A 57,671-nucleotide genomic window follows, 5' to 3' on the forward strand; every position below is an offset into this window, starting at 1 on the left:
ACCTGGTAGAAACCTGAGGTAAAGCGGTCCAGAGGACCTTCGGCATACTGCGCCCAGTCCCGGGCCAGGCAATGGTCGAAAAAAACGTCAAGCACTATGCCGGCATAGCGCCGGCGGGTCTGGCTGAATCGCGACAGCGATTGATCGACCAGGGGATGCGCGTCGGTAAATACATCAATGCTTCGATGCAGCTGGATCGCAGATTCGATTTGAGGGCTGTATTCGCCTTGCAGGCGTCCTTTTACAAAGTCGCCATACAGGCTTCCGAGTAATTCGTCAGGGCGCTGGCCGCCAAGGTGCAGATGTGCGAGATAATTCATGCCGGGCAGTTTAACACTGCCACACCAATATCGTTATAACCCGATATACCGATTTATGCTGATTCAAGAAGCAAATCGTATTTGTATATCGCGATATAACGATTTAAAGTTCGCAACTTCGCGATATAACGCTGCATTTCAATGAGCACCACCACCATGCCGATCGACCTCGACGAAATAATAAAAGCGCTGGCACACCCAGTACGCCGAGAAATCATTTGCCTGCTTAAAAACCCGCAAGTGGAGTTCCCCGACCAGCATCACAGCACTGAACACGGCGTCTGCGCCGGACAGTTCGACCAACGTTTCGGCCTGTCGCAATCCACTGTCTCCGCCCATCTGGCCACCTTGCAACGCGCTGGTCTGATCAGCAGCCAGAAGGTTGGCCAGTGGCACTTTTTCAAACGCAATGAGGAAACCATCAAGGCTTTCCTCGCCGCAATCAACCAAGAGCTTTAACAAGGATTTCCAATGCCCCTCTCGCTACTCATTCTGGCGCTCAGCGCTTTCGCCATCGGGACCACCGAGTTCGTGATCATGGGGTTGCTGCCCGATGTCGCTGCGGACCTTGGTGTGTCGATCCCGGGCGCAGGCTGGCTCGTCACCGGTTATGCACTGGGTGTAGCTATCGGGGCGCCATTCATGGCGCTGGCAACTGCCAAATTGCCGCGCAAGGCAGCCCTGGTGGCGCTGATGGTGATATTTATCATCGGCAACCTGCTCTGCGCACTGGCCAGTGATTACAACGTGCTGATGTTTGCCCGTGTGGTAACCGCCCTGTGTCACGGCGCGTTCTTCGGTATCGGCTCGGTAGTGGCTGCAGGCCTGGTACCGGCCAACAAGCGCGCTTCGGCAGTGGCGCTGATGTTCACCGGTTTGACCCTGGCCAATGTGCTGGGCGTGCCCCTGGGTACCGCACTCGGTCAGGCGGCAGGATGGCGTTCGACGTTTTTCGCGGTGACCGTGATTGGCGTGGTGGCGTTGGTTGGCCTGATCCGCTTCCTGCCTGCCAAGCGTGACGAAGAGAAACTCGACATGCGTGCCGAACTGGCCGCACTCAAGGGCGCTGGCATCTGGCTCTCTCTGAGCATGACGGCGCTGTTTTCCGCATCGATGTTCACTCTGTTCACCTATGTCGCGCCCTTGCTGGGCGATGTCACCGGCGTCTCGCCCAACGGTGTGACCTGGACCTTGTTGCTGATCGGCCTGGGCCTGACCGTGGGCAATATCATCGGCGGCAAGCTGGCAGACAAGCGTCTGGCCGCGACCTTGATCGGCGTGTTCATCTCGATGGCGGTTATTTCCACCGTTCTTAGCTGGACCAGTGTCGCGCTGATTCCGACCGAGATCACTTTGTTCCTCTGGGCCACCGCTTCGTTTGCCGCCGTGCCCGCACTACAAGTGAACGTCGTGACCTTCGGCAAGGCCGCCCCCAATCTGGTATCCACCCTGAACATCGGTGCTTTCAACATCGGCAACGCGCTGGGCGCCTGGGTTGGCGGCAGCGTGATTGCCCACGGCTTCGGCCTCACCAGCGTGCCACTGGCTGCCGCGGTTCTGGCGGTTCTGGCATTGCTGGTCACCCTGATTACTTTTCGCCAGAACGGCAATCCCGAACTGGCCACTGCCACACATTGATCCTTGAGAGGGCTGCATAAATGACCACGATTTTCGATCCGATCAAGCTGGGCGACCTTGAACTGCCTAACCGCATCATCATGGCCCCCCTCACCCGCTGCCGCGCCGATGAAGGGCGGGTTCCAAACGCGCTGATGGCTGAGTATTACGTTCAGCGCGCGTCGGCAGGGCTGATCCTGAGCGAAGCCACTTCGGTAACGCCAATGGGCGTCGGCTACCCTGACACCCCCGGCATCTGGTCTGCCGACCAGGTTCGCGGCTGGGGCAACATCACCAAGGCGGTCCACGCGGCCGGTGGCCGTATCGCGCTGCAGTTGTGGCACGTTGGCCGGATCTCCCACGGGATGTATCTGAACGGCGAAGCCCCTGTTGCACCAAGTGCCATTGCAGCTAAAGGGCATGTAAGCCTGGTGCGTCCAAAGGTGGATTTCCCCACCCCACGCGCACTGGAAACTGCCGAGATTGCAGACATTGTCGAGGCTTACCGTGCCGGCGCCGAGAACGCCAAGGCCGCAGGCTTTGACGGCGTAGAAATCCATGGTGCCAATGGTTACTTGCTCGATCAGTTCCTGCAAAGCAGCACCAACAAGCGCACCGACCAGTACGGCGGCTCGATCGAGAACCGCGCCCGCCTGCTGCTCGAAGTCACCGATGCCGCCATTGATGTCTGGGGTGCCGGCCGGGTTGGCGTGCACTTGTCGCCACGTGCCGACCTGCACGACATGGGTGATGACAATCTGGCTGAAACCTTTGGCTATGTCGCCCGTGAACTCGGCAAGCGCGGTATCGCTTATATCTGTGCCCGCGAGCATGAAGCGCCAGACAGCCTCGGCCCACAGCTCAAAGCAGCCTTTGGCGGCCCGTACATCGTCAATGAGAGCTTCACAAAAGACAGTGCCAATGCCTGGATCGCAGCGGGTAAAGCCGATGCTGTCGCGTTCGGTGTGCCATTCATTGCCAACCCGGACCTGCCAGCACGCCTGAAGGCCGATGCACCGCTCAATGAAGCAGACCCGCAGACCTTCTATGCTAAAGGCCCTACCGGGTACATCGACTATCCAGCGCTGTAACGCCTGACCCGGGAACAGGGGCACACTGCACCTGTTTTCTGTCTGTAACGCAAAACGCCCAGGGCCATTGCCCTGGGCGTTTTGCGTTTGATTCGGGTAACAGGCTCAACGATGAATCGCCGCTGCAGCCACTTTTTTCAAGGCAAAAAAAGGGGCGGTTTGACCCGCCCACATTTTTTCCCTATTCCCTTTTGTCCCTTTCATCATCCTGATGAATCACGTCCTGCGATTGTCCCTGAGCACTCATCCTTGAGCACTGTGTCGATCCGTCGGCACAGTTGAGATACTAAAGACTTTAAGAATGGCTGCAAGCGCATCAGTTAGGGTTTTTAAATCCGGAGCAGACTTAACAAAACAATAAAAATGTTTAAATTCAATTAGTTACAACTTATGAAAGTCAGAAGCAGACTATCCGCAAGCCTGTTTTCGCCCTTGGCTTACATGAAAGGTAAGCAAAGGCTTACAGCCCATGACAGATAAAGTTCCAACCCCTGCCTGACTGCACTTTTGAGACTGACCGGTCACCCGCACGCACTCAAAAAAACCCCTTGGCAGCAGCGGTCCAGATTCTGCGGGCACAAAAAAGCCCCGAATATTTCGGGGCTTTTTAGCGAGCAGGATGCCTGTTACTGAAACAGCGACTCACTGGACAAACCGTTGCGCTCAAGGATCTCGCGCAAACGCTTGAGCCCCTCGACTTGAATCTGCCGAACACGTTCGCGTGTCAGACCAATCTCCAGACCAACATCTTCGAGGGTACTGCTTTCATGACCACGCAACCCGAAACGGCGAATCACCACCTCACGCTGCTTGTCTGTAAGTTCAGACAACCACTGATCGATACTTTGCGACAGGTCATCGTCCTGAAGCAGCTCGCAAGGATCTGTAGGTCGATCATCTGTCAGGGTATCGAGCAGGGTTTTATCGGAATCAGGGCCTAAAGAAACATCCACCGAGGACACCCGCTCATTCAGTCCAAGCATGCGCTTGACCTCTGCGACGGGTTTTTCGAGCAGATTGGCAATTTCTTCAGGGGAAGGTTCGTGATCGAGCTTTTGCGTAAGTTCGCGTGCAGCCCGCAAATAGACATTGAGCTCTTTGACGACATGAATCGGCAAACGAATGGTGCGGGTCTGATTCATGATCGCCCGTTCAATCGTCTGGCGTATCCACCAGGTGGCGTAAGTCGAGAAACGGAAACCGCGCTCGGGGTCAAACTTCTCTACTGCGCGAATCAGTCCCAGGTTGCCCTCTTCAATCAGATCCAGTAGCGAGAGCCCACGATTGACGTAGCGACGGGCGATTTTCACCACCAGACGCAAGTTACTTTCAATCATGCGCTTGCGCCCGGCCGGATCTCCACTTTGCGACAAGCGCGCAAAATGAACTTCTTCTGCTGGGGAGAGTAACGGAGAAAAGCCAATTTCATTGAGATACAGCTGGGTCGCATCGAGCGCCCGGGTGTAGTCAATGTACTTGTGCTGTTTTGTAGCGGTCGCTTTTTTGGACTTGGTGCGGGCAGTAGGGGTTGATTCGTCGTCTTCTGACATCAAGTCGCTGTCGATGCCGGAGTCCATAAGGAGCACCTCATCGTCGATGTCAAACCCCGGGGCTTCTTTACTGAGAGCCATTGTTGTAGTCCTTTGGTGAGTTCGACCTCAAGCTCAAGCTTCGCCTATATCCTTGGCAATGCTGGAGCCTGTTCCTTAACTACATCAGGAACAGGCTGGTAAGCGATCAACGGCGTGGAAGGAATTGCAGTGGATCTACAGGTTTACCCTGACGGCGAATCTCAAAGTGAAGTTTCACCCGGTCTGTACCAGTTGACCCCATTTCGGCAATTGTCTGTCCGACCTTGACCTGCTGCCCCTCCCGAACCAACAGCCTACGGTTGTGGCCGTAAGCACTGACGTAGGTATCGCTGTGCTTGATGATGACTAATTCGCCGTAGCCCCTCAATCCACTGCCGGCGTAAACAACTGACCCATCAGACGCAGCCAAAACAGGCTGCCCCAAATCTCCGGCGATATCAATACCTTTATTCAAACTACCGTTTGAAGAAAATTTGCCAATCAAAATGCCATTAGAAGGCCATCCCCAGCCTTTGGGAGCAGGGCCTGCAGGCAGTGCCGCAACGGCCGCTGGCGCAGCTGCTGCGGTGCTCGCGCGTTTGATTACCGTGGTTTTGCTGCCTGCAGAATTCGAGACGACAGTCGTGGTGGTGCCACCTGCGGGCAGGGTTCCGGCACGTCCGTCAAAGCGAATTGTTTGACCTGGGACAATAGTGAAAGGAGCCGCAATATTGTTTTTCGCCGCTAGAGCCTTCCAGTCCCAGCCGTAGCGAAAAGCAATTGAGAACAACGTGTCGCCACGTCGCACCACGTATTGCCCGGTTGTTACCGCCGGACGCTGAGCGACCCCGTTGCGGTCAACCACACGCACGCCATTCTTGGGTGTGCTGGAGCACGCGGCCAACAAAACCAGGACGGCACTCAGGCATAGACCGACTACCAGTCTGTGATAGCTTTTGGTTCCCATACGCTGCGCAATGACTGTGAGACTCACCCGCCGCTCCCTTTGAAGATGGCTAAATATTAGTACGCCAGTATTGGCCATGGTTTGGCGCAAGTATAACTGGCAACACAGCTTTACAGACGGCAAAGCCAAATCATAAAAAATTCAGGCAACGACAGAGCCCGACCGCTGCGCAGTATGACCTGCACCCGGCCCCATAATTCAGCAGGGCCGAACAAAGACTCAGGCCAGGGGCCCGTTGAGCAGCGGCACAAAGCGCACATTGCCGATCACCCGCCGGGCAAAACCGTGCTCTTCACGTACGATCAGCATCAATTGCTGAACCTCGCCTGCACCCACCGGAATCACCAGGCGCCCGCCGGGGGCCAATTGATCCAGCAGCGCCTGGGGTACATCGGTCGCCACCGCGGTCACGATAATGCCGTTATAAGGCGCCAGCGCAGGCCAGCCTTCCCAGCCGTCGCCCCATCGGAACACCAGGTTACGCAGGTTGAGCTCGAGCAGTCGCTCCTTGGCCCGATCCTGCAACACCTTGATTCGTTCTACGGAAAATATTCGCTCGACCAGCTGCGAGAGAACCGCGGTCTGATAACCCGACCCGGTCCCAATCTCCATGACCTTGTCCAGCGGGCCGTCCTCAAGCAGCAACTCGCTCATGCGGGCGACCATATAAGGCTGGGAGATGGTCTGGTTGTTGCCTATGGGCAGCGCCGTGTCTTCATAGGCCCGGTGCGCCAGTGCTTCGTCCACGAACAGATGCCGTGGCGTACGCCGAATAACCTCAAGCACTTTCTGGTTAACGATGCCCTCTTCCCGCAGGCGCTGAATCAGCCGCTCCCGGGTACGCTCGGAGGTCATGCCAATGCCGCGATGCATCAGGCCATCCTGTTCACGCCCCATCACCCCAGACCCTCCAGCCAGACACCGAGGCTTTTGAAACCATCGCCAAAAGTGCGGTCAAGTTGCAGCGGCGTGATCGAGACATAGCCCTGCATCACGGCATGGAAGTCCGTTCCCGGGCCGCCATCCTCTGCATCGCCGGCAGCCGCAATCCAGTAGCCGGCCTTGCCACGCGGATCCACAACCCGAACCGGCGCCGCAGCACGGGCACGATGCCCCAGACGCGTAAGTTGAATACCGCGAATTTTATCGAGCGGCAGATTGGGAATATTCACGTTCAGGACCGTACGCGGCGGCAAGTCCAGCACCCCGTGCGCTTCAACCAGCTTGCGGGCGAAATAGGCCGCTGTCGGCAAGTTGTCCAGTTGACGCGACACCAACGAAAACGCGAACGAAGGGTGATCGAGAAAACGCCCCTCAAGCGCCGCAGCCACAGTTCCTGAATACAGCACATCGTCACCCAGATTGGCACCCAGGTTAATTCCCGAGACCACCATGTCCGGCTGCTGCTCCAACAGACCATTAAGGCCCAGGTGAACGCAATCGGTCGGCGTGCCATTAATGCTGATAAAGCCATTGGCCAGGGTGTGCGGATGCAAGGGCCGATCCAGCGTCAGTGAACTGCTCGCCCCGCTTTTGTCTTGCTCGGGCGCAATCACCACGCACTCGCAATAATCGGCCAGCGCGCCATAAAGCGCGGCCAGACCCGGGGCAGTGACCCCGTCATCGTTTGAAATCAGAATACGCATAGGCTGTCCGTTTGACCCAAAGGCACCAGATCAACAAGTTCTCGCACCAGGACAGTAGCGAAGCATCCGGCCGGCAGAACAAATTCCAGTTGCAGAATGTCAGGCTCCGGATAATGCCACGTCAACCGGCCAATGGGCAGCCGCAGGATACGCCGTTCATGGCTCATGCCTGCTCGAACCAGCCAGTCACGCAAATCAGCTTCGCGCCCGGCAATGGACTGTTCCAGTTCATGGGTTGCACCGGTGGTCGGCGACTCGCCCTCGCCCCACAAGGGACCGGTGGGATGAAGGTCGAGAATGCTCAGTCGCGGGTCGCTGCATTCAGCCTCACCCGCCGCAAAGAAACTGCGACTGTCGGTAAAGGCCAGTAAATCGCCAACCTGTGCACGTTGCCAGCTACCATCGGCTACCCGCGCCGCCAGCACCTGATTGAACAGATAACTGCGAGCGGTGGACAACAGCCGCGAGCGCACATTGCGCTGCTCCGGCAAGGCTTTGCGCGCCGCATAGTCACGGGCCTCACCCAAATTACCGCCCTGCCAGCCGAAACGCTGGGTGCCGAAATAGTTCGGTACGCCCTGTTTGGCGATCAGTTCAAGACGTTGCGCCAACGCTTCCTTGTCCCCGGCCAGTTGCGTCAGGCGCAGGGTGAAACCGTTGGCAGCATGGGCGCCGCGTTGCAACTTGCGTTTGTGGCGTGTGCTTTTGAGAATTCGCAGGGTGTCGTTTTCAGCGCCCGACATGTCAGGATCGGCCTTGCCCGGCAACTGCACGCTGAACCACTGGCGCGTCAGGGCCTGACGGTCTTTCAAGCCTGCGTAACTGACCGTACGCAGCGGCACGCCTGCGGCCTTGGCGATCCGCCGTGCGGCTTCTTCAGTGTTCAGCCCCCGCTTCTCGACCCACAACCACAGATGCTCGCCATCACCGGACAACGGAATATCCAGCACTTCATCAACCTGGAAGTCTTCAGCCGTGGCCTTGAGCACCGCGGTCCCCAAAGGCTCGCCGTAAGCCAGCGGCCCCAGCAGATCAAACTCGTTCATCCGCGAACCAACAACGCGACGCAATGCACAGCGATGCCTTCTTCACGACCGACAAAGCCGAGCTTTTCGGTGGTGGTGGCTTTTACGTTTACCTGGTCCAAATCAACCTCTAGATCCGCCGCAATCAGCGCGCGCATCGTTTCAATATGCGGCGCCATTTTTGGCGCCTGGGCAATGATGGTGTTGTCGACATTGCCGACTTTCCAACCTTTGGCATGGATCAGCCCGACGACATGACGCAACAGGACGCGGCTGTCTGCGCCCTTGAAAGTCGGGTCGGTATCAGGAAAGTGCTTGCCGATGTCGCCCAGCGCCGCAGCGCCCAGCAAAGCATCGCTGAGTGCGTGCAACAGCACGTCGCCATCAGAATGGGCCAACAGCCCGAATTTGTGGGAGATCCGCACGCCGCCCAGGGTTATAAAATCGCCTTCAGCAAAACAGTGCACATCATAGCCGTGGCCAATACGCATAAAAAAACGCCCCGATTAAGTCAGGGCGTGATTCTACCCACTATTAAGCGCTTAGTGCGCTCGCGTGGTGACGCAAGTGGTCGTCAATAAAGCTGGCGATGAAAAAATAGCTATGGTCGTAGCCCGGCTGCAGACGCAAGTTCAACGGATGACCCGCCAGTTTCGCAGCCTGCTGCAGTGCCTCGGGCTTGAGCTGCACACTCAGAAAGTCGTCCCGATCTCCCTGATCCACCAATAGCGGCAGCTTTTCACGGGCCTCGCTGATCAAAATGCACGCGTCCCATTCACGCCACCGCGAGCGCTCATCCCCCAGATAATGGGAGAAGGCCTTTTGCCCCCACGGGCAATCCATCGGGTTGCTGATCGGCGCAAAAGCGGACACCGACTGATAGCGCCCCGGATTGCGCAACGCACAAACCAAAGCTCCGTGGCCACCCATGGAGTGTCCGCTGATCCCGCGTTTTTGCGAGGCAGGGAAATGCGCTTCAACCAATGCCGGCAATTCCTGCACCACATAATCATGCATGCGGTAATGCTGAGCCCAAGGCTGCTGCGTTGCGTTCAGGTAAAAACCTGCACCCAGGCCGAAATCCCAGGCGCCATCCGGATCATCCGGAACCCCGTCGCCACGGGGGCTGGTGTCCGGCGCCACAATAATCAGCCCCAGCTCGGCGGCCATTTTCATAGCGCCGGCCTTGTGCATGAAGTTTTCATCGGTACAGGTCAAACCCGACAGCCAGTACAACACCGGCAGCCTGGCGCCCTGCTCGGCCTGGGGCGGCAAGTACACGGCAAATACCATGTCGCAACCCAGCACTTCAGAACGGTGCCGGTAGCGCTTGTGCCAGCCACCGAAGCTTTTCTGGCATGAAATATTTTCCAGTGTCATGGACAGCTCCAAGCTTTCAGCTGCAAGCCACAAGTAAAAGCGGGCATGTGTTTCTCCCGCTTATAGCTTGTAGCTTGCAGCTCTTCGTCAGAAGTGGATTACAGTACGAATGCTTTTGCCTTCGTGCATCAGGTCGAAAGCCTTGTTGATGTCTTCCAGGCCCATGGTGTGGGTAATGAAAGTGTCCAGCGGGATTTCGCCGGTTTGCGCCATGTCGACATAGCTTGGCAACTCAGTGCGCCCACGCACGCCACCAAAGGCCGATCCACGCCAGACTCGGCCGGTGACCAACTGGAACGGACGGGTCGAAATTTCCTGACCGGCACCGGCGACACCGATGATGACGGACTCGCCCCAACCTTTGTGGCAGCACTCCAGTGCCGCACGCATCAGTTGCACATTGCCGATGCACTCGAAAGAAAAATCGACGCCGCCGTCAGTCATGTCGACTATCACTTCCTGAATCGGGCGATCAAAGTCCTTCGGGTTGACGCAATCGGTCGCGCCCAGTTGCCTGGCGATTTCAAACTTGCCCGGGTTGATATCGATGGCAATGATCCGCGCGGCCTTGGCCTTTACTGCGCCGATCACCGCTGAAAGGCCGATGCCGCCCAGGCCGAAGATGGCTACGGTGTCGCCCGGCTTGACCTTGGCAGTATTGATCACGGCACCAATACCCGTGGTGACACCACAACCCAGCAGGCAGACCTTCTCCAGCGGTGCGTCTTTTTGAATCTTGGCCACCGAGATTTCCGGCAACACGGTGTATTCCGAAAAGGTAGAGGTGCCCATGTAATGGAAAATTGGCTGCCCTTTGTAGGAGAAGCGCGTGGTGCCGTCCGGCATCAGGCCTTTACCCTGGGTGGCACGAATCGCCTGACACAGGTTGGTTTTGCCTGACAGGCAGAATTTGCACTTGCGGCATTCCGGCGTGTACAGCGGGATGACGTGATCGCCCACTGCGACGGAGGTAACACCTTCGCCGATCGCCTCAACTATAGCGCCGCCTTCATGGCCCAAAATCGACGGAAAGATGCCCTCCGGATCGGCCCCCGACAAGGTGTAGGCATCGGTATGGCATACACCCGAAGCCACCACCCGCAGCAACACTTCACCCGCCTTGGGCATCGCAACGTCAACTTCGACGATTTCCAGCGGTTTCTTGGCCTCGAAGGCTACGGCAGCACGTGACTTGATCATCAATCGACTCCAGCAAAGTTAAAACAAGACCAGGAGTGTAAATCAGCGCTGACTGATTAATAATCCGGACAAAAGCAAAACATTATTGCCATACAGGGATAATCAACTGTGAATGAGAGCCGCTGGGAAGGCATTGATGAGTTTGTTGCGGTGGCCGAATGCGGCCAGTTCACCGCTGCTGCAGAACGCCTTGGCGTGTCCTCATCGCACATAAGCCGCCAGGTCGCCCGACTCGAAGAACGCCTGCAAACCCGCCTGTTTTATCGCAGTACGCGCCGGGTAACCCTGACCGAGGCCGGTCAGACATTTTTACAGCACTGCCAGCGCTTGCAAGACGGCCGCGAAGAAGCCCTGCGTGCAGTCGGCGACCTGGCCAGCGAACCCAAAGGCATGCTGCGAATGACCTGCGCCGTGGCCTACGGCGAACGCTTTATCGTGCCGCTGGTGACACGTTTTATGGGGTTGTACCCGCAGTTACGGGTCGATATCGAACTGAGCAATCGTCCATTGGATCTGGTGCACGAGAGCCTTGATCTGGCCATCCGCCTGGGCCGGCTGCAGGACTCACGACTGGTGGCCACCCGCCTGGCACCACGACGTATGTATCTGTGTGCATCGCCGTCCTACCTGGAACATTACGGCCGCCCCCATAGCCTGTCGGAATTGAGCCGCCACAACTGTTTGATTGGCAGCTCAGATCTATGGCAATTGCAGCAGGACGGGCGCGAATTTTCGCAGCGGGTGCAAGGCAACTGGCGCTGCAACAGCGGGCAGGCAGTACTGGATGCAGCCCTGCTGGGGGTCGGGCTGTGCCAGCTACCGGACTATTACGTGCTGGAGCATTTGAAGACCGGGGCTCTGGTGTCTTTGCTAGAAACTCATCAGCCACCCAATACCGCGGTTTGGGCGCTCTATCCGCAGCAACGGCACTTGTCGCCAAAGGTCAGGAAGCTGGTGGACTATCTGAAGGAAGGATTGGCAAAGCGTGAGGAGTATTTGGGTTAGAAACCTGTAGCAACGAGCTTGCCTCGCCATCTTTTGATCTTTTAAAAGATCGCGAGGCAAGCTCGCTGCTACAGAGGGATCAACGATTGACCCAGCGCAACCGCAGCCACTCGAGGTCCTCGGGGCGGGTCACCTTGATGTTGTCCGAGCGACCCTCGATCAGGCGCGGCGCGAGGCCCGCCCACTCCATGGCTGAGGATTCATCAGTGATTTTGGCATCTGCCACCAGGCTATCAGCCAGGGCCCGGTGCAATGCTCCCAGACGGAACATCTGCGGCGTGTACGCCTGCCAGATCAGACTGCGATCGACGGTTTCAACCACACGGCCATGCTTGTCGACGCGCTTGAGCGTGTCCCGCGCAGGAACCGCCAGCAAGCCACCGACCGGGTCGAGGGCCAGTTCGCGCAGCAATTTGTCCAGATCTTCACGGGACAGGTTCGGGCGTGCGGCATCGTGAACCAACACCCAATCGTCATCAGACGCGCCCAGTGCATGCAGATGCAGCAACGCATTGAGCACCGAATCGGCACGCTCGCGCCCGCCCTCTACCCGGGCGATCCGTGGATCGGCGGCACAGGGCAAGGAAGGCCAAAAAGGGTCATCAGAAGCAATGCTGACCACCAGCCCCTTGAGGCCCGGATGGTCAAGAAAACAGCCGAGGCTGTGTTCCAGAATACTGCGCCCGCCCAACTGCAAATACTGCTTGGGACGGTCCGCGGCCATACGGGCACCAACGCCCGCGGCAGGAATCACGGCCCAGAAGGCCGGTGACAGGGAACTCATTGGGCCAACTGGTAGAGGGTTTCGCCCTCCTTGACCATGCCCAACTCATGGCGAGCACGTTCTTCAACGGTCTCCATGCCTTTTTTCAACTCCAGAACTTCCGCATCCAGCACACGGTTGCGCTCCAGCAATACTTCGTTTTCAGCATGCTGATCGGCGATTTGCTGGGTCAGGTCGGTAACCTGCGCCAAACTGCCATTCCCCACCCACAGGCGATACTGTAGGCCAGCCAGCAGCAAGAGCAAGATGAGAAACAACCAATTAGGACTGCGCATCGAATATCAGGTATCCAGTGAAAAGACAGCCATGCCGAAAAACGTAAACAACCAATAGTACAAAGCCTGGAGAACCCAGGCTTGTACAGATTCAGATTAGTGTCAAAAAACTCGTCTAAGCGAAAATTCCGACACAACCTGCTGTCTTTTTACCACCAACTGCTTAGCCGCGAAACTCGCTGCGACCGTTGTACTTGGCTTTTGCGCCCAATTGCTCTTCGATACGCAGCAATTGATTGTACTTGGACACGCGATCCGAACGGCACAGAGAGCCGGTCTTGATCTGGCCAGCCGAAGTACCCACTGCCAGATCGGCAATGGTGGAATCTTCGGTTTCGCCGGAACGGTGCGAAATCACTGCAGTGTAACCAGCGGCCTTGGCCATCTGGATAGCTTCCAGGGTTTCGGTCAGGGTGCCGATCTGGTTGAACTTGATCAGGATCGAGTTGGCGATCTTCTTATCGATGCCTTCTTTCAGGATCTTGGTGTTGGTTACGAACAGGTCGTCCCCTACCAGCTGAACTTTCTCACCGACTTTGTCGGTCAGGATTTTCCAGCCATCCCAGTCAGACTCGTCCAGGCCATCTTCAATGGAGATGATCGGGTAGCGCTGAGTCAAACCTTTGAGGTACTCGGCAAAACCTTCGGAGTTGAACACCTGGCCTTCGCCAGACAGGTTGTACTTGCCGTCTTCGTAGAATTCGCTGGCCGCACAGTCCAGAGCCAGGGTCACGTCAGTGCCCAGGGTGTAACCGGCATTGGCGACAGCTTCGGAGATCACTTTCAGTGCATCTTCGTTGGAAGCCAGGTCAGGTGCGAAACCACCCTCATCGCCCACTGCAGTGCTCAGGCCACGAGCCTTGAGTACAGCTTTAAGGTGATGGAAGATTTCAGTACCCATGCGCAGCGCGTCGGAAAAGGTCTTGGCGCCAACCGGCTGCACCATGAACTCTTGAATGTCGACGTTGTTATCTGCGTGCTCGCCACCGTTGATGATGTTCATCATCGGTACCGGCATCGAGTAAACACCCGGGGTGCCGTTCAGGTTGGCGATGTGTGCGTACAGCGGCAGGTCCTGGTCCTGAGCCGCAGCCTTGGCAGCTGCCAGGGATACAGCGAGGATGGCGTTAGCGCCCAGGGAACCTTTGTTTTCAGTGCCGTCCAGCGCAATCATCGCGTGGTCCAGCGCTTTTTGATCAACCGGGTCTTTACCCAGCAGCAAATCGCGAATCGGGCCGTTAATGTTGGCAACGGCTTTCAAAACGCCTTTGCCCAGGTAACGGCTCTTGTCGCCATCACGCAGTTCCAGCGCTTCACGGGAACCGGTGGAAGCACCGGAAGGCGCGCAAGCACTGCCGATGATGCCGTTGTCGAGAAGCACGTCCGCTTCCACGGTGGGGTTGCCACGGGAGTCGAGAACTTCACGACCTTTGATGTCGACGATTTTTGCCATTGTTGTAAACACTCCAAAGTTGACGAAAACGACGCAGCTGAGGGAAATTTTGTCATCATCGACAAGGGCCAATCTGCAGGCAGCCTTGAGGACGATAAGGTTCGGAGCCAGGGGTCCGAGAAATCGTGCGGTACTTTACCGGAGAAACGAGGGTGATGCGGTTTCTATTGTCGGAAAACTCTTCACAGAAGTGTCTGCCGCAGACATCGGCGACCGCGGCTGCCAAGGCAAACACGTGGTCGTCGGTAGTCGGTAGCACGCAAAAACCAGGGTGATCTTCTGGAAAGTCCGCCAGAACCTGCGCGGACTTTCCATTACACCCTGCTGCTTAAGCGTTTTTTTCGTGCTGAGCCAGTGCAGCCTTGACGAAACCCGTGAACAACGGATGACCGTCACGTGGCGTGGAGGTGAACTCCGGGTGGAACTGGCAAGCAACGAACCAAGGATGATCCGGTGCTTCAACCACTTCTACCAGCGCGCCGTCACCGGAACGACCGGTTACTTTCAGGCCGGCTTCCATCAGTTGAGGCAGCAGGTTGTTGTTCACTTCATAGCGATGGCGATGACGTTCAACGATCACGTCCTTGGCATAGCAGTCGTGAACCAGAGAGCCGGCGGTAAGCTGGCAGTCCTGTGCACCCAGACGCATGGTGCCGCCCAGATCCGAAGTTTCGGTACGGGTTTCAACAGCACCGGTGGCGTCTTCCCACTCAGTGATCAGGCCCACAACCGGGTGGCCGCTGTTGCGATCGAACTCGGTGGAGTTGGCGTCTTTCCAGCCCAGCACGTTACGTGCGAACTCGATAACCGCCACTTGCATGCCCAGGCAGATACCCAGGTATGGCACCTTGTTTTCGCGAGCATATTGAACCGCAGTGATCTTGCCTTCTACGCCGCGCAGACCGAAGCCGCCCGGAACCAGAATGGCATCGACACCTTCCAGCAGTTCAGTACCTTTGTTTTCGATGTCTTCAGAATCGATATAACGCAGGTTGACCTTGGTACGGTTGGAAATACCGGCGTGGCTCATCGCTTCAATCAGCGACTTGTACGCATCCAGCAGTTCCATGTACTTGCCGACCATGGCGATGGTGACTTCGTGCTCAGGATTGAGCTTGGCGTCGACCACTTGTTCCCATTCGGACAGGTCGGCGCTGTTGCATTCCAGACCGAAACGCTCAACGACAAAATCATCCAGACCCTGAGCGTGCAGCATGCCCGGGATACGGTAGATGGTGTCGGCGTCTTCCAGCGAAATCACCGCACGCTCTTCAACGTTGGTGAACAACGCGATTTTGCGACGCGAGGAAATATCGACATGGTGATCGGAACGGCAGATCAGAACATCTGGCTGCAGGCCGATGGAACGTAATTCTTTAACCGAGTGTTGCGTTGGTTTGGTTTTCGTTTCGCCAGCAGTGGCGATATACGGAACCAGAGTCAGGTGCATCAGCATGGCGCGCTTGGCGCCTACTTCGATGCGCAGCTGACGGATTGCCTCGAGGAACGGTTGCGACTCAATGTCACCCACAGTGCCGCCAATCTCAACCATCGCTACGTCGGCATCGCCGGCGCCCTTGATGATTCGACGCTTGATCTCGTCGGTGATGTGCGGAATTACCTGGATGGTTGCACCCAGGTAATCACCACGGCGCTCCTTGCGCAGGACGTGTTCGTAGACACGGCCCGTGGTGAAGTTGTTGTTCTGGGTCATGGTCGTGCGGATAAACCGCTCGTAATGACCCAAGTCCAGGTCGGTCTCTGCGCCGTCGTGTGTGACGAACACTTCACCGTGCTGGAACGGGCTCATGGTGCCCGGATCAACGTTGATGTAGGGGTCCAGCTTCAGCATGGTGACCTTAAGTCCCCGCGCCTCCAGGATGGCTGCCAATGAAGCCGAGGCAATGCCTTTCCCCAATGAAGAAACAACACCGCCCGTGACGAAGATGTAGCGCGTCATGAAAAACCCTAGAAGTCTGCGTTAAAGCGGTCAGAGCCGCCGGGGAAAGCGAAGGAAGGCCGAAGCCCCCAATCACCAGCATTAGTCACAGTGCACCTTTCGAAAAACTGCTGCGTTGAAACAGACCGATGGAAACCAACGGTTCGATACAAGCCACACATTTTTTTAAAATCGCCCAGCAAAGACTGCTTGGTAATCGGCAACATCTGCAATTCTGGTGAATCTACAGAAGTTGTATCAAGAAGGGAGCGTAGTCTACCGGAAACACCCTTTCAGCTCAAACCTTGATCGCTCTTAGTTGGCAGCCAGTGCAATTGCCAGCGTCCACAGGGGCCGCAGTCCAGTCCCGGGAGGTTTGCCACTGCCAATAACTGCCCGTTTACATACAGAAGCGGCAATCTGCCACGGACAAATAATGGCAACCCCTGCTCGTTGAGCAGTCGCTTCAGGTCACGATGACCACGGTTTTTCACCGTCATCACCTCGCCCCCCTGACGATAGCTCACTTGCACGGAGCCATCGGGTATATCCCCCGACAGACGTAACTGGCCGTTGCCGGGCAATATCAGTGGTTGATGCGGGTTGTGCCATTGCACAGAAGCTGGCGGCTGGCGCAACCAGTCACCGGCCAGCCACCAGATCCTCCCGCCTGCACGGTGCAACTCGCCTTCGGCAAGTTTCCAGAGCGGTTGCCCGTCGCCCCGGGCATCGCGCAAGGCATCCCAACCGGCCCAATGATCGGTATCCGGTAATTGACTGAATGCCGCCAGCCAGTAACGCAACGCATTGCGTTGCCGGGCCGGTGACAGGCAGGTGATCGGCGCAAGCTCCAGCGAGGGCAAGCCGAGCCAGTCGAACTCGCTGACCGCCCCCGCAGCTTGCAGGTCCTGCCGGGCCAGGTCATCGAGCAGGCCCTGCGCCTCGGCACAGTGGGCCGCACTGCGCGCCATGCTGGCGGCTGCTTGCGGCCAGCGCCGGGTCAGCAGCGGGAAAATCTCATGGCGCAAATAATTTCGCGAAAAGTCGGTCTGCTGATTGGACGGATCTTCAATCCAGCTCAGGCTGTGTTCCCGCGCGTAGGCCTCCAGGACGGTGCGCGACACATCCAGCAAAGGTCGACATAAATTGCCTTCACCCAGCCGACGCTGACGCGGCATCGCAGCCAGGCCGCTCACTCCGGCCCCGCGCAGCAGACGAAACAGCAGGGTTTCCGCCTGGTCGTCGCGATGCTGACCGGTGAGCAGCACCTCTTGCGCTCGCGTAAGCGTCACGAACGCCTGATAGCGAGCCTCACGGGCCGCACGCTCAAGACTTGCTCCGGCCTGCACATGCACATGTACAACCTGCAGCGGCACTCCCAGCGCATCACAGAGTGCCTGGCAGTGGGCCGGCCACGCGTCTGCCGCAGCCTGAAGACCATGATGGACATGGATGGCGCTCAGAGGAGGCAGAGAACGGGTTTGACGAAGTTGAGCGAGAACATGCAGCAACACGGTCGAATCGAGACCGCCGGAGAGCGCTACATGCCAGGCCCTGGCATTGCGCCAGGGCTCGAGGGCTTTGAGAAGCAGGATTGAGAGGTTGGACATCGCACAATCCTGTAGGAGCTAGCCTTACAACGCAGCAACGAAGAGCTCGCGCGCAAGCTGGCTCCTACAATGCCCCTGTCAGAGACCGTAGCTCATCAGTCGCTCATAGCGACGCTTGAGCAACGCTTCGTGATCGAGTTTATTGAGCATGTCCAGCTGGGAGGCAAGCTCGGCACGAATCGAAGCGGAAGCCGCCACCGGATCACGGTGCGCGCCACCCAATGGCTCGGTGATGACCTTGTCAACAATACCCAGACCTTTCAAACGCTCGGCAGTAATGCCCATCGCTTCGGCAGCATCCGGCGCCTTTTCGGCGGTTTTCCACAGAATCGATGCACAACCTTCCGGCGAAATCACCGCATAGGTCGAATACTGCAGCATGTTCAACTGATCGCAGACGCCGATTGCCAGCGCACCACCCGAACCACCTTCACCGATAACAGTGGCAATGATCGGGGTTTTGAGGCGCGACATCACCCGCAGGTTCCAGGCGATTGCTTCACTCTGGTTGCGCTCTTCAGCGTCAATCCCCGGGTAAGCGCCAGGGGTGTCGATGAAGGTCAGGATCGGCATCTTGAAACGTTCGGCCATTTCCATCAGACGGCAAGCCTTGCGGTAGCCTTCCGGGCGCGGCATGCCGAAGTTGCGGCGTACCTTTTCACGCACTTCACGGCCCTTCTGGTGACCAATCACCATCACTGGCTGATCGTCCAGACGGGCAATACCGCCAACAATGGCAGCGTCGTCCGAGAAATGGCGGTCGCCGTGCAGCTCATCGAACTCGGTGAAGATGTGCTCGATATAGTCCAGGGTGTAAGGACGGCGCGGGTGACGGGCCAGACGGGCAATTTGCCAGCTGGTCAGCTTGCCGAAAATATCTTCAGTCAGCGTTTTGCTTTTGTCTTGCAGACGAGAGATTTCATCGCTGATGTTCAGCGAATTGTCGTTACCAACCAAGCGCAACTCTTCGATTTTGGCTTGCAGGTCAGCAATCGGCTGTTCGAAATCAAGAAAATTCGGGTTCATAAGCATCCGTCTTGGGTCGGCGGCAAAGCATGCCAGAAGAGTTAAAACCCAGCATTTGCTGGTGCTTTTAACCGAACTGGGGCAGCCGGTTGATCTGTATCGCGCCTACCTTAAGGGACAGGCGCTCTCAGGTCGAGATTAAAAATTCGGGTCGAGGTCAGGGCGCTTCTCGCACCCCTGACCGTCAACGGTATTGGAGGAAGACGTTGTCTCGCCCAAACTGGTCACGCAAGGCTTGAATCAAGCTGTCAGCCGGATCGATTCTCCAGGTCTCGCCAAACTGCAGCGTCGCCTTGGCCCCCACTCCGGTGTATTCCATGGTGATCGGGCATGCGCCGCGGTGTTTCTTGAACAAATCGCCCAGCCAGCGCAGTTGATCACCTTTGAGCGCGGACTGTACAACTTTCAGACGCAGGCTTTCGGCCAGGCTGGTTCGGGCGTCTTCCATGCTCATCACACGCTTGACCCGCAGGCGCAGGCCGCCGGAGAAGTCGTCATTGCTGACCTCACCTTCGACCACCACCATCGCATCCGTCTGCAACAGCGATTGCGCCGAATGGAATGCCTCGGCAAACAGCGAGGCTTCAATCCGTCCCGACCGGTCGTCGAGGGTGATGAAGCCCATCTTGTCGCCTTTTTTGTTCTTCATGACCCGCAAAGCGATGATCATGCCGGCGACCGTTTGAGTATCCCGGGCCGGCTTGAGATCAATGATCCGCTGACGGGCAAAACGGCGGATCTCGCCTTCATACTCGTCAATCGGATGGCCGGTCAGGTACAGGCCCAGGGTGTCTTTTTCGCCCTTCAAACGCTCTTTGAGCGTTAGTTCCTTGGCCTTGCGGTGATTGGCGTAGACGTCGGCATCCGCCTCGACAAACAGGCCGCCAAACAGATCGGCGTGCCCGCTGTCGTGGGTGCGGGCGGTTTGTTCGGCAGCCTTGATCGCCTCTTCCATCGCAGCCAGCAATACCGCGCGATTCTGGTCGATACTCGCCTGCCAGGCCTTGGGTTCATCATGGAAAAACGGCCCCAGACGGTCCAGCGCACCGCTACGGATCAGACCATCCAGGGTTCGCTTGTTGATGCGTTTGAGGTCGACCCGGGCGCAGAAATCGAACAAATCGGTGAACGGACCGTCCTGGCGAGCTTCGGTGATGGCCTCTACTGGCCCCTCGCCTACGCCCTTGATCGCACCCAGACCGTAAATGATCCGCCCTTCATCGTTAACCGTGAACTTGAACTCCGAAGCATTCACATCCGGCGCGTCGAGACGCAGCTTCATGGTGCGAATTTCTTCGATCAAGGTCACGACCTTGTCGGTGTTGTGCATATCCGCCGACAGTACCGCAGCCATGAACGGCGCCGGGTAATGGGTTTTCAGCCATGCCGTCTGGTACGACACCAGACCGTAGGCGGCAGAGTGGGATTTGTTAAAGCCATAACCGGCAAATTTCTCTACCAGGTCGAAAATGTTACCGGCAAGGTCGCCATCGATATTGTTGTTGGCACAACCCTCGATAAAGCCGCCGCGCTGCTTGGCCATTTCTTCGGGCTTTTTCTTGCCCATGGCCCGGCGCAACATGTCGGCACCACCCAGGGTGTAGCCGGCCATGACCTGGGCAATCTGCATCACCTGTTCTTGATACAGAATGATGCCGTATGTCGGGGCCAATACCGGCTTGAGCCCTTCGTACTGGTAGTCCGAGTGCGGGTACGCCAGTTCGGCACGACCGTGTTTACGGTTGATAAAGTCATCAACCATGCCTGACTGCAGAGGCCCCGGACGGAACAGGGCCACCAGTGCGATCAAGTCTTCCAGGCAGTCGGGCTTGAGCTTTTTGATCAGCTCCTTCATGCCCCGCGACTCAAGCTGGAACACTGCAGTGGTTTCGGCCTTTTGCAGCAACTGATAGGTCGGCTTGTCATCCAGCGGAATGAAAGCGATATCCAGAGGCGGCTCGTCTACCTTGGCGCGATCACGGTTGATGGTTTTCAGCGCCCAGTCGATGACTGTCAGGGTCCGTAGCCCCAGGAAGTCGAACTTCACCAGACCGGCCGACTCAACGTCGTCCTTGTCGAACTGGGTTACCAGGCCGCCGCCCTCTTCGTCGCAGTAAATCGGCGAAAAGTCGGTAAGTTTGGTCGGCGCGATTACAACGCCACCCGCGTGCTTGCCAACGTTACGGACTACGCCCTCGAGCTTGCGGGCCATGTCCCAGATCTCGGCCGCTTCTTCATCGACCTTGATGAAGTCGCGCAGGATTTCTTCCTGCTCGTAGGCTTTTTCCAGGGTCATGCCGACTTCGAACGGAATCATCTTCGACAGACGGTCCGCCAGGCCGTAGGACTTGCCCTGGACCCGGGCCACGTCACGGATTACCGCCTTGGCAGCCATCGAACCAAAGGTAATGATCTGGCTTACCGCGTTGCGACCATACTTTTCGGCTACATACTCAATGACCCGGTCTCGACCATCCATGCAGAAGTCGACGTCGAAGTCGGGCATCGATACCCGTTCCGGGTTAAGGAATCGTTCAAACAGCAGGTCGTATTCCAGCGGATCAAGGTCGGTGATCTTCTGCACATAGGCCACCAGTGACCCGGCACCCGACCCTCGACCCGGGCCAACGGGTACGCCGTTGCTTTTAGCCCACTGGATAAAGTCCATTACGATCAGGAAGTAACCGGGGAACCCCATCTGGATGATGATATCCAGTTCGAAATTCAGCCGGTCGACATACACCTGGCGCCTGGCGTCATAGTCTTCGGTGGTGTCTTTAGGCAGCAGAACGCTGAGGCGATCTTCCAGACCGTCAAAGGACACCTTGCGGAAATACTCATCGATGGTCATGCCATCGGGAATCGGGAAGTTGGGCAAAAAGTGTTTGCCCAGTTTTACTTCGATGTTGCAGCGCTTGGCGATTTCAACCGAGTTCACCAGCGCCTCTGGCAAATCACTGAACAGCTCGGCCATTTCTTCGGCGCTTTTCAGGTACTGCTGGTCGCTGTAGTTTTTCGAGCGGCGCGGGTCGTCCAGCGCCCGGCCTTCACCGATGCAGACACGGGTTTCGTGGGCTTCGAAGTCTTCTTGCCTGATGAAGCGCACATCGTTGGTCGCCACCAGTGGCGCGCCGACTGTCTCTGCCAGCGCTACCGCTGCATGCAGGTGCTCTTCGTCATTGGGACGTTTGGTGCGTTGAACCTCGAGATAGAACCGGTCCGGGAATACGGTCATCCATTCGCGGGCCAGAACCTCGGCCTCTTCAGTGTTGCCACTGATCAGCGCGATGCCGATTTCACCCTCCTTGGCTGACGAAAGCATGATCAGGCCTTCAGCAGCCTCGGCTACCCATTCGCGCTCGATAATGACCTGGCCGTTACGCTGACCATCAATAAAGCCACGGGAGATCAGTTCAGTCAGATTGCGGTAGCCGACGCCATTCATCGCCAACAGGCTAAGGCGACTCACCGGGTTTTCCGGGTCTTTGTTCGACAACCACAGGTCAGCCCCGCAAATCGGCTTGATCCCGCCGCCCATGGCCGCTTTATAGAATTTGACCAAAGAACACATGTTGTTCTGGTCGGTCACCGCCACGGCGGGCATATTCATCCCGGCCAGGGTTTTGATCAGCGGTTTGATCCGCACCAGGCCATCGACCAGGGAGTATTCAGTGTGCAGGCGCAGGTGAACGAATGAAGCCGGCATGGTGATCCTGTCTTTAAGCTTTGAGAAACAACAAGGCCCGGATTGTACCGGGCCTTGGCAAAAACATCAGCCTTGGGGCTAAATCTCGGTCGCCTCGCGGGCTTCCCAGGCCCGACGCACCGGACCAAACGAACGCCGGTGTATCGGCGTGGGACCAAGGCGTTCCAGCGCCTCGAGGTGTACCGGGGTCGGATAACCCTTGTGTCCGCCGATGCCATAGCCGGGATAGATCAACTCAAAGGCGGCCATCTCCCGGTCACGACTGACCTTGGCCAGAATCGAAGCCGCTGCAATCGCCGGAACCTTGCTATCGCCTTTAACCACGGCCTCAGCCGGCATCGCCAGTTTAGGGCAGCGGTTGCCATCGATCATGGCCAGCTTGGGGGTAATGCTCAGGCCTTCGACAGCCCGCTGCATGGCCAGCATGGTGGCGTGCAAAATATTCAGCTCGTCGATTTCTTCAACTTCGGCCCGGGCAATACACCAGCTCAGGGCTTTTTCGCAGATTTCGTCGTAAAGCTTTTCACGCCGCGCTTCGGTGAGCTTTTTCGAATCATTGAGCCCGGCGATGGGACGCGCAGGGTCAAGAATTACCGCTGCGGTCACTACCGCGCCGCACAACGGCCCGCGGCCCACCTCATCGACGCCGGCCACAAGGTCTTCGGCCAGATCGACCAGATTGAAGTCCAGCCCGATTTGCATGGTTACTTTACTCATTTGGATTGCGCAATCAGATCCAGCACCGCTTTGGCGGCCTGATTGGAAGCGTCAAGACGCAATGTACGGTGTATCTCGTCAAAGCCCCGGGTCTGCTCTTCGCCACCGTCCAGCAAGGGCAGCAGGGTTTGCGCCAATGCTTGCGGGGTAGCCGCATCCTGCAACAGTTCAGGCACCAACATCCGTTGAGCCAGCAGGTTGGGCAATGACACGTAGGGGCTTTTGACCAGACGCTTGAGAATCCAGTAGGTCAGACCTGCAAGACGATAAGCCACCACCATCGGGCGCTTGTACAGCAGCGCTTCCAGGGTGGCCGTACCGGATGCAATCAATACCGCATCACAAGCCGCCAGGGCCAGATGCGAGCGGCCGTCGAGCAAGGTCAGGGGCAGATCACGCCCGACCAGCAACTGTTCAATTTGCGCCCGGCGCGCCGCATTGGCGCAAGGCAGGACAAACCGCACATCAGGTCGTGCTTCACGAATTTTTTGCGCAGCATCCAGAAACAGCCCGCCCAGCTTACCCACTTCGCCACCGCGACTGCCCGGCATCAAAGCGACCAGCGGCCCCTCAGGCAACCCCAGCTCGGCACGCGCACCGGCTTTGTCGGCCTCAAGCGGGATGGTGTCTGCCAGAGAGTGTCCGACGAAACGCACAGGTACACCGTGCTCTTCATAGAACCTGGCTTCAAACGGCAGCAAGGTCAGCATCAAATCGCAGCCTTCGCGGATTTTCAGCACTCGCTTCTGACGCCACGCCCACACGGAAGGGCTGACGTAGTGCACGGTTTTGATCCCGGCACGACGTAACTGGAGTTCGATATTGAGCGTGAAGTCAGGCGCATCGATGCCGATAAAGACATCGGGCCTTTCTGCGATCAGGGTCTGGACCAGAAGCTTGCGGCGCTTGAGCAATTCGCGCAAACGACCCAGCACCTCAACCAGCCCCATGACCGACAGACGCTCCATCGGGAAGTAAGAGGTCATGCCCTCAGCTTCCATCAATGGGCCGCCGACGCCGATAAATTCGACATCAGGATGCTGTGCCTTGAGTGCCCGCATCAGCCCCGAGCCCAAAATGTCGCCCGAAGCCTCCCCTGCCACCAGCGCGATACGCAATCTAGCCATGACTAGCGCGTAATGCCGCGGGTGGAGGATTGAATCGACTCAACAAACATTGCAACTTCAGGGAATTGCGCAGCAGGCTCAGCCAGTTCGGCCAGCGCCTGATCAACGGTCAGGCCCTGGCGGTACACCACTTTATAGGCGCGGCGTAACGCGTGAATGGCGTCTTCACTGAAACCGCGACGGCGCATGCCTTCGAAGTTCATGCTGCGCGCTTGCGCAGGGCTGCCAAACACCGTCACAAATGCCGGTACGTCCTTGCCAATGGCGGTGCCCATGCCCGAGAAGCTGTGGGCGCCGATATGGCAGAACTGATGAACCAGAGTAAAACCGGACAGGATCGCCCAGTCACCCATGTGCACATGGCCCGCCAGGGCAGCGTTATTGACCAGAATGCAGTGATTGCCGATCACGCTGTCATGGCCGATGTGGGCATAAGCCATGACCAGATTGTGATCGCCCAGGGTTGTTTCGGCGCGATCCTGAATGGTACCGCGATGAATGGTGACCCCTTCACGAATGACGTTGTGGTCACCGATCACCAGGCGGGTTTCTTCGCCCTTGTACTTCAGATCAGGTGTGTCCTCGCCTACCGAAGAGAACTGGTAGATACGATTGTGCTTACCGATCCTGGTTGGGCCCTTGAGAATCACATGCGGCCCAATCACTGTCCCCTCGCCGATTTCCACACCTGCGCCGATGATCGACCATGGGCCGACCTCGACGTCGTCGGCCAATATGGCCGTCGGATCGATGATTGCGCGAGGGTCAATCAAACTCATAGTTTGCGTTCCGCACAGATAATTTCAGCCGAGCAAACCGGCTTTCCATCAACCGAAGCCTGGCACTCGAACTTCCAGATCTGACGCTTGCAGCTCAGAAATTTGGCTTCAAGAATCAGTTGATCACCCGGGGTGACCGGTTGACGGAAGCGCAGCTTGTCGGAGCCCACGAAATAGTAAAGCGTGCCGTCGGCAGGCTTGAGGTCGAGCATTTTGAAGCCAAGGATACCAGCTGCCTGAGCCATCGCTTCAATGATCAAAACGCCGGGCATGATTGGGTGCGCCGGAAAGTGACCGTTGAAAAAAGGTTCATTGATGCTGACATTCTTGTAGGCACGAATGCGCTTGTTCTCGATATCCAGATCCACTACGCGATCCACCAGCAGGAACGGGTAACGGTGGGGCAGATATTCGCGAATCTCGTTGATGTCCATCATTTCGTGGGGAAGCCTGTAATAAAGATTGGGCGCGCGCGACTAAGGCGCGCTCCTCTAGCAAATCAAGGAAGCAAACCAGTGGCTATGCACACTTGATATGGAAAATGTATTAGCCCTCTGAAGAAGCTTTACCGTCCGGGGTCACTTCCCCGACGTGCTTTTCCAGATGTTTAAGCCGTCTGGCGATATCGTCCAGCTGACGAATACGTGCCGCGCTCTTGCGCCATTCGGCCGCCGGCTGCATGGCGGTCCCTGAAGAATAGGCGCCTGGTTTGGTAATCGAGTGAGTCACCATCGTCATACCAGTCAAGAACACGTTGTCACAAATTTCAATGTGCCCCACCAAACCGACACCACCCGCCAACATGCAGTGCTTGCCGATTTTAGTGCTACCGGAAATGCCCACACAGGCAGCCATGGCCGTATGGTCACCGACCTGAACGTTATGGGCGATCTGGATCTGGTTATCCAGCTTGACGCCATTACCCAGCACCGTATCGGCCAAAGCACCGCGGTCGACGGCGGTGTTGACGCCAATTTCGACATCATCACCGATGGTTACCCCACCGATCTGCGCGATCTTTTGCCAGACACCCTTCTCGTTGGCGAAACCAAAACCCTCACCACCCAGCACAGCACCCGACTGAATCACCACGCGCTTGCCGATGCGTACGTCGTGATAAAGCGTTACCCGCGGGGCCAGCCAGCCGCCCTCGCCGATTTCACAACGGGCCCCGATAAAGCAGTGGGGACCGACCGTGACGCCGGCAGCGATTCGAGCACCACTTTCAATCACTGCAAAAGCACCAATGCTGGCCAGCGGATCAATCACCGCATCAACAGCAATGACTGCCGTCGGGTGAATGCCGGGCGCCGCCTTGGGCTTGGGATCGAACAAATGGGAAATTCGGGCATATGCCAGATAAGGATCAGGTACCAATAGCGCATCACCGACATAATCCTCGGCATCGTCCGGCTTGAGCAATACAGCTCCCGCGTGGCAGTCGACAAGGAATTTTCGGTACTGGGGATTGGCCAGAAAGCTCAACTGAGCTGGGCCAGCCTCTTGTAAAGTGGCTAGCCCAGTAATTTCTTTCTCCGCGCTGCCACGCAAGGTGGCACCGAGGAACTCGGCCAATTGGCCGAGTTTTATAGTCGCAGTCATAATTACTTCAGCTGATTCATGCGCTCGATAACCTGGCGAGTGATGTCGTACTGAGGTTTGACATCAATCACAGCACCACGCTCGAATACCAGGTCAAAGGCACCTTTCTTGATGACTTCTTCAACAGCGCTGTCCAGTTTTGGCTTGAGCTGTTTCAGCATTTCACGGTCAGCAACTGCTTTGGCTTCGTTCAGTTCCTTGGACTGGAACTGGAAATCGCGGGCCTTTTGCTTGAATTCAAGCTCCAGACGCTCACGCTCGCCCTGCTGCATTTTATCGCCGCCTTTTACCAGACGATCCTGAATACCCTTGGCGCTGCTTTCCAGGCTTTTGAGCTTGGTCAGTTGCGGGCCAAATTTCTTCTCGGCATCCACGGCATAACGCTTGGCAGCGTCAGATTCCAGCAATGCCATCTGATAGTTCAGTACGGCAATTTTCATATCAGCAAAGGCTGGGCCAGCGACCAGGACCGAAGCCAGGAGAACCAATTGAGTCAACTTGCGCACGATGCACTCCTAAAAAAACTGTTGTCTGTGTCTAAAGTCAGGCTTTTAGAAAGTCTGGCCGAGGGAGAACTGGAATACCTGGGTATCTGCGTCATCCGGTTTCTTGACCGGCATTGCCAAGCTGAAGCTTAGCGGGCCAAGTGCAGTCACCCAGGTCACGCCAACACCGACAGAGCTGGCCATGTTGCTAAAGCTGATGTCGCAATCCTTGGTATCGCCCTTGCAGTTGGTGTCGAACACGTTACCAACATCCCAGAACACAGAGGTCCGCAGGGAGCGCTGATCTTTGACGAACGGCATCGGGAACAGAACTTCCACACCGCCCTGGATCAGCACGTTACCACCAAATGGTAGCGGATCCTGATCAGGGTCAGCGATGGTGCCCGGGTTTTTACCCGAGCTAGGCGTGCTGCGAGGGCCCAGAGCGCTGTCCTTGAAACCACGTACCGAGTTGAAACCACCGGCGTAGTAGTTCTCGTAGAACGGCAGGCCTTCAGTCGAACCGTAACCGTCGCCATAGCCCAGCTCTGTGTGCAGACGCATGGTGTAGGTGTCGGTCAACGGCTGGAACAGCTGGGCACGGTAGTCCAGCTTGTAGAACTGCAGGTCGCTGCCAGGAATCGTGCTTTCAAGCACCAGGCTCTGCGAGCTGCCGCGTGTTGGCAGTACACCTTTGTTCAGGGTCGATTCAGACCAGCCGACCGATGCCTTGAAGTTGAGGTACTTGGTGCCTTCACGGTTTACGAAGTCGAAAATCTCGTCAACGGTGTACTGACCGGTACTGATTTCATCCTGCTGCACGGTCAGACCATAGGTCAGACGCGAGGTGTCGCTGATCGGGTAGCCCATGCTGACGCCTGCACCCAGGCTGTCAACGGAGTAGTTGGCAACGTCAACGTCCAGATCTTTGTAGTCAGTGGTGCGGTAGAACACGTTGTAGCCCAGGCTTACGCCATCTGCAGTCCAGTACGGATCAACGTAGCTGAAGTTGTAGCGGCTCTGGTATTCGCTGCGGGTCAGGCCAATGCTGACCTTGTTACCCGTACCCAGGAAGTTGTTCTGCGTGATCGAGCCACCCAGGATCAAACCGGCGCTCTGGGCAAAACCGACGCTGGCAGTGATCGAACCCGAAGCCTGCTCTTCTACGGCGTAGTTCACGTCAACCTGGTCGTCAGTGCCTGGCACAGCCGGAGTTTCAACGTTCACTTCCTTGAAGAAGCCCAGACGCTCAAGGCGAACCTTGGACTGGTCAATCAGGTAAGTCGAAGCCCAGCCACCTTCCATCTGGCGCATTTCGCGACGCAGAACCACGTCTTCAGACTTGGTGTTGCCGCGGTAGTTGATGCGGTTCACGTAAGCACGCTTGCCCGGATCAACCACAAAAGTGATGGCTACCGTGTGATCTTCAGGGTTTGGCTGAGGCACACCGTTCACGTTGGCGAAGGTGTAGCCCTCGTTACCCAGACGACGGGTAATCAGTTCGGAGGTAGTGGTCATCAGCTTGCGCGAGAACACCTGCCCTGGCTGAACCAGCAACAGCGATTTGATCTGATCTTCAGGAACCTTGAGGTCACCGCTCAGTTTCACTTCGCCGACATTGTATTTTTCGCCTTCATTCACGTTGACCGTGATGTAGACGTTCTTCTTGTCGGGGGTGATCGATACCTGGGTCGAAGCGATATCCATATTGATATAGCCGCGATCGAGGTAGTAAGAGCGCAGACGCTCAAGGTCACCCGACAGTTTTTCACGAGCATACTTGTCGTCATTCTTGAAGAACGACAGCCAGTTCGTGGTTTTCAGTTCGAAGAGGTCAACCAGATCTTCTTCAGGGAAGACGGTGTTGCCCACCACGTTGATGTGCTGGATAGCAGCAACCGTGCCTTCATTGATGTTGACCTTCAGGGCAACGCGGTTACGCGGCTCGGGCACCACTTCGGTGTCAACCGTGGCCGAGTAGCGGCCCTGGGCAACATACTGGCGTTGCAGCTCGTTGCGTACACCCTCAAGGGTTGCACGCTGGAAGATTTCACCTTCGGCCAGGCCCGACTGTTTGAGCCCTTTCATCAGGTCATCAGTGGAGATCGCCTTGTTACCGTCGATGGTGATGCTGGAGACGGATGGACGTTCGACAACCGTAATGACAAGCACATTGCCATCACGACCCAGTTGGATATCCTGAAAGAAACCGGTTTTGAACAACGCACGAGTGGATTCCACCAAACGGCGGTCATCCGCTACTTCACCCACGTTCAGAGGCAACGCACCAAACACGCTACCGGCGGAAACCCGCTGCAGCCCGTTGACACGAATATCAGAGATAGTGAAGGACTCGGCGTGAACTTCGGCGATCATCAGTACGGCGAGAACCGCAGTTAGCAGCAGACGTTTCATGAAGTCCTTTCTTATTCCAACTGGCAATAAACAAACTGCCGCAAAATGCGGCAGATTCGCAATTCAGCGAAGTGTTTACAGACGTCCCAGATCGTTGACCAGAGCAAGCAACATCACCCCGATCACCAAACTGATACCGATCTGCATCCCCCAACCCTGCACCCGATCCGACAAGGGACGACCACGCGCCCACTCGATCAGATAAAACAATAAATGCCCCCCATCCAGTACAGGGATGGGCAACAAATTCAGAACCCCAAGGCTAATACTCAGATAAGCCAGGAAACTCAGGAAATCCACGACGCCCGACTGGGCAGAAGCGCCCGCCACTTTAGCAATGGTTATCGGTCCACTCAAGTTTTTTACCGAGAGCTCACCGAACAACATTTTCTTCAGCGAATCGAGAGTCAATACGCTCATGGTCCACGTACGCTTTGCACCCTCCCCGATTGCGGCGAGCGGGCCGTAACTGACCTCACGAATCATTGCCGGTGGCCAATCGACACCTTTGGCCCCCGCCCCCAGATAGCCGGTTGCCGCCTTACCTTCGCCGCGAGCCGCAAGGGTAACAGGGACATCAAGCGCAACCCCGTCGCGCTCGACATGCAACACAACACGGGAGTCCGGCCGCACGCGAACCCAGTCAACCACCTGCTGCCAGTCGTTGATGGCCTGATCGTTGATGGCCAACAGCTTGTCACCGATTTCAAGTCCGGCAGCCTGTGCCGGGCCTTTCGGGTCAAGCTCTGCCAGCACTGCCGGCAACTCGGGGCGCCACGGGCGAATACCCAGCGACTTGATCGGATCCGGCTCGTCAGCAGACTTGAGCCAGTCATGCAGGATCAACTGATGCGAAGTCTCGACATCCGAGCCCGGCCCGCGCACTGCGATCTGGATAGAACCGCTTTCGCCCAGACGGCGGACCAGTTGCAGGTTTACGTTCGACCAGCCAACGGTCGGCTCGCCGTCGATGGCAACGATTTCCTGGCCGGCCACAAGGCCGGCCTGAGCTGCCAGGCTGGCGCTTTCTACGGCACCGATTACAGGCCGCACCTGCTGGCTGCCCATCATTGCCAGCACCCAGAAAAACACCATCGCCAACAAGAAGTTGGCGATCGGCCCGGCGGCGACAATGGCTATGCGCTGACCAACGGTCTTGCGATTGAAGGACTGATCCAGCTGATCGGCGGGAACCTCGCCTTCGCGCTCGTCGAGCATTTTCACGTAGCCACCCAACGGGATGGCTGCAATGACAAACTCGGTACCCTTGCGGTCATGCCAGCGCAGCAAAGGCGTACCGAAACCCACGGAGAAACGTAGAACCTTGACGCCGCAACGGCGCGCCACCCAAAAGTGACCGAATTCATGAAAAGTGACCAGCACACCCAATGCCACCAGGGTGCCAACAATCATATATAGCGCACTCATCTACTTTCTCCGCGATCCTGTCCGGTTCCGGCAAGCACCACTTATCAGCCGTTACGACTCAACCACTGTTCAGCCCGCATTCGCGCCTTGGTATCGGCGGCGAAGACCGCCTCTAACTCGTCTACTGCAACCACAGGCTCACTGTTCAAAACGTCTTCGATGATACGGGCAATTTGCGGGTAACGGATTCGGCCATCAAGAAAGGCCGCAACCGCTACTTCGTTCGCCGCATTCAGCATCGCCGGCGCACTGTTGCCCGCCATGGCCGCTTCACGGGCCAGGCGCAAGCAGGGAAAGCGCTGCTCATCCGGGCGCTGGAAATCAAGACGCGCAACTGCAAACAGATCCAGCGGCGCGACCCCCGAATCAATGCGCTCAGGCCATGCCAGGGCATTGGTAATCGGAGTGCGCATATCCGGATTACCCAGCTGGGCAAGCACCGAACCGTCCACATAATCGACCAGCGAATGAATCACGCTTTGCGGATGGATGACCACCTCGACCTGGTCCGGTCTGGCGTCAAACAGCCAGCAAGCCTCGATCAATTCCAGGCCCTTGTTCATCATGCTGGCAGAGTCTACGGAAATCTTGCGCCCCATCGACCAGTTGGGATGGGCACAGGCCTGATCCGGCGTAACGTGCTCAAGCTCCGCCAGGGGGGTCTGGCGAAAAGGTCCGCCAGACGCCGTCAACAGAATCCGGCGAACGCCAACATTAGTCAGGCCTCGGGCGAAATCCTGCGGCAGGCACTGGAAAATGGCGTTGTGCTCACTATCAATGGGCAACAGCACCGAACCACTGCGGCGAACAGCCTGCATAAACAGGTCGCCGGTCATCACCAGCGCTTCTTTATTCGCCAACAGGATTTTTTTGCCTGCATTGACCGCTGCCAGTGTCGGACGCAAGCCCGCAGCACCAACAATCGCCGCCATGACCGAATCAACCTCGGGCGCCGAAGCAATCTGGCACAGGCCTTCCTCACCCACCAGGACCTCGACACCGAGCCCTGCCGAGCGCAGGCCGGCCAGCAACTGGCTGGCCGCACGATCATCCGGCACGACCACAACCTTTGGCTTGTGGGTAATGCACAACGCCAGCAGCTCGGCGAGACGGCTGTAACCGCTCAAACCGAACACCTGATAGCGATCAGGGTGACGGGCAACAACATCCAGGGTGCTCAGGCCAATCGAACCCGTAGCCCCCAGAACAGTAATCTGTTGTGGACGGCTCATGACGCCGCCATCCACAGCAATACAGCAAATACCGGGATCGCCGCAGTCAAACTGTCGATGCGGTCCAGAACACCACCATGGCCAGGCAGCAGGTTACTGCTGTCCTTGATCCCGGACTGGCGTTTGAACATGCTTTCGGTGAGGTCACCCACCACCGAAATCAATACGATCACGCCAGCACCGACCAGTGCGGCAAACATCTCGGAGGCGCTCCAGCCACGCACCACACCGACCGCAGCGGTGATCAGCAAGCTCAGCAACAAGCCGCCAAATACACCCTCCCAGCTTTTGCCCGGACTGACTTTCGGTGCGAGCTTGCGCTTGCCGAATTTACGCCCCGAGAAATAGGCGCCGATATCGGCACCCCACACCAGAACCATCACTGCCATGATCAACCAGTTACCCAGCGCCATCGCCTTGATCAGCACCAGACCCTGCCAGGCCGGCAACAGAATCAGCAGGCCGATGACCAGCTTGGTCGCAGTCGTTGACCAGTGCACCGCTGATTGCGGAAAGGTCAGCACCAGGTAAGTTGCCACTGCCCACCACAGAACCGCAGCACCCAGCACCCATGGCGCCAGATCAGGGAATATGTGCAGGCCAAACAGCAGCAAGGCTACAACCGCAGCAAAGGCAACGCGGGCCGACTGAGCTTCAAAGCCCGCCAGGCGTGCCCATTCCCAGGCCCCCAGGGTCACGACCAGGCCAATAAACAGCGCAAAGCCGGCCCCCTCAAGCAGGAAAAAACCGCACAGGGCAATTGGCAGCAAGATAAGAGCAGTAATGATTCGTTGTTTAAGCATTAAACCCGGGCTCCAGCCTCAACCTGCTCGCTCGTTTTACCGAAGCGGCGCTGGCGAGAAGCGAAATCAGCCAATGCATGACGCATGGCTTCGTGTTTGAAGTCCGGCCAGAACAGGTCGGAGAAGTACAACTCGGAATAGGCCAGCTGCCACAGCAGAAAATTGCTGATGCGATGCTCGCCACCGGTGCGAATGCACAGATCAGGCAAAGGCAGATCACCCGTTACCAGACAGGCTTGCAACACGTCAGGGGTGATGTCTTCAGGCTGCAAATGCCCTGCCTGCACCTGACGCGCCAACTGCTGAGCGGCCTGGGCGATGTCCCACTGACCGCCGTAGTTAGCGGCGATCTGCAGCACAAAGCGCTCAGAACCCGCAGTCATTGCTTCCGCTTCACGCATCGCCATTTGCAAATCGGGATGAAAGCGTGAGCGGTCGCCAATGATCCGCAGACTGATGTTGTTTTCATTGAGGCGCTTGGCCTCACGACGCAGTGCCCGGAAGAACAAGTCCATCAAGGCACTGACTTCTGCTGCCGGGCGCTGCCAGTTTTCACTGGAGAACGCGAACAGCGTCAGTACCTCGACCTTGGCCTGGGCACACACTTCAATCACTGCGCGAACCGCATCCACTCCCGCTTTATGCCCGGCAACACCCGGCATAAAGCGTTTTTTCGCCCAGCGATTATTACCGTCCATAATGATGGCGACGTGTCGCGGCACCGATGACGGCTCAGCCTGCTTGGTCATTTCCATAAAACGCCCAGACCCTTATACGGCCATCAGGTCAGCTTCTTTCTGCTTGGTGGCAGTTTCGATATCAGCTACAGCCTTGTCGGTCAGCTTCTGAATATCATCAGCAGCACGACGCTCTTCGTCTTCGCTGATTTCTTTTTCCTTGACCAGATCTTTCAACTGGCTCAGCGCATCGCGACGAATATTACGCACAGCAATGCGGGCATCTTCAGCTGCGTCACGGGCCTGCTTGGCGAACACCTTGCGGGTTTCTTCAGTCAGGGCAGGCATGGAGATCAGCAGCAATTCGCCCAGGTTGGTCGGATTGAGGTTCAGACCGGCGCTCTGGATTGCCTTGTCTACCGCACCGAGCATATTGCGCTCGAACGCTACGACTTGCAGGGTACGGGAGTCTTTGACAGTGATGTTGGCCACTTGGCTGATCGGAGTATCCGAGCCGTAGTAAGGCACCATCACGCTACCCAGAATGCTCGGGTGAGCCTTGCCGGTACGGATCTGGCCAAATGCATGGGACAGAGATTCCAGCGATTTCTGCATGCGCGTTTGAGCGTCTTTTTTGATTTCGTTGATCATTGTTGACCTTCCTCGATCAGAGTGCCTTCAGCGCCGCCATGGACAATATTAAGCAGGGCGCCGGGCTTGTTCATGTTAAATACACGCAATGGCATTTTATGGTCGCGGCACAAGCAGATAGCCGTCAGGTCCATTACGCCCAGCTTGCGATCCAGTACTTCATCGTAAGTCAGATGATCGAACTTCTCGGCATGCGGGTCTTTGAATGGATCTGCGGTGTACACGCCGTCGACCTTGGTTGCCTTGAGCACCACATCAGCGTCAATTTCAATGGCACGCAAACAGGCAGCCGAATCCGTCGTGAAGAATGGATTGCCGGTACCTGCAGCAAAAATCACCACATCCTTGGCGTTCAGGTGACGCATGGCCTTGCGACGATCGTAATGATCAGTCACGCCCACCATGGAAATGGCCGACATTACGATGGCGGAGATATTCGCACGTTCCAGCGCGTCGCGCATGGCCAGGGCGTTCATCACGGTTGCCAGCATGCCCATATGGTCGCCTGTAACGCGATCCATACCTGCAGCACTCAGCGCAGCCCCACGGAACAGGTTGCCACCACCAATCACCAACCCTACCTGAACACCGATACCAACCAGCTGGCCGACTTCCAGCGCCATGCGGTCGAGAACTTTGGGATCGATCCCGAACTCTTCAGAGCCCATCAGGGCTTCGCCGCTTAGCTTGAGTAGAATGCGTTTATAGCGAGCTTGATAACCACTGCCCTGCTGAGCCATTGCGAATCTCTCCTGCCGCGTTTTATAAAAAATCTGTGCGAGGCTGTTTACAGCCCGCGCTTACTCTAGCTGGCACTGCACAGCAGCACCATCGGAACACTATTTTGTAAACCGGTTCCGCCGGGAAGGGAAAATCCCCACCCATTTGAAAAGAGGCTGCGCGCGTGAGCGGGCAGCCTCTTCGGGTCGACAGTTTAGAACCGTCTTATTGCTTGCTTGCAGCCACTTGTGCAGCAACTTCAGCAGCGAAGTCATCAACTGGCTTCTCGATACCGTCGCCTACTTTGAAGTAGGTGAAGGAAACGATTTCAGCGCCGGCTTTCTTGGCCAGTTCGCCGACCTTGATTTCCGGGTTCTTAACGAAAGCTTGTTCAACCAGGCTGGCTTCAGCCAGGAACTTGCTGATACGACCGGCAACCATTTTTTCAACGATTTCTGCTGGCTTGCCTTTGATCTTGTCTTCGTTGAGGCTCATGAACACGGTTTTTTCGCGTTCGATAGCGTCAGCGGAAACTTGCGATGGCAGCAGGAACTCAGGGTTGCTTGCAGCTACGTGCATGGCGATGTCACGTGCCAGCTCGGCGTTGCCGCCTTTCAGAGCTACTACAACACCGATCTTGTTGCCGTGCAGGTAAGCATCAACAACGTCGCCTTCGATGCGGGCCAGGCGACGGATGTTTACGTTCTCGCCTACTTTACCAACCAGAACCAGACGATCAGCTTCTTGCGAAGCGATCAGCGGAGCTGCGTCGGTCAGCTTCTCAGCGAAAGCTTTTTCTACGCTGTCAGCAACGAATTTTTTGAAGTCGTCTTGCAGAGCCAGGAAGTCGGTTTGCGAGTTAACTTCAAGAATAACGGCAGATTTGCCATCTTCAGCAACTTTAACTGCGATAGCGCCTTCAGCAGCAACGTTGCCTGCTTTTTTGGCAGCCTTGATGGCGCCCGAAGCACGCATGTCATCAATGGCTTTTTCGATGTCGCCGCCAGCCTTGGTCAAGGCTTTCTTGCAATCCATCATGCCTTCGCCGGTACGCTCACGCAGTTCTTTAACCAACGCTGCAGTAATCTCTGCCATTTCAAAATTCCTCTTGGATAGGTTTTCAACCATTCCACCCGACCGAACGGGCGTTCAATTCGTGTGAAGCATGCCTCGATACAACCCTGCCAGCCGTAATCTGATACAGCAACGCCAGGGCAACTTCCAACAAATGGATTTCGAGGTGGCAAAAAGGGGGCCAAGCCCCCTTTTTGCGTACTGAGTAAACGCTAGGCGTTAATTACTCAGCCTTCAACTACCGCTGCAGCCGGAGCTTCTTCGACGAAAACGTCGGTGCCGCCAGCAACGTGGTTACGGCCTTTGATCACAGCATCAGCCATCGCACCCATGTACAGCTGGATAGCGCGGATTGCGTCATCGTTACCCGGGATGATGTAGTCAACACCTTCTGGGCTGCTGTTGGTATCGACAACGCCGATAACCGGGATACCCAACTTGTTAGCTTCGGTGATCGCGATACGCTCGTGATCAACGTCGATAACGAACAGTGCGTCTGGCAGACCGCCCATGTCCTTGATACCACCCAGGCTACGATCCAGCTTTTCCAGATCGCGAGTGCGCATCAGCGCCTCTTTCTTGGTCAGCTTGGCGAAAGTACCGTCTTCGGCCTGGATTTCAAGGTCACGCAGACGCTTGATGGAAGCACGGATGGTTTTGAAGTTGGTGAGCATGCCGCCCAACCAGCGGTGATCAACGTACGGCGAACCGCAACGGGTTGCTTCTTCAGCAACGATCTTGCCAGCGGAACGCTTGGTGCCGACGAACAGAATCTTGTTTTTGCCCTGGGCCAGACGCTCTACGAAAGTCAAAGCTTCGTTGAACATTGGCAGGGTTTTTTCAAGGTTGATGATGTGGATCTTGTTACGCGCGCCAAAGATGTATTTACCCATCTTCGGGTTCCAGTAACGGGTTTGGTGACCGAAGTGCACACCGGCCTTCAGCATATCGCGCATGTTGACTTGGGACATGGTAGTTCCTTAGTAAGTCGGGTTAGGCCTCCACGTATCCCAACGACCAACCAGCAGCTTCGAGCTGAAGGCACCCAGGTCATCGTGTCGATACGTGTGTGGGTTTGTGCTTAGCGGGCTATACCCGGAAAGCGGCGCATTTTATACCACAAGATGCGCAAAAAACGAAACACGGAATCAGACTTTCTTCCTCGCCCTTTTGCGCAGGGTCTGGAATAGAGCCAGAATGCCCCATTCTATTAAGAGAAGCGATGGCGAGAGGCCCATGATTATCGCCGACCGTCTGTTAGAATCGCATTTTTATGGCGGTGTGCAGCAGCAAAGCACCCCCGCAATCCTGATGATGAGCGCCAACGCGCGAAGAGAGCCCGAATGACCGTCACCCTCAAAACCCCCGAGGACATCGCAAAAATGCGTATCGCCGGCAAACTGGCCGCCGAAGTCCTGGAAATGATTGCCGAGCACGTCAAGCCCGGCGTTACCACCGAAGAGCTGGACCGCATCTGCCATGACTATATTGTCAACGTGCAGCAGGCCATCCCCGCTCCGCTCAACTACAAAGGCTTTCCGAAGTCCATCTGCACCTCGATCAACCATGTGGTGTGCCACGGCATCCCGGGCGACAAGGTGCTGAAAGACGGTGACACCCTGAATATCGACGTTACCGTCATCAAGGACGGTTACCACGGCGATACCAGCCGCATGTTCCACGTCGGCAAGGTACCGGTCTGGGCCGAGCGCCTGTCGCAAGTGACCCAGGAATGCATGTACAAGGCCATCGAAATCGTCAAACCGGGCTGCCGCCTGGGCGACATCGGCGAAGTGATCCAGAAGCACGCTGAAAAGAACGGCTTCTCGGTAGTTCGCGAGTTCTGCGGCCACGGCATCGGCAAGGTCTTCCACGAAGAGCCGCAAATCCTGCACTACGGTCGCGCCGGCACCGGCATGGAACTCAAAGCAGGCATGACCTTCACCATCGAGCCGATGATCAACCAGGGCAAAGCCGATACCAAGGTTCTGGGTGATGGCTGGACCGCAATCACCAAGGACCGCAAGCTGTCAGCGCAGTGGGAACACACCCTGCTGGTGACCGAGACGGGCTACGAGATCTTCACCCTGCGCAGCGATGACACCATCCCTCGCGTTTCGGCCTGATACCTCAAGCAGTCTCTATATAGATTCTCCCTATATAAAAGCTTTACAGCGATAGGAAAGCCAATCGATGCCGCAGGTGGATCCCGAACTTTTTGACCGCGGCCAGTTCCAGGCCGAACTGGCGTTGAAGGCAAGCCCCATTGCCGCTTTCAAAAAGGCCATCCGCCAGGCGCGAGAGGCTCTGGACGAACGCTTTCGCAGTGGCCGCGATATTCGACGCCTGATCGAAGATCGCGCCTGGTTCGTCGACAATATCCTGCAACAGGCGTGGGATCAGTTCAGCTGGAGCAACCAGGCCGATATCGCCCTGGTTGCCGTCGGCGGCTACGGCCGTGGCGAACTGCACCCCTACTCCGACATCGATTTGCTGATCCTGCTGGACAACGCCGATCACGAAATTTTCCGCGACTCCATCGAACGCTTTCTGACCCTGCTCTGGGACATCGGTCTCGAAGTTGGCCAGAGCGTGCGCTCGGTGGACGAATGCGCCGAGCAGGCCCGTGCCGACCTGACCATCATCACCAACCTGATGGAAAGCCGTACCGTGGCCGGCCCTGAGCGCCTGCGCCAGCGCATGCTGGACGTCACCAGTACCGCCCACATGTGGCCCAGCAAGGATTTCTTTCTGGCCAAGCGTGCCGAGCAGAAAGCTCGTCACCACAAATACAACGACACGGAATACAACCTGGAGCCCAACGTCAAAGGCTCACCGGGCGGCCTGCGCGATATCCAGACCATTTTGTGGGTGGCCCGACGTCAGTACGGCACCCTCAATCTGCGCGCCCTGGCGGGTGAAGGTTTCCTGGTCGAGAGCGAGCACGCCCTGCTGGCATCCTCGCAAGAGTTCCTGTGGAAAGTCCGCTACGCCCTGCACATGCTCGCCGGCCGCGCTGAAGACCGCCTGCTGTTTGATCATCAACGCAGCATCGCCGAGTTGCTCGGCTTTACCGGCGAAGATACCAAACAGACCATCGAAAACTTCATGCAGCAGTACTACCGGGTGGTCATGAGCATCGCCCAGCTCAGCGACCTGATCATCCAGCACTTCGAAGAAGTGATTCTGGCACCCGACGACGCCGCGCCGCCTGCCCCGCTGAACTCGCGCTTCCAGCTGCACGATGGCTACATCGAGGCCACCAGCGACCATGTGTTCAAACGCACGCCGTTTGCCATGCTCGAAATTTTCCTGCTGATGGCCCAGCACCCCGAGATCAAGGGCGTGCGGGCCGATACCATTCGTCTGTTGCGCGAACACCGCTACCTGATCGACGACGACTTCCGTAAAGACATCCGCAACACCAGCCTGTTTATCGAGCTGTTCAAGTGCAAGATCGGCATCCATCGCAACCTGCGCCGGATGAACCGCTACGGCATTCTCGGACGCTACCTGCCCGAATTCGGCTTTATCGTCGGGCAAATGCAGCACGACCTGTTCCACATCTATACCGTCGATGCCCACACCCTGAACCTGATCAAGCATCTGCGTAAATTGCAGTACACCCAGGTGTCAGAGAAATTCCCGCTGGCCAGCAAGCTGATGGCCAAGCTGCCCAAGCCTGAACTGATTTACCTGGCCGGGCTGTATCACGATATCGGCAAAGGCCGGCATGGCGACCACTCCGAGATTGGCGCGGTAGATGCCGAGGCGTTCTGCATCCGCCACCAGTTGCCGCAGTGGGATACACGCCTGATCGTGTGGCTGGTGCAAAATCACCTGGTGATGTCGACCACCGCCCAGCGCAAGGATCTGTCCGACCCCCAGGTCATCCATGACTTCGCCCAGATCGTGGGCGACGAAACCCGTCTCGACTACCTGTACGTCCTGACCGTGGCCGATATCAATGCCACCAACCCGACCCTGTGGAACTCGTGGCGCGCCAGCCTGTTGCGCCAGCTTTACACCGAAACCAAGCGCGCACTGCGTCGCGGCCTGGAAAACCCGGTTGATCGCGAAGAGCAGATCCGCCAGACCCAGAGTGCCGCGCTGGACATATTGGTGCGCAACGGCAACGACCAGGACGATGTGGAACAACTCTGGTCCCAGCTTGGCGACGACTACTTCCTGCGCCATACCTCGGCCGATGTGGCCCTGCACACCGAGGCCATCCTGCAACAACCGGCCGATGGCGGCCCGCTGGTACTGATCAAGGAAACCACCCAGCGCGAGTTCGAAGGCGGCACCCAGATTTTCATCTACGCGCCCGACCAGCATGACTTCTTTGCCGTAACCGTGGCCGCGATGGATCAGCTCAACCTGAACATTCATGACGCGCGAATCATCACCTCCAGCAGCAAGTTCACCCTCGATACCTACATCGTGCTCGACAACGACGGCGAAACGATCGGCAATAACCCGGCCCGCGTCGAGAGAATCCGCAAGGGCCTGACTGAAGCGCTGCGCAACCCCGATGACTACCCCAACATCATCCAGCGCCGGGTTCCCCGCCAGCTCAAGCATTTTGCTTTCCCGCCCCAGGTGACGATTCACAATGACGCGCAGCGCCCGGTGACCGTACTGGAACTCAGCGCACCCGACCGGCCCGGCCTGCTGGCCCGTATCGGGATGATTTTTCTGGAGTTCGACCTGTCGTTGCAGAACGCCAAAATTGCCACCCTGGGCGAGCGCGTCGAAGACGTGTTTTTCGTTACTGACGAAAACAATCAGCCGCTGTCCGATCCGCAGCTGTGCATGCGTTTGCAGGAAGCCATCGTTGAACAGCTGACCGTCGACAAAGACTCAACCCCTGAACCGTGGCGCCTGAGCATTTAAGCGCCGCCGAGCGAGACCCGCATCCAATGAACAACGCTCTAAACCAGCTTCAGCCTTATCCGTTCGAAAAACTGCGCGCCCTGCTTGGCAGCGTGCAGCCCAACACCGACAAACGCCCGATTGCGTTGTCCATTGGCGAACCCAAACACCGCTCGCCGGATTTCGTGGCCAAGGCCCTGGCCGACAACCTGGACCAGATGGCGGTCTACCCGACCACCCTCGGCATCCCGGCCCTGCGCGAAGCCATTGGCGGCTGGGCCGAGCGACGTTTCCAGGTGCCAAAAGGCTGGCTCGACCCGGCGCGCAACATCCTGCCGGTCAACGGTACCCGTGAAGCGCTGTTTGCCTTCACCCAGACCGTGGTCAACCGTGGCGACGACGCGCTGGTGATCAGCCCGAACCCGTTCTACCAGATCTACGAAGGCGCAGCGTTCCTCGCCGGCGCCAAACCGCACTACCTGCCGTGCCTGGCAGAACATGGCTTCAACCCGGACTTCGACGCCGTAGCGGCCGAGACCTGGGACAACTGCCAGATCCTGTTCCTGTGCTCACCGGGCAACCCGACGGGCGCGCTGATCCCCCTCGACACCCTGAAAAAACTGATCGCCCTGGCTGACAAACATGACTTCGTGATTGCCGCCGACGAGTGCTACAGCGAACTGTACTTCGACGAGCAGACACCGCCCGTCGGCCTGCTGAGCGCCTGCGTAGACCTGGGTCGTGAAGATTTCAAACGCTGCGTGGTATTCCACAGCCTGTCCAAGCGCTCCAACCTGCCAGGCCTGCGCTCGGGTTTCGTGGCCGGTGACGCCGAGATCCTCAAGGCGTTTTTGCTGTATCGCACCTACCACGGCTGCGCCATGCCGGTTCAAACCCAGCTGGCCAGCATTGCGGCCTGGAACGACGAAGCCCACGTGCGCACCAACCGCGACCTGTATCGCGAGAAGTTCGATGCGGTGCTGGAAATCCTGGGCCCGGTCCTCGACGTACAGCGCCCGGACGGCGGCTTTTACCTGTGGCCCAAAGTTGAAGGGGATGACGCAGACTTTTGCCGCGACCTGTTCGCCGAAGAACAGGTGACTGTGGTCCCGGGCTCGTACCTGTCCCGCGAAGTCGACGGCTTCAACCCCGGCGCCGGCCGCGTGCGCATGGCACTGGTAGCGCCGCTGGCAGAATGCGTAGAAGCCGCAGAACGGATTCGCGAGTTCATTCTGCGCCGCAAATAACCTCCAGACCTGCAGCAGCGAGCTTGCCCCGCGATCTTTAAAGATCATGAGGCGAGCTCGCTGCTGCAGATGTCGGGCTACTTCACGGTTCCCAGGTTGGCCTCGCTCAAGTCCAGATCCCGCAGGACTTCACTGAGTACGTCATCACCGATTTCATGGTGGCGACGCAAGCTGTACAGCTCCAGCCGCTGCGCCCTGAGCGCCTTGAGCCGCAAACGGCTTTCCAGATGGTCCATCTGCGACGCCAGCGCCTGAGCTTCCGCCGAGTCATTGAACACCTCAAGCTGATGCCGGTACTCGGACATGATCCGCGCCTTCAATTCAGCCGCCAATGCCGCCAGCGCAGCATCCTGCTTCTCGGGCTCGACCACCTCTTCAGCCTCCAGCGCATGAATCGCCGCTTCCGCCGTGCGCCGCCACGCTTCGCGCACTTCAGCCCGCATGGCATCGTCCTGACTCTTGGGGATACCGCGCAACAACAGGGGCAAGGCAATGCAGGCCACGATCAACGACAGCAAAATCACCCCGGCGGCAATGAAGATCAACAGTTCGCGCTCCGGAAAATCCAGGCCTTCGCTGATCAACAGCGGCACCGACATCACGCCCGCCAGCGTCACGGCCCCACGCACCCCGCCCACCGTCAGCAACCAGCAGGAACGTGCAGTCGGCACCATGGTCAACTCGCCCTTGCCGCGCCAGCGGCGCAACAGGCCGGACAAGCGCCAGATGCTCTGCACCCAGATAAAACGCAACGCCAACAGCACCAGAAAGATCACCACTACATCCAGGCAGCGATACATCAGGGTCGGCCACAGTGTGGGCTCCAGTCTGACGACGGCTTTGATGATATCCGGCAACTGCAGGCCCAACAGCAAGAAAATCAGGCCATTGAAGGCAAATTCCAGCAGCGACCACACGCTGCGGTTCAGTAACCGGGTACTGGTTTGCCGCGGCAACAAATCCAGCCAGCTCTGCATCATCCCCGCCGCTACCGCCGACAAAATACCCGAAGCCCCCAGACGCTCGGCCAGTACATAAGCGGCAAACGGCAGCAGAAGCATGAACACCACATGCGTGGCCGGATCATCCCAGCCCCGCGTGATCATCCACGAGCGCATGCGCCCTACAACCCAGCTCAATGCCACACCTATCGCCAGGCCGCCACAAGCCACCAGCAAAAAAGTCACGCTGGCATTGGCCAGGGAAAAAACCCCGGTGATGGCTGCCGCCAGGGCGAACTTGAAGGTCACCAGGCCGGTCGCGTCATTCATCAACGCCTCGCCCTGCAACATATGCATCAGGGGTGCCGGCAGCCGGTTTTGGGCAATGGCCGATACCGCCACCGCATCCGTCGGCGACAGTACGGCGGCCAGGGCAAACGCAACGGGTAGAGGAATGCTCGGTAATAGCCAATGAATGAAGTAGCCGGCCCCCACGACAGTGAACAGCACCAAGCCGACGGCCAGCGTCAGAATGGGCCCCCGCAGGCGCCAGAATTCGCGCTTTGGCATGCGCCAACCGTCCGAGAACAACAACGGCGGCAAAAACAAAAAGAGAAATAACTCGGGGTTCAGCGCCACGTGCAAGCCCAGGGTTGGCCACGCCAGCACTGCACCGGCAGCAATCTGCACCAGGGGCAGAGGCAGCGGAATCACGCGCCCCAATAAACGCGAGACGCCCACCAGCATCAGCAAGATGAGGACGGTATAGGCAGTTTGCATATCAACAGGATTCCCGAACAATAAGCCTTAAAACATATGAGGCAACAATTTCCCCATTGCGTACCATAGTAGCCTTTAAGCCCGGGCTCTGACCGCTGAACAAAAGTCGCAATGCGACGACCTGTCACACGTACATGCCAAGCTTGCACCCGGCCGAGCCCAAGGCCGCTGCTCATGGCATAATCCGCCACCGATCATTTCCCGGCGTATTCAAAGGAGGGGCAATCCAGTGACCGATTCGAACAAGACGTTGCACCTTTTCGGCATCAAGGCCTGCGACACCATGAAGAAGGCTCGCACCTGGCTGGATGAGCATGCCGTGCGCTACGACTTCCACGATTACAAAGCCAGCGGTATTGACCGCGAGCACCTGACCCAATGGTGCAACGAGCACGGCTGGCAAGTGGTACTCAATCGCGCCGGTACAACCTTTCGCAAACTCGACGACGAACGCAAAGCCGATCTCGACCAGGCGAAAGCCATTGAACTGATGCTTGCCCAACCCTCGATGATCAAGCGCCCGGTGCTCGATCTCGGAGACAAAACCCTGATTGGCTTCAAGCCAGATCTTTATGCGGCGGCCCTTCTTTAAAGCCCGCCCATTTATTTATGTTCAAGAGGTAATTGCATGTCTACTACCCTATTCAGCGCGGCCTTTGGTGTTGGTACCCAGAATCGTCAAGGCGCATGGCTGGAAGTGTTTTACGCCCAACCGTTGCTTAACCCGTCGGCCGAGCTGATCGCAGCCATCGCCCCGATCCTGGGCTACACCGGCGGCAACCAGGCAATCACCTTCAGCACCGCGCAAGCTGCACAAATGGCTGAAATCGCCAAACCGATCGACACCGCCCAGGCCGCCCTGCTGACCCGTCTGGCTGAAAGCCACAAGCCGCTGGTCGCCACCCTGCTGGCCGAAGATGCAGCCCTGACCTCCACCCCCGAGGCCTACCTCAAGCTGCACCTGCTGTCCCATCGCCTGGTCAAGCCCCACGGCCTGAGCCTGGCTGGCGTGTTCCCGCTGCTGCCGAACGTGGCATGGACCAGCCAGGGTGCCATCGACCTGGGCGAACTGGCCGAGCGTCAGCTCGAAGCCCGCCTGCGTGGCGAGTTGCTGGAAGTGTTCTCGGTCGACAAGTTCCCGAAAATGACCGACTACGTGGTTCCGGCCGGCGTGCGTATCGCTGACAGCGCGCGGATCCGTCTGGGCGCCTACATCGGCGAAGGCACCACCGTGATGCACGAAGGTTTCGTCAACTTCAACGCAGGCACCGAAGGCCCGGGCATGATCGAAGGCCGCGTCTCGGCGGGCGTATTCGTCGGCAAGGGCTCGGACCTGGGCGGCGGCTGCTCCACCATGGGCACCCTGTCGGGCGGCGGCAACATCGTGATCAAGGTTGGCGAAGGCTGCCTGATCGGCGCCAACGCCGGTATCGGTATCCCGCTGGGCGACCGCAACACCGTTGAGTCCGGCCTTTATGTAACCGCCGGCACCAAGGTCGCGCTGCTGGACGAGAACAACCAGCTGGTCAAAGTGGTCAAGGCCCGTGACCTGGCCGGTCAGCCAGACCTGTTGTTCCGCCGCAACTCGGAAACCGGCGCTGTGGAATGCAAAACCCACAAGTCGGCCATCGAGCTGAACGAAGCACTGCACGCTCACAACTAAGCGTCTGTCTGCCACTGACGGGGCCAGCCTCTGGTCCCGTCAACAGAGCCCTGAACACCATGCTTTTGCCTTCCCCCTGGCGCGCTGACTTCCCTGCCATCGCCGCCATGCAACGTCAGGACCAGACCTATCTGGACAACGCTGCAACTACACAAAAACCCCAGGCCCTGCTCGACGCACTGCAGCATTACTACGCCAATGGCGCAGCCAATGTGCACCGCGCCCAGCATCTGCCGGGGGCCCATGCGACCCAGGCGTTTGAAAACACCCGTAAGAAAGTGACGCAATGGCTCAACGCCAGCGACTGCGGGCAAATTGTTTTCACCCACGGCGCCACCTCGGCGCTGAACCTTCTGGCCTATGGGCTGGAACACCAATTTACCCAGGGCGACGAGATCGTTATCAGCGCCCTGGAACACCATGCCAACCTGCTGCCGTGGCAACAGCTTGCCAAGCGTAAAAAACTGACTCTGGTGGTACTGCCGCTGGATGCCGACGGCGTGATCGACCTCGATGCCGCCGCCCGCCTGATCACCCCCCGCACCCGCCTGCTGGCCGTCAGCCAGTTATCCAATGTGCTCGGTGTATGGCAGCCGTTACCTGAGCTGCTGGCTCTGGCTAAGGCGCAAAATGCGCTGACCGTGGTTGATGGCGCCCAGGGCATCGTCCATGGCCGGCATGACGTGAACGCGCTGGGCTGCGACTTTTACGTTTTCTCCAGCCACAAACTGTACGGCCCGGACGGGCTGGGCGTGCTGTTTGGCCGCCACGCCGCGCTGGCCCGCCTGCAGCACTGGCAGTTCGGTGGCGAGATGGTGCAAGACGCTGACTACCAGAGCGCAACCTTTCGCCCGGCACCGCTGGGCTTTGAAGCCGGTACTCCGCCGATTGCCAGCGTGATCGGTCTGGGCGCAACCCTCAGCTATCTGTCCACTCTGGATCAAGCAGCCGTCGAAGCCCACGAAGCCGCATTGCACAGCCTGCTGATCGACGGCTTGACGCAACGCCAGGGGGTTCGCCTGCTGGGTTCGCCACAGCTGGCGCTGGTGAGCTTTGTGGTTGACGGCGTGCACAATGCCGACCTGGCACATCTGCTGACTGAGCAAGGCATCGCTGTGCGGGCCGGTCATCACTGTGCCATGCCGCTGCTCAAAAGCTTCGGTCTGGCCGGAGCTATCCGCGTGTCGCTGGCGCTGTACAACGACTCCGACGATCTACAGCGTTTTTTCGAGGCGCTGGACCAGGCGCTGGAGTTGCTGCAATGACCCTGCCCGCCGATGCACAGGCCGCCCTCGACAGTTTTGAACACTGCACAGGCTGGGAACAACGCGCGCGCTTGCTGATGCAATGGGGGCAACGCCTGCCCGAGCTTGACCTGGCAGACAAAAACGAAGCCAACCGCGTGCATGGCTGCGAAAGTCAGGTGTGGTTGCTGGGTGAGCTGCGCGACGGTCACTGGCAGTTTGCAGCCAGTAGCGATGCACGATTTATCCGCGGGCTGGTCGCCCTATTGCTGGCACGGGTCAATGGCTTGTCCGGCGAACAGCTGCAACAGGTGGATTTGCCCGAGTGGTTCAACCAGCTGGGCTTGAGCCGGCAGCTGTCACCGTCGCGCAGTAATGGGCTGAATGCCGTATTGCAGCGGATGCGCGAGCTGGCAGGCTAAACCCCATCGCTGGCAAGCCAGCTCCCACGGGGTATTAGCGCCTACAAAAACAGTGTGGGAGCTGGCTTGCCAGCGATGGCTTCGGGGCGATTAACGGGGCCGATCAGGCAGGCTTCACCCGCTCCGAGGGCCGCCGCACGCCCGCCACGATCTTGTCCACGGCCTTGGTGGCCGCGACCATGCCAAAAGTGGCCGTCACCATCATCACCGCGCCAAATCCACCGGCGCAATCAAGCTTGACCCCGTCACCCACAAAGCTTTTCTGCAGGCAAATGCTGCCGTCAGGCTTCGGATAGCGCAGCTGCTCGGTGGAAAATACGCAAGGCACGCTGTAATGACGAGTCATGGTGCGCGAGAAGCCATAATCGCGGCGCAAGGTCGAACGCACTTTTGAAGCCAGCGGATCATTGAAGGTGCGGTTCAAATCGCAGACTTGGATCAGCGTCGGGTCAATCTGCCCCCCCGCACCACCGGTAGTGATAATCTGGATCTTGCGCCGCTTGCACCAGGCAATCAGCGCTGCCTTGGCATTCACGCTATCGATACAGTCAATCACGCAATCGATATCGGGGGTGATGTATTCGGCCATGGTTTCGCGAGTCACGAAGTCAGCCACTGCATGCACCTTGCAGTCAGGATTGATCTGACGCAGACGCTCGGCCATCACTTCCACCTTGTCTCGACCAATGGTCGTGCTCAAGGCGTGTAACTGGCGATTGCTGTTGCTGACGCACACGTCATCCAGATCAAACAGCGAGATTTCGCCTACGCCACAACGGGCAATGGCTTCTGCCGCCCACGACCCGACACCGCCCACACCGACGATTGCTACATGGGCCGCGCGCAGCCGCTCCAGGCCTTCTATGCCATATAACCGGGCTACACCGGCAAACCGTGGATCTTCTGTACTCATGACCATCACCCTGAAACCGGCGCGCATTATAGGGGCATGACCCGGGGTTTTGTATCTTTCCTGGAGGCTGCGCGACCAAGCCTGCTTTAATACCTGGAGGTACAACGAGGCAAGAGCTGCGAATAATAATGCAAGAACTTAAATCGGCCGCCGCTGCCAAACGCCGGACCTGATTCCGTGCGCTGTACGGTAGGTCAGAGCGCGGTGTAGGATGCGCGCCGCTTGGTAACTGCCGAACGATCTTCGTTCCACTCCCTTTGGAACCCGAAATAGTTATGTCATCGCGTAAATTTGGACTCAACCTGGTGGTGGTGCTGGCCATCGCCGCCCTGTTCACCGGCTTCTGGGCGCTGATCAATCGCCCGGTTTCTGCGCCTAACTGGCCCGAGCAAATCTCGGGCTTTTCGTACTCGCCGTTTCAGCAAGGCCAGTACCCGCAGAAAGACCAGTACCCGACCGACGACGAAATGCGTCGCGATCTGGAAATCATCAGCAAGCTGACCGACAACATCCGGACTTACTCGGTCGACGGCACCCTGGGCGATATTCCCAAGTTGGCGGAAGAGTTCGGCTTGCGGGTCACCATCGGGATCTGGATCAGTCCGGACCTTGAGCGCAATGAGCGCGAAATCCAGAAAGCCATCGAACTGGCCAATAACTCGCGCAGCGTAGTGCGGGTTGTGGTGGGTAACGAAGCCCTGTTCCGTGAAGAGATCACCCCGGAAGACTTGATCGTGTTGCTGGACCGGGTGCGGGCAGCCGTCAAGGTGCCGGTCACCACCTCCGAGCAGTGGCATATCTGGGAGAAATACCCGCAACTGGCCAAGCACGTTGACCTGATCGCTGCGCACATTTTGCCGTACTGGGAATTTATCCCCGTGGACAAGGCCGGCGAGTTCGTCCTGGACCGTGCCCGCGACCTGAAAAAAATGTTCCCGAAAAAACCGCTGCTGCTCTCGGAGGTTGGCTGGCCGAGCAACGGCCGCATGCGCGGTGGCGCCGATGCGACCCCGGCCGACCAGGCCATTTACCTGCGCACATTGGTCAATACGCTTAACCGTCGCGGCTACAACTACTTTGTGATCGAAGCCTTCGACCAACCCTGGAAAGCCAGTGACGAAGGCTCGGTAGGCGCGTACTGGGGCGTGTACAACGCCGCGCGCCAGCAAAAATTCAACTTTGAAGGCCCGGTAGTGGCTATCCCGCAGTGGCGGGTACTGGCCATTGGCTCAGTAGTCATGGGCCTGCTGTCGCTGGCCTTGCTGCTGATCGACGGTTCCGCCCTGCGTCAGCGTGGCCGCACTTTCCTGACCTTCACCGCGTTCCTGTGCGGGTCGGTGCTGGTGTGGATCGGTTACGACTACAGCCAGCAATACAGCACCTGGTTCAGTCTGACCGTAGGCATCCTGCTCGGGCTCGGTGCGTTCGGGGTGTTTATCGTACTGCTGACCGAGGCCCATGAACTGGCCGAGGCCGTATGGATTCGCAAGCGGCGGCGCGAGTTTCTGCCGGTTGAACACGAGGACGCCTACCGGCCAAAAGTGTCGATCCACGTGCCGTGCTACAACGAGCCGCCAGAGATGGTCAAACAGACCCTCGATGCACTGGCGAACCTCGACTACCCGGACTTCGAAGTGTTGATTATCGACAACAACACCAAGGATCCGGCGGTCTGGGAGCCGGTGCGCGACTACTGTGCAACCCTTGGCCCGCGCTTCAAGTTCTTCCATGTTGCCCCGCTGGCCGGCTTCAAGGGCGGCGCGCTGAACTATCTGATCCCGCACACCGCGCCGGATGCCGAAGTGATTGCCGTGATCGACTCCGATTACTGTGTCGATCGCAACTGGCTCAAGCACATGGTGCCGCACTTTGCCGATCCGAAAATCGCCATCGTGCAGTCGCCCCAGGACTACCGTGATCAGAACGAAAGCACCTTCAAGAAGCTCTGCTACTCGGAGTACAAGGGCTTCTTCCATATCGGCATGGTCACCCGCAATGACCGCGACGCGATCATTCAGCACGGCACCATGACCATGACCCGGCGTTCCGTGCTCGAGGAGCTTGGCTGGGCAGACTGGTGTATCTGTGAAGATGCCGAATTGGGTCTGCGCGTGTTCGAAAAAGGCTATTCCGCTGCCTATTCCCACAATAGCTACGGCAAAGGGCTGATGCCCGACACCTTTATCGACTTCAAGAAACAGCGCTTCCGCTGGGCCTACGGTGCGATTCAGATTATCAAGCGTCACGCCTCCAGCCTGCTGCGCGGCAAAGATACGCAATTGACCCGTGGCCAGCGTTATCACTTCCTCGCGGGCTGGTTGCCGTGGGTAGCCGACGGCATGAACATCTTCTTCACCGTGGGCGCCCTGCTGTGGTCGGCGGCGATGATCATTGTGCCGACGCGGGTTGATCCGCCGCTGCTGATTTTCGCCATCCCGCCATTGGCCCTGTTTGTGTTCAAGGTAGGCAAGATCATCTTCCTGTACCGCCGCGCCGTGGGGGTCAACCTCAAGGACGCGTTTGCCGCGGCCCTGGCAGGTCTGGCCCTGTCCCATACCATCGCCAAAGCGGTGCTGTACGGATTTTTCACCACCAGCATTCCGTTCTTCCGCACCCCGAAAAACGCCGACAATCACGGATTCTGGGTCGCCATCTCGGAAGCCCGTGAAGAGGTGTTCATCATGCTGCTGCTCTGGGGCGCGGCACTGGGGATCTTCCTGGTCCAGGGCCTGCCGAGCAACGACATGCGTTTCTGGGTGGTCATGCTGCTGGTGCAGTCGCTGCCGTATCTGGCGGCGCTGATCATGGCCTTCTTGTCTTCACTGCCCAAACCGGTGGAAGCGCCAGAAGAGCACCCGGCCGTATAAATTGACTGCAACCACTAAACGGCGGCCTCTGGTCGCCGTTTTGCTTTAAGATAACCGCCCTTTTGTGCCCTGCCACGCTCAGCTTCGGAGTCCACCCCATGACGGCCCACGCCGACCTTTCGCCGACCCTGCAACTTGCCTGCGATTTGATCCGTCGCCCTTCAGTGACCCCGATCGATGCCGATTGCCAGAAGCTGATGATGCAGCGCCTGGGTGATGCCGGCTTCAAGCTGGAACCCATGCGCATCGAAGACGTAGACAACTTCTGGGCCACCCACGGTAAAAACGAAGGCCCGGTGCTGTGCTTCGCTGGCCATACCGATGTGGTGCCCACCGGCCCGGTGCAGGCCTGGCAAAACGACCCATTCGACGCCTTGATCGACGAGCACGGCATGCTCTGCGGCCGTGGCGCTGCCGACATGAAAGGCAGTCTTGCTTCCATGCTGGTTGCCGCCGAACGCTTCGTCGCCGACTACCCGGACCACAAGGGTTCGGTGGCGTTTCTGATCACCAGTGACGAAGAAGGCCCGGCCCATCACGGCACCAAGGCCGTGATCGAGCGTTTCAAGGCCCGCAATGAGCGTCTGGACTGGTGCATCGTCGGTGAGCCGTCGAGCACCACTCTGGTGGGCGACGTGGTTAAAAACGGCCGTCGCGGCTCCCTGGGCGCCAAACTCACCGTGCGCGGGGTACAGGGTCATGTGGCCTACCCGCATCTGGCCAAAAACCCGATTCACCTGGCCGTGCCCGCACTGACCGAACTGGCCGCCGAGCATTGGGATAACGGCAACGCCTTCTTCCCGCCAACCAGCTTCCAGATCTCCAACCTGAACTCCGGCACCGGCGCCACCAACGTGATTCCCGGCGATCTGGTGGCGGTGTTCAACTTCCGGTTCTCCACCGAGTCCACTGTTGAAGGGCTGCAAAAGCGTGTCGCAGACATCCTCGACAAGCACGGCCTGGACTGGCACATCGATTGGGCGCTGTCCGGCCTGCCGTTCCTGACCGAGCCGGGCGCACTGCTGGATGCGGTGTCGTCGAGCATCAAACAGGTGACCGGCCGCGAAACCAAAGCCTCCACCAGCGGCGGCACCTCGGACGGACGCTTCATCGCGACCCTGGGTACCCAAGTGGTTGAACTGGGCCCGGTTAACGCGACCATCCATCAGGTCAACGAGCGGGTTCTGGCCAGCGATCTCGACGTGCTGACCGAAATCTACTACCAGACCCTGATCAGGTTGCTTGCCTGATGCTTGCCTGCCCTATCTGTTCGCAACCCCTCAGCGCAGTCGACAATGGCGTGGCCTGCCCGACGGGCCATCGCTTTGACCGCGCCCGTCAGGGTTACCTGAACCTGTTGCCCGTGCAGCACAAAAACAGCCGCGACCCTGGCGACAACCAGGCCATGGTTGAAGCCCGTCGCGATTTCCTCAACGCGGGTCACTACGCGCCTGTGGCCAAGCGACTGGCTGAACTGGCCGCCGAACGCGCCCCCCAGCGCTGGCTCGACATCGGTTGCGGCGAGGGTTACTACACCGCGCAAATCGCCGAGGCGCTGCCCAACGCCGACGGCTACGCGCTGGACATCTCCCGCGAAGCCGTCAAGCGTGCCTGCAAGCGCAACCCGCACCTGACCTGGTTGATCGCCAGCATGGCCCGGGTGCCACTGGCCGATGCCAGCTGCCAGTTTCTGGCCAGCGTGTTCAGCCCGCTGGACTGGCTTGAAGCCAAACGCCTGCTCAGCCCCGGCGGCGGCCTGATGCGCGTAGGCCCGACCCGCGGGCACCTGATGGAGCTGCGTGAACGGCTGTACGACGAAGTACGCGACTACGCTGACGACAAACACCTGGCGCTGGTGCCTGAAGGCATGCAGTTGCAGCACAGTGAAACCCTGGAGTTCGTGCTCAGCCTGAGTGAACCCAAGGACCGCGCCAACCTGCTGGCCATGACCCCCCATGGCTGGCGTGCCAGTGCCGAACGTCGGGCCCAGGTCATCGACCACCCGCAGCCTTTAGTGGTCACTGTGTCGATGCGCTACGATTACTTCATTCTTCAATAACCCACTTTACGGCCAGGGGCAGCCGCCCCTGGCCCGACTAATCCGCGAATGGATTTTTCAGATACGCAGTGAGGACATCCATGCGCCAGCCCGATATTGAGATTTACCTGAAAGAAGCCAAAGCCGGTCATGAACACGTCGTTACATGGCTTAGCGAGGCCCTGGGCCCCTGCACCCCCTGGGTGAAGAAAGGCCAGGTGTGGAAATGCACCGCCGGCGACATACCTGTGACCTGGATGCCAAATGCCGTCGGCAAATGGAACAGCCTGTTTCTGGACAGCGATAAAACCCCGTGGGATGACGACATTGCCTGCGCCCAGGCCGCTTTCAAAGCGCTGAACGTCGAAGTGCGTTGCGCACCGGGCACGTGGGAAGAGGAACAGGGCGAAGCTGACGCTGATCGCTGGATTCGTGTCAGCGAAGACGGTCAGGAAGAAATCACCTGGAAAACCGGGGCCTGAAGTGAAACATGTAGCCGCTGACACAGGCTGCGACGGGGTGCGCAGCACCCCTGCTGTTCGAAGGGCCGGCGGCCCTTATCGCAGCCTGCGACAGCGGCTACAGGGCCTGCCTACAACCCCACCACATCCTCAGCCTGCAAGCCCTTGTCACCCTTGACCTGGGTGTATTCGACCTGCTGTCCCTCGGCCAGGGAACGATGCCCCTCGCCGCGAATGGCACGGTAATGCACGAACACATCGGCACCATCGGCACACTGAATAAAGCCGTAGCCTTTGGCGTCGTTGAACCACTTCACACTGCCTGTTACGCGCGTACTCATGAATCATTCCCCCTTTTTATTATTGATCGGGCTCTACCATCAGCCCTTTGAGAACTTTCGCTCGAACCTGGTTTTTGCAGACTGGGTCTTGTGCAGCATGGCGAAAGACCCCCGAGTATAAGTCAGCAAAAAAAACACTCAATCAATATTAGTTCGCTGCTTTTTTGCCGATTTTCCAGAGATACGGCACACTACCGGCACGAGTAAACACTCGTTTTAATCCACTAACGCAGAAGCCGTATGACCCGCTCCCCATTCCGTCGTCTTGTATTTGGCGCGCTGCGTCGCTTGCTGTACCTGTGGGTGCGCTCGGAAACGATCAATCAGTCGTCCTTGACACTGAATCTGGATCGCAGCCGGCCGGTGTTCTACGTGCTGCAATCGCCCTCACTGACCGAACTGGCAGTGGTCGACGCCGAGTGCACCAAGGCCGGCTTGCCGCGCCCCGTGCTGCCGGTCGCCGTTGGCAGCATGATCGAGCCCGAAGCGTTCTTTTACCTGACCCCCGAGCCCGACTGGCTGGGACGTCAGGACAAGCGCGGCGCCCCTCCTGCGCTGACCCGCCTGGTAGACGCCTTGACCCTCAACCCGGGCGAGGACGCGCAAATCATCCCGGTCAGCGTGTTCTGGGGCCAGTCCCCCGACAGCGAGTCCAGCCCCTGGAAACTGCTGTTTGCCGACAGCTGGGCAGTCACCGGGCGCCTGCGCCGCTTGCTGCGCATTCTTATTTTGGGGCGCAAGACCCGCGTGCAGTTTTCCGCGCCGATTCATTTGCGCGAACTGATTGACCACAACAAGGGCCATGAGCGCACGGTACGCATGGCCCAGCGCATTTTGCGGGTGCACTTTCGCAACCTCAAAACCGCCACCATCGGCCCCGACCTGTCCCACCGCCGCAACCTGGTCAAAGGTCTGATCAAGGAGCCGGCCGTACGCCAGGCGATTGTGGATGAAGCCGAGCGCGAGAATATCTCTGCGGACAAAGCCAAAGCCCTGGCGCTGCGCTACGCCAACGAAATCGCTTCGGATTACACCTACACGGCAATCCGTTTTTTTGAAGTGATACTGAGCTGGTTCTGGAACAAGATTTACGACGGGGTCAAAATCCACAACATCGAGGGCGTGCAGAACGTGGCCCAGGGCCATGAAATCGTCTACGTGCCATGCCACCGTAGCCATATCGATTATCTGCTGCTGTCTTATCTACTGTTTCGCAACGGCCTGACTCCGCCGCACATTGCTGCCGGGATCAATCTCAATATGCCGCTGATGGGGCGCTTGCTGCGCCGTGGCGGGGCTTTTTTCATGCGCCGCACGTTCAAGGGCAACCCGCTGTACACCTCGGTGTTCAACGAATACATGCATACCCTGTTCACCAAAGGCTTCCCGGTGGAGTATTTCGTCGAAGGCGGCCGCTCGCGCACCGGGCGCATGCTGCAACCGAAAACCGGCATGCTGGCCATCACCGTCCGCAGCTTCCTGCGCTCATCGCGCATGCCGATCGTCTTTGTACCTGTGTACATCGGTTACGAGCGGGTGCTGGAGGGCCGCACCTACCTCGGAGAGCTGCGCGGGGCGAGCAAGAAAAAAGAATCGGTATTCGATATTTTCAAAGTCATCGGCGCACTCAAGAAACAGAAGTTTGGCCAGGTGGCGGTCAACTTCGGCGAGCCGATCAAACTCGCCGAGTTTCTCGATGGGGAACAACCGGGCTGGCGCCAGCAGGAACTGGCTCCGTCGTACCGGCCTGAGTGGTTGCACGGGGCTACTAACCGGCTGGGGGAGAAAGTCGCCCGGCACCTGAACGAAGCCGCAGCCATCAACCCCGTCAACCTGGTGGCGCTGGTGCTCCTGTCCACCAGCAAACTGGCGCTGGATGACCGGGCCATGGCCCGCGTGCTGGACCTGTATCTGGCCCTGCTGCGCCGCGTCCCCTATTCACCCCACACCACCGTGCCTGAAGGTGACGGTCAGGCACTGATCGAACACGTGAAAAGCATGGACCTGCTCTCCGAGCAGAGCGATGCACTGGGCAAGGTCCTGTATCTGGATGAGCAAAACGCCGTCCTGATGACTTACTACCGCAACAACGTGCTGCATATCTTTGCCCTGCCGGCGTTGCTGGCCAGCTTCTTCCAGAGCAGCTCGCGCATGACCCGCGAGCAAATCCTGCGTTACACCCACGCCCTGTATCCGTACCTGCAATCGGAACTGTTTATCCGCTGGTCCGAAGATGAGCTGGACGGCGTGGTGGATCAGTGGCTGGAGGCGTTTGTCGAACAGGGTTTGCTGCGCTTTGAAAACGCTGTGTACCTGCGCCCGGCCCCGAGCTCGCGGCATTTTGTGCTGCTGACGCTACTGTCCAGGAGCATTGCGCAAACCCTGCAGCGCTTCTACATGGCCATCTCGTTGCTGCTCAACAGCGGCCAGAACACCTTGAGCGCCGAAGAGCTGGAAGACCTGTGCACCATGATGGCCCAGCGCCTGTCGATCCTGCATGGCCTCAATGCCCCGGAGTTCTTCGACAAGAGCCTGTTCCGCCACTTTATCCAGAGCTTGCTCGAAGAAGACGTCTTGCGCCGCGACGCCAACGGTAAGTTGAGCTATCACGAGCTGCTTGGCGAACTGGCTGAAGGCGCGGCCAAACGCGTGCTGCCCGCCGAGATCCGCTTGTCGATCCGTCAGGTGGCCTTGCACCGCAGCGAAGACCCGGCAGATCAAGCGCCGCTGTCTTTGGAAAAACCGCTTAAATAAGCAAAAGCGCCTGCCAGATTGAACATTTGTCTGGCAGGCGCCCTCTCAACGCATGGCGTTAATGCCTGCCCTATGGAGCCTCCCGCATGAAAAAAGTCCTTTTACTCAGCCTGACTGCCCTGCTCGGAGCCTGCAGCTCTATGACACCTGCCCCGCAAGCCGCTCTCGATGGCGAAGTGTTTTACCTACAACGTATCGCCCTGCCGCCTGGCGCCACCCTTGAAGTGAGCCTGCAGGATGTGTCACTGGCCGACGCTCCGGCAGTCACCCTGGCCAAACAAAGCGGCCCGGTCAAAGGCCAGGTTCCGCTGCCTTTCCACCTGAGCTATGACCCGGCTGAAGTCAAACCGGGCCACACCTATGCAGTCAGTGCACGGATTGAAGATAACGGTCAGTTGTTGTTCATCACCACTGAGCGCAACAGCGTCGACCTGAATGCCAAAACCCAGCAACCGATTCGCCTGCGGGTTGATCAGGTTCAACAATAAACAGCGCATGATCCTGTAGGGGCTGGAGTTGCCTGCATCGCCGGCAAGCCAGCCCCCACTTCAACAATGCCCCCACCTCAGGCCAGGGTTAAACCTTCTTCACCCTGAACCACGCCGCATACAGCGCCGGCAAGAACAGCAGAGTCAGGGCCGTCGCCACTATCAGCCCGCCCATGATCGCTACCGCCATCGGCCCGAAGAACACGCTACGGGACAGCGGGATCATCGCCAGCACCGCGGCAAGGGCAGTCAGCACAATCGGCCGGAACCGGCGTACCGTCGCTTCGATAATCGCCTGCCAGGGGTCCATCC

Annotated in this window: 52 protein-coding genes (2 of these 52 cut by a window edge); 17 read left to right on the top strand and 35 right to left on the bottom strand. The window is 58.1% G+C overall.

Annotation, left to right across the window (positions count from 1 at the left end):
* Positions 1-320, bottom strand: partial view of an acyl carrier protein phosphodiesterase gene (locus tag JQ848_RS17400; protein WP_010655951.1) — the 5' portion only. Its footprint begins 265 nt before the window's first position; 320 of the gene's 585 nt are visible here — the first part of the coding sequence; the start codon lies at positions 318-320; the stop codon falls past the left edge of the window.
* Between the two features lie 156 nt (positions 321-476).
* On the opposite strand from JQ848_RS17400, the gene JQ848_RS17405 reads away from it, so the two are divergent.
* Genes JQ848_RS17405 through JQ848_RS17415 form a run of 3 tightly spaced genes read left to right on the top strand, consistent with a single transcriptional unit; the run spans position 477 to position 3,028 of the window.
* On the top strand, positions 477-779 hold the full coding sequence (locus JQ848_RS17405; protein WP_003440527.1) for an ArsR/SmtB family transcription factor: 303 nt from the start codon (positions 477-479) through the stop codon (positions 777-779).
* Between the two features lie 12 nt (positions 780-791).
* Positions 792-1,958: an MFS transporter gene (locus JQ848_RS17410; RefSeq protein WP_202210980.1), complete on the top strand. Its 1,167-nt coding sequence runs from the start codon at positions 792-794 to the stop codon at positions 1,956-1,958.
* 20 nt (positions 1,959-1,978) lie between these two features.
* The gene (locus tag JQ848_RS17415; RefSeq protein ID WP_010655952.1) at positions 1,979-3,028 is read left to right on the top strand and encodes an alkene reductase; all 1,050 of its coding nucleotides are present in this window, start codon (positions 1,979-1,981) and stop codon (positions 3,026-3,028) included.
* Between the two features lie 626 nt (positions 3,029-3,654).
* Here the strand turns inward: JQ848_RS17415 and rpoS are convergent.
* The 8 genes from rpoS to JQ848_RS17455 form a co-directional block, all read right to left on the bottom strand.
* On the bottom strand, positions 3,655-4,659 hold the full coding sequence (gene rpoS, locus JQ848_RS17420; protein ID WP_010655953.1) for an RNA polymerase sigma factor RpoS: 1,005 nt from the start codon (positions 4,657-4,659) through the stop codon (positions 3,655-3,657).
* A 106-nt stretch (positions 4,660-4,765) separates the two neighbouring features.
* Positions 4,766-5,593 carry a peptidoglycan DD-metalloendopeptidase family protein gene (locus tag JQ848_RS17425; RefSeq protein WP_003440517.1) on the bottom strand — a complete coding sequence of 276 codons (828 nt, stop codon included), beginning with the start codon at positions 5,591-5,593 and terminating at the stop codon, positions 4,766-4,768.
* A gap of 192 nt (positions 5,594-5,785) precedes the next feature.
* The gene (locus tag JQ848_RS17430) at positions 5,786-6,421 is read right to left on the bottom strand and encodes a protein-L-isoaspartate(D-aspartate) O-methyltransferase (RefSeq protein WP_003440502.1); all 636 of its coding nucleotides are present in this window, start codon (positions 6,419-6,421) and stop codon (positions 5,786-5,788) included.
* Between the two features lie 41 nt (positions 6,422-6,462).
* Entirely contained in the window at positions 6,463-7,212 is a 750-nt protein-coding gene (gene surE / locus JQ848_RS17435) for a 5'/3'-nucleotidase SurE (protein WP_003440501.1), read from the bottom strand.
* Positions 7,200-8,258 (bottom strand): tRNA pseudouridine(13) synthase TruD, encoded by a 1,059-nt coding sequence (truD, locus tag JQ848_RS17440; protein ID WP_010655956.1) that lies wholly within the window; start codon positions 8,256-8,258, stop codon positions 7,200-7,202. The genes surE and truD overlap by 13 nt, the downstream gene beginning before the upstream one ends.
* The gene (gene ispF, locus JQ848_RS17445) at positions 8,255-8,728 is read right to left on the bottom strand and encodes a 2-C-methyl-D-erythritol 2,4-cyclodiphosphate synthase (RefSeq protein WP_010655957.1); all 474 of its coding nucleotides are present in this window, start codon (positions 8,726-8,728) and stop codon (positions 8,255-8,257) included. Before ispF ends, truD begins: the two co-directional genes overlap by 4 nt.
* Positions 8,729-8,771: 43 nt before the next feature.
* Complete coding sequence (gene fghA / locus JQ848_RS17450; protein ID WP_003440495.1) at positions 8,772-9,617, bottom strand: S-formylglutathione hydrolase; 846 nt, start codon at positions 9,615-9,617, stop codon at positions 8,772-8,774.
* Positions 9,618-9,704: 87 nt separating this feature from the next.
* Entirely contained in the window at positions 9,705-10,817 is a 1,113-nt protein-coding gene (locus JQ848_RS17455) for an S-(hydroxymethyl)glutathione dehydrogenase/class III alcohol dehydrogenase (protein WP_003440492.1), read from the bottom strand.
* A 108-nt stretch (positions 10,818-10,925) separates the two neighbouring features.
* Here JQ848_RS17455 and JQ848_RS17460 point away from each other — a divergent pair, with 108 nt between their 5' ends.
* On the top strand, positions 10,926-11,822 hold the full coding sequence (locus JQ848_RS17460) for a LysR substrate-binding domain-containing protein (RefSeq protein ID WP_003440489.1): 897 nt from the start codon (positions 10,926-10,928) through the stop codon (positions 11,820-11,822).
* A gap of 79 nt (positions 11,823-11,901) precedes the next feature.
* Here JQ848_RS17460 and ispD read toward each other — a convergent pair whose 3' ends face one another.
* The 22 genes from ispD to rpsB form a co-directional block, all read right to left on the bottom strand.
* A complete protein-coding gene (gene ispD, locus JQ848_RS17465; protein WP_003440486.1) occupies positions 11,902-12,606 on the bottom strand; it encodes a 2-C-methyl-D-erythritol 4-phosphate cytidylyltransferase in 705 nt (234 codons plus the stop codon).
* Positions 12,603-12,881 (bottom strand): cell division protein FtsB, encoded by a 279-nt coding sequence (gene ftsB / locus JQ848_RS17470; RefSeq protein WP_003440483.1) that lies wholly within the window; start codon positions 12,879-12,881, stop codon positions 12,603-12,605. The genes ispD and ftsB overlap by 4 nt, the downstream gene beginning before the upstream one ends.
* 163 nt (positions 12,882-13,044) lie before the next feature.
* Positions 13,045-14,334, bottom strand: coding sequence for a phosphopyruvate hydratase (gene eno / locus JQ848_RS17475; RefSeq protein WP_003440481.1), 1,290 nt, complete (start codon positions 14,332-14,334; stop codon positions 13,045-13,047).
* A 328-nt stretch (positions 14,335-14,662) separates the two neighbouring features.
* The gene (locus JQ848_RS17480; RefSeq protein WP_003440470.1) at positions 14,663-16,294 is read right to left on the bottom strand and encodes a CTP synthase; all 1,632 of its coding nucleotides are present in this window, start codon (positions 16,292-16,294) and stop codon (positions 14,663-14,665) included.
* 272 nt (positions 16,295-16,566) lie between these two features.
* Complete coding sequence (gene tilS / locus JQ848_RS17485; protein WP_202210981.1) at positions 16,567-17,883, bottom strand: tRNA lysidine(34) synthetase TilS; 1,317 nt, start codon at positions 17,881-17,883, stop codon at positions 16,567-16,569.
* Positions 17,884-17,961: 78 nt separating this feature from the next.
* Positions 17,962-18,909, bottom strand: coding sequence for an acetyl-CoA carboxylase carboxyltransferase subunit alpha (locus JQ848_RS17490; protein ID WP_003440465.1), 948 nt, complete (start codon positions 18,907-18,909; stop codon positions 17,962-17,964).
* Positions 18,910-19,093: 184 nt separating this feature from the next.
* A complete protein-coding gene (gene dnaE, locus JQ848_RS17495; protein ID WP_003440462.1) occupies positions 19,094-22,615 on the bottom strand; it encodes a DNA polymerase III subunit alpha in 3,522 nt (1,173 codons plus the stop codon).
* A 78-nt stretch (positions 22,616-22,693) separates the two neighbouring features.
* The gene (gene rnhB / locus JQ848_RS17500; RefSeq protein ID WP_003440459.1) at positions 22,694-23,317 is read right to left on the bottom strand and encodes a ribonuclease HII; all 624 of its coding nucleotides are present in this window, start codon (positions 23,315-23,317) and stop codon (positions 22,694-22,696) included.
* Between the two features lie 11 nt (positions 23,318-23,328).
* Positions 23,329-24,459, bottom strand: a complete 1,131-nt coding sequence (gene lpxB / locus JQ848_RS17505; protein WP_202210982.1) for a lipid-A-disaccharide synthase — start codon at positions 24,457-24,459, stop codon at positions 23,329-23,331.
* Between the two features lie 2 nt (positions 24,460-24,461).
* Positions 24,462-25,238 (bottom strand): acyl-ACP--UDP-N-acetylglucosamine O-acyltransferase, encoded by a 777-nt coding sequence (gene lpxA / locus JQ848_RS17510; RefSeq protein ID WP_003440454.1) that lies wholly within the window; start codon positions 25,236-25,238, stop codon positions 24,462-24,464.
* Positions 25,235-25,675, bottom strand: coding sequence for a 3-hydroxyacyl-ACP dehydratase FabZ (gene fabZ, locus JQ848_RS17515; RefSeq protein WP_003440450.1), 441 nt, complete (start codon positions 25,673-25,675; stop codon positions 25,235-25,237). The genes lpxA and fabZ overlap by 4 nt, the downstream gene beginning before the upstream one ends.
* Positions 25,676-25,784: 109 nt before the next feature.
* Positions 25,785-26,840, bottom strand: a complete 1,056-nt coding sequence (gene lpxD / locus JQ848_RS17520) for a UDP-3-O-(3-hydroxymyristoyl)glucosamine N-acyltransferase (protein ID WP_003440447.1) — start codon at positions 26,838-26,840, stop codon at positions 25,785-25,787.
* Positions 26,841-26,842: 2 nt separating this feature from the next.
* Entirely contained in the window at positions 26,843-27,346 is a 504-nt protein-coding gene (locus JQ848_RS17525; protein ID WP_003440444.1) for an OmpH/Skp family outer membrane protein, read from the bottom strand.
* A 45-nt stretch (positions 27,347-27,391) separates the two neighbouring features.
* Positions 27,392-29,740, bottom strand: a complete 2,349-nt coding sequence (gene bamA, locus JQ848_RS17530; protein ID WP_003440442.1) for an outer membrane protein assembly factor BamA — start codon at positions 29,738-29,740, stop codon at positions 27,392-27,394.
* A gap of 75 nt (positions 29,741-29,815) precedes the next feature.
* Complete coding sequence (gene rseP / locus JQ848_RS17535; RefSeq protein ID WP_202210983.1) at positions 29,816-31,168, bottom strand: sigma E protease regulator RseP; 1,353 nt, start codon at positions 31,166-31,168, stop codon at positions 29,816-29,818.
* Positions 31,169-31,212: 44 nt separating this feature from the next.
* Entirely contained in the window at positions 31,213-32,400 is a 1,188-nt protein-coding gene (gene ispC / locus JQ848_RS17540; protein ID WP_003440436.1) for a 1-deoxy-D-xylulose-5-phosphate reductoisomerase, read from the bottom strand.
* Positions 32,397-33,203 carry a phosphatidate cytidylyltransferase gene (locus JQ848_RS17545; protein WP_202210984.1) on the bottom strand — a complete coding sequence of 269 codons (807 nt, stop codon included), beginning with the start codon at positions 33,201-33,203 and terminating at the stop codon, positions 32,397-32,399. The genes ispC and JQ848_RS17545 overlap by 4 nt, the downstream gene beginning before the upstream one ends.
* Positions 33,203-33,958, bottom strand: coding sequence for a polyprenyl diphosphate synthase (gene uppS, locus JQ848_RS17550; protein ID WP_003440430.1), 756 nt, complete (start codon positions 33,956-33,958; stop codon positions 33,203-33,205). The genes JQ848_RS17545 and uppS overlap by 1 nt, the downstream gene beginning before the upstream one ends.
* Positions 33,959-33,973: 15 nt before the next feature.
* Positions 33,974-34,531 (bottom strand): ribosome recycling factor, encoded by a 558-nt coding sequence (gene frr / locus JQ848_RS17555; protein WP_003440428.1) that lies wholly within the window; start codon positions 34,529-34,531, stop codon positions 33,974-33,976.
* Positions 34,528-35,271 (bottom strand): UMP kinase, encoded by a 744-nt coding sequence (gene pyrH, locus JQ848_RS17560; protein ID WP_003440426.1) that lies wholly within the window; start codon positions 35,269-35,271, stop codon positions 34,528-34,530. The genes frr and pyrH overlap by 4 nt, the downstream gene beginning before the upstream one ends.
* Before the next feature lie 205 nt (positions 35,272-35,476).
* The gene (gene tsf, locus JQ848_RS17565; RefSeq protein WP_003440424.1) at positions 35,477-36,346 is read right to left on the bottom strand and encodes a translation elongation factor Ts; all 870 of its coding nucleotides are present in this window, start codon (positions 36,344-36,346) and stop codon (positions 35,477-35,479) included.
* A 206-nt stretch (positions 36,347-36,552) separates the two neighbouring features.
* Positions 36,553-37,296: a 30S ribosomal protein S2 gene (gene rpsB, locus JQ848_RS17570; RefSeq protein ID WP_003440422.1), complete on the bottom strand. Its 744-nt coding sequence runs from the start codon at positions 37,294-37,296 to the stop codon at positions 36,553-36,555.
* 291 nt (positions 37,297-37,587) lie between these two features.
* On the opposite strand from rpsB, the gene map reads away from it, so the two are divergent.
* The 3 genes from map (at position 37,588) to dapC (ending at position 42,447) form a co-directional block, all read left to right on the top strand.
* A complete protein-coding gene (gene map / locus JQ848_RS17575; protein ID WP_083912784.1) occupies positions 37,588-38,451 on the top strand; it encodes a type I methionyl aminopeptidase in 864 nt (287 codons plus the stop codon).
* Positions 38,452-38,518: 67 nt separating this feature from the next.
* Positions 38,519-41,221, top strand: a complete 2,703-nt coding sequence (locus JQ848_RS17580; protein WP_010655964.1) for a [protein-PII] uridylyltransferase — start codon at positions 38,519-38,521, stop codon at positions 41,219-41,221.
* Positions 41,222-41,247: 26 nt separating this feature from the next.
* Positions 41,248-42,447, top strand: coding sequence for a succinyldiaminopimelate transaminase (dapC, locus tag JQ848_RS17585; protein WP_003440410.1), 1,200 nt, complete (start codon positions 41,248-41,250; stop codon positions 42,445-42,447).
* Between the two features lie 77 nt (positions 42,448-42,524).
* Here dapC and JQ848_RS17590 read toward each other — a convergent pair whose 3' ends face one another.
* The gene (locus JQ848_RS17590; protein ID WP_003440407.1) at positions 42,525-44,168 is read right to left on the bottom strand and encodes a Na+/H+ antiporter; all 1,644 of its coding nucleotides are present in this window, start codon (positions 44,166-44,168) and stop codon (positions 42,525-42,527) included.
* Between the two features lie 229 nt (positions 44,169-44,397).
* On the opposite strand from JQ848_RS17590, the gene JQ848_RS17595 reads away from it, so the two are divergent.
* The 4 genes from JQ848_RS17595 to JQ848_RS17610 are packed head-to-tail and all read left to right on the top strand — an operon-like array spanning position 44,398 to position 47,497.
* Positions 44,398-44,760: an ArsC family reductase gene (locus JQ848_RS17595; RefSeq protein ID WP_127196014.1), complete on the top strand. Its 363-nt coding sequence runs from the start codon at positions 44,398-44,400 to the stop codon at positions 44,758-44,760.
* A gap of 36 nt (positions 44,761-44,796) precedes the next feature.
* On the top strand, positions 44,797-45,831 hold the full coding sequence (dapD, locus tag JQ848_RS17600) for a 2,3,4,5-tetrahydropyridine-2,6-dicarboxylate N-succinyltransferase (RefSeq protein ID WP_003440400.1): 1,035 nt from the start codon (positions 44,797-44,799) through the stop codon (positions 45,829-45,831).
* A 59-nt stretch (positions 45,832-45,890) separates the two neighbouring features.
* Positions 45,891-47,096, top strand: a complete 1,206-nt coding sequence (locus tag JQ848_RS17605; protein WP_127196015.1) for a cysteine desulfurase — start codon at positions 45,891-45,893, stop codon at positions 47,094-47,096.
* On the top strand, positions 47,093-47,497 hold the full coding sequence (locus JQ848_RS17610; RefSeq protein WP_202210985.1) for a SufE family protein: 405 nt from the start codon (positions 47,093-47,095) through the stop codon (positions 47,495-47,497). The genes JQ848_RS17605 and JQ848_RS17610 overlap by 4 nt, the downstream gene beginning before the upstream one ends.
* A gap of 103 nt (positions 47,498-47,600) precedes the next feature.
* Here the strand turns inward: JQ848_RS17610 and tcdA are convergent, their stop codons facing one another.
* Positions 47,601-48,410: a tRNA cyclic N6-threonylcarbamoyladenosine(37) synthase TcdA gene (gene tcdA, locus JQ848_RS17615; protein WP_003440391.1), complete on the bottom strand. Its 810-nt coding sequence runs from the start codon at positions 48,408-48,410 to the stop codon at positions 47,601-47,603.
* 275 nt (positions 48,411-48,685) lie between these two features.
* On the opposite strand from tcdA, the gene JQ848_RS17620 reads away from it, so the two are divergent.
* From JQ848_RS17620 to JQ848_RS17635, 4 genes are all read left to right on the top strand, one after another.
* Positions 48,686-51,277, top strand: coding sequence for a glycosyltransferase (locus JQ848_RS17620; protein ID WP_003440388.1), 2,592 nt, complete (start codon positions 48,686-48,688; stop codon positions 51,275-51,277).
* Between the two features lie 98 nt (positions 51,278-51,375).
* Positions 51,376-52,527: a succinyl-diaminopimelate desuccinylase gene (dapE, locus tag JQ848_RS17625; protein WP_003440376.1), complete on the top strand. Its 1,152-nt coding sequence runs from the start codon at positions 51,376-51,378 to the stop codon at positions 52,525-52,527.
* A complete protein-coding gene (locus JQ848_RS17630) occupies positions 52,527-53,336 on the top strand; it encodes a putative RNA methyltransferase (RefSeq protein WP_010655967.1) in 810 nt (269 codons plus the stop codon). Before dapE ends, JQ848_RS17630 begins: the two co-directional genes overlap by 1 nt.
* An 80-nt stretch (positions 53,337-53,416) precedes the next feature.
* Positions 53,417-53,797, top strand: coding sequence for a hypothetical protein (locus JQ848_RS17635; RefSeq protein WP_202210986.1), 381 nt, complete (start codon positions 53,417-53,419; stop codon positions 53,795-53,797).
* Positions 53,798-53,907: 110 nt separating this feature from the next.
* On the opposite strand, the gene JQ848_RS17640 is transcribed toward JQ848_RS17635, so the two are convergent.
* Positions 53,908-54,117 carry a cold shock domain-containing protein gene (locus JQ848_RS17640; RefSeq protein WP_003440369.1) on the bottom strand — a complete coding sequence of 70 codons (210 nt, stop codon included), beginning with the start codon at positions 54,115-54,117 and terminating at the stop codon, positions 53,908-53,910.
* A gap of 240 nt (positions 54,118-54,357) precedes the next feature.
* On the opposite strand from JQ848_RS17640, the gene plsB reads away from it, so the two are divergent.
* Together plsB and JQ848_RS17650 are read left to right on the top strand one after the other, a co-directional pair.
* Positions 54,358-56,871: a glycerol-3-phosphate 1-O-acyltransferase PlsB gene (gene plsB, locus JQ848_RS17645; protein ID WP_003440367.1), complete on the top strand. Its 2,514-nt coding sequence runs from the start codon at positions 54,358-54,360 to the stop codon at positions 56,869-56,871.
* Between the two features lie 86 nt (positions 56,872-56,957).
* Entirely contained in the window at positions 56,958-57,359 is a 402-nt protein-coding gene (locus JQ848_RS17650) for a YbaY family lipoprotein (RefSeq protein ID WP_003440366.1), read from the top strand.
* 88 nt (positions 57,360-57,447) lie between these two features.
* Here JQ848_RS17650 and JQ848_RS17655 read toward each other — a convergent pair whose 3' ends face one another.
* On the bottom strand, positions 57,448-57,671 hold the 3' portion of the coding sequence (locus JQ848_RS17655; RefSeq protein WP_202210987.1) for an efflux RND transporter permease subunit. 2,836 nt of this gene lie beyond the right edge of the window; 224 of the gene's 3,060 nt are visible here — the last part of the coding sequence; the start codon falls outside the window, past its right edge; it ends in the stop codon at positions 57,448-57,450.

Origin of the sequence: Pseudomonas paraversuta (assembly GCF_904067025.1) — a bacterium.
In the GTDB taxonomy this organism is placed as follows: domain Bacteria; phylum Pseudomonadota; class Gammaproteobacteria; order Pseudomonadales; family Pseudomonadaceae; genus Aquipseudomonas; species Aquipseudomonas paraversuta.

Bases quoted from the DNA above. Each gene is read 5' to 3' on its own strand.
- lpxB (WP_202210982.1), bottom strand. From the start codon at position 24,459: ATGGCTAGATTGCGTATCGCGCTGGTGGCAGGGGAGGCTTCGGGCGAC.
- JQ848_RS17480 (WP_003440470.1), bottom strand. From the start codon at position 16,294: ATGACGCGCTACATCTTCGTCACGGGCGGTGTTGTTTCTTCATTGGGG.
- JQ848_RS17490 (WP_003440465.1), bottom strand. From the start codon at position 18,909: ATGAACCCGAATTTTCTTGATTTCGAACAGCCGATTGCTGACCTGCAA.
- fabZ (WP_003440450.1), bottom strand. From the start codon at position 25,675: ATGATGGACATCAACGAGATTCGCGAATATCTGCCCCACCGTTACCCG.
- frr (WP_003440428.1), bottom strand. From the start codon at position 34,531: ATGATCAACGAAATCAAAAAAGACGCTCAAACGCGCATGCAGAAATCG.
- rpoS (WP_010655953.1), bottom strand. From the start codon at position 4,659: ATGGCTCTCAGTAAAGAAGCCCCGGGGTTTGACATCGACGATGAGGTG.
- tsf (WP_003440424.1), bottom strand. From the start codon at position 36,346: ATGGCAGAGATTACTGCAGCGTTGGTTAAAGAACTGCGTGAGCGTACC.
- JQ848_RS17605 (WP_127196015.1), top strand. From the start codon at position 45,891: ATGCTTTTGCCTTCCCCCTGGCGCGCTGACTTCCCTGCCATCGCCGCC.
- rseP (WP_202210983.1), bottom strand. From the start codon at position 31,168: ATGAGTGCGCTATATATGATTGTTGGCACCCTGGTGGCATTGGGTGTG.
- eno (WP_003440481.1), bottom strand. From the start codon at position 14,334: ATGGCAAAAATCGTCGACATCAAAGGTCGTGAAGTTCTCGACTCCCGT.
- JQ848_RS17630 (WP_010655967.1), top strand. From the start codon at position 52,527: ATGCTTGCCTGCCCTATCTGTTCGCAACCCCTCAGCGCAGTCGACAAT.
- JQ848_RS17410 (WP_202210980.1), top strand. From the start codon at position 792: ATGCCCCTCTCGCTACTCATTCTGGCGCTCAGCGCTTTCGCCATCGGG.
- JQ848_RS17650 (WP_003440366.1), top strand. From the start codon at position 56,958: ATGAAAAAAGTCCTTTTACTCAGCCTGACTGCCCTGCTCGGAGCCTGC.
- lpxD (WP_003440447.1), bottom strand. From the start codon at position 26,840: ATGACTGCGACTATAAAACTCGGCCAATTGGCCGAGTTCCTCGGTGCC.
- JQ848_RS17640 (WP_003440369.1), bottom strand. From the start codon at position 54,117: ATGAGTACGCGCGTAACAGGCAGTGTGAAGTGGTTCAACGACGCCAAA.
- JQ848_RS17455 (WP_003440492.1), bottom strand. From the start codon at position 10,817: ATGATCAAGTCACGTGCTGCCGTAGCCTTCGAGGCCAAGAAACCGCTG.
- dapC (WP_003440410.1), top strand. From the start codon at position 41,248: ATGAACAACGCTCTAAACCAGCTTCAGCCTTATCCGTTCGAAAAACTG.
- dapE (WP_003440376.1), top strand. From the start codon at position 51,376: ATGACGGCCCACGCCGACCTTTCGCCGACCCTGCAACTTGCCTGCGAT.
- JQ848_RS17590 (WP_003440407.1), bottom strand. From the start codon at position 44,168: ATGCAAACTGCCTATACCGTCCTCATCTTGCTGATGCTGGTGGGCGTC.
- JQ848_RS17580 (WP_010655964.1), top strand. From the start codon at position 38,519: ATGCCGCAGGTGGATCCCGAACTTTTTGACCGCGGCCAGTTCCAGGCC.
- JQ848_RS17430 (WP_003440502.1), bottom strand. From the start codon at position 6,421: ATGACCTCCGAGCGTACCCGGGAGCGGCTGATTCAGCGCCTGCGGGAA.
- JQ848_RS17610 (WP_202210985.1), top strand. From the start codon at position 47,093: ATGACCCTGCCCGCCGATGCACAGGCCGCCCTCGACAGTTTTGAACAC.
- JQ848_RS17620 (WP_003440388.1), top strand. From the start codon at position 48,686: ATGTCATCGCGTAAATTTGGACTCAACCTGGTGGTGGTGCTGGCCATC.
- plsB (WP_003440367.1), top strand. From the start codon at position 54,358: ATGACCCGCTCCCCATTCCGTCGTCTTGTATTTGGCGCGCTGCGTCGC.
- rnhB (WP_003440459.1), bottom strand. From the start codon at position 23,317: ATGCAAATCGGGCTGGACTTCAATCTGGTCGATCTGGCCGAAGACCTT.
- surE (WP_003440501.1), bottom strand. From the start codon at position 7,212: ATGCGTATTCTGATTTCAAACGATGACGGGGTCACTGCCCCGGGTCTG.
- fghA (WP_003440495.1), bottom strand. From the start codon at position 9,617: ATGACACTGGAAAATATTTCATGCCAGAAAAGCTTCGGTGGCTGGCAC.
- JQ848_RS17415 (WP_010655952.1), top strand. From the start codon at position 1,979: ATGACCACGATTTTCGATCCGATCAAGCTGGGCGACCTTGAACTGCCT.
- JQ848_RS17405 (WP_003440527.1), top strand. From the start codon at position 477: ATGCCGATCGACCTCGACGAAATAATAAAAGCGCTGGCACACCCAGTA.
- dnaE (WP_003440462.1), bottom strand. From the start codon at position 22,615: ATGCCGGCTTCATTCGTTCACCTGCGCCTGCACACTGAATACTCCCTG.
- bamA (WP_003440442.1), bottom strand. From the start codon at position 29,740: ATGAAACGTCTGCTGCTAACTGCGGTTCTCGCCGTACTGATGATCGCC.
- tilS (WP_202210981.1), bottom strand. From the start codon at position 17,883: ATGTCCAACCTCTCAATCCTGCTTCTCAAAGCCCTCGAGCCCTGGCGC.
- tcdA (WP_003440391.1), bottom strand. From the start codon at position 48,410: ATGAGTACAGAAGATCCACGGTTTGCCGGTGTAGCCCGGTTATATGGC.
- lpxA (WP_003440454.1), bottom strand. From the start codon at position 25,238: ATGAGTTTGATTGACCCTCGCGCAATCATCGATCCGACGGCCATATTG.
- rpsB (WP_003440422.1), bottom strand. From the start codon at position 37,296: ATGTCCCAAGTCAACATGCGCGATATGCTGAAGGCCGGTGTGCACTTC.
- ispF (WP_010655957.1), bottom strand. From the start codon at position 8,728: ATGCGTATTGGCCACGGCTATGATGTGCACTGTTTTGCTGAAGGCGAT.
- ispC (WP_003440436.1), bottom strand. From the start codon at position 32,400: ATGAGCCGTCCACAACAGATTACTGTTCTGGGGGCTACGGGTTCGATT.
- ispD (WP_003440486.1), bottom strand. From the start codon at position 12,606: ATGAGTTCCCTGTCACCGGCCTTCTGGGCCGTGATTCCTGCCGCGGGC.
- dapD (WP_003440400.1), top strand. From the start codon at position 44,797: ATGTCTACTACCCTATTCAGCGCGGCCTTTGGTGTTGGTACCCAGAAT.
- JQ848_RS17545 (WP_202210984.1), bottom strand. From the start codon at position 33,203: ATGCTTAAACAACGAATCATTACTGCTCTTATCTTGCTGCCAATTGCC.
- pyrH (WP_003440426.1), bottom strand. From the start codon at position 35,271: ATGGCTCAGCAGGGCAGTGGTTATCAAGCTCGCTATAAACGCATTCTA.
- ftsB (WP_003440483.1), bottom strand. From the start codon at position 12,881: ATGCGCAGTCCTAATTGGTTGTTTCTCATCTTGCTCTTGCTGCTGGCT.
- uppS (WP_003440430.1), bottom strand. From the start codon at position 33,958: ATGGAAATGACCAAGCAGGCTGAGCCGTCATCGGTGCCGCGACACGTC.
- JQ848_RS17635 (WP_202210986.1), top strand. From the start codon at position 53,417: ATGCGCCAGCCCGATATTGAGATTTACCTGAAAGAAGCCAAAGCCGGT.
- truD (WP_010655956.1), bottom strand. From the start codon at position 8,258: ATGAACGAGTTTGATCTGCTGGGGCCGCTGGCTTACGGCGAGCCTTTG.